Source organism: Rhodococcus ruber (genome assembly GCF_027270735.1).
Taxonomy (GTDB): Bacteria; Actinomycetota; Actinomycetes; order Mycobacteriales; family Mycobacteriaceae; genus Rhodococcoides; species Rhodococcoides rubrum_A.
Window position 1 is genome coordinate 115344 of sequence record NZ_JAPWIJ010000010.1, and the last position, 55117, is coordinate 170460.

General features: G+C 63.9%; 68 protein-coding genes (2 of these 68 only partly in view). 23 read left to right on the plus strand and 45 right to left on the minus strand.

The features are described 5' to 3' along the window. Positions 1–523, plus strand: the 3' portion of a protein-coding gene (locus tag O4220_RS22030) for a dienelactone hydrolase family protein (RefSeq protein WP_269607640.1). 338 nt of this gene lie to the left of the window's left edge; 523 of the gene's 861 nt are visible here — the last part of the coding sequence; the start codon falls outside the window, past its left edge; its stop codon occupies positions 521–523. A 22-nt stretch (positions 524–545) separates the two neighbouring features. Here the strand turns inward: O4220_RS22030 and O4220_RS22035 are convergent, their stop codons facing one another. Genes O4220_RS22035 through O4220_RS22045 form a run of 3 tightly spaced genes read right to left on the minus strand, consistent with a single transcriptional unit; the run spans position 546 to position 2991 of the window. After that, positions 546–815, minus strand: a complete 270-nt coding sequence (locus O4220_RS22035) for a hypothetical protein (protein ID WP_269607641.1) — start codon at positions 813–815, stop codon at positions 546–548. Further along, positions 812–2689, minus strand: coding sequence for a hypothetical protein (locus tag O4220_RS22040; protein WP_269607642.1), 1878 nt, complete (start codon positions 2687–2689; stop codon positions 812–814). The genes O4220_RS22035 and O4220_RS22040 overlap by 4 nt, the downstream gene beginning before the upstream one ends. Then, complete coding sequence (locus tag O4220_RS22045) at positions 2686–2991, minus strand: type VII secretion target (protein WP_269607643.1); 306 nt, start codon at positions 2989–2991, stop codon at positions 2686–2688. Before O4220_RS22045 ends, O4220_RS22040 begins: the two co-directional genes overlap by 4 nt. A gap of 152 nt (positions 2992–3143) precedes the next feature. Between O4220_RS22045 and O4220_RS22050 the strand changes: the two genes are divergently transcribed. Further along, positions 3144–4184: an LLM class F420-dependent oxidoreductase gene (locus O4220_RS22050; protein WP_032404679.1), complete on the plus strand. Its 1041-nt coding sequence runs from the start codon at positions 3144–3146 to the stop codon at positions 4182–4184. A 4-nt stretch (positions 4185–4188) separates the two neighbouring features. Here O4220_RS22050 and glmM read toward each other — a convergent pair whose 3' ends face one another. From glmM to eccCa, 8 genes are all read right to left on the minus strand, one after another. Beyond that, positions 4189–5544, minus strand: coding sequence for a phosphoglucosamine mutase (glmM, locus tag O4220_RS22055; RefSeq protein WP_269607645.1), 1356 nt, complete (start codon positions 5542–5544; stop codon positions 4189–4191). A gap of 106 nt (positions 5545–5650) precedes the next feature. Continuing rightward, positions 5651–6178, minus strand: a complete 528-nt coding sequence (rpsI, locus tag O4220_RS22060; RefSeq protein WP_032376665.1) for a 30S ribosomal protein S9 — start codon at positions 6176–6178, stop codon at positions 5651–5653. Further along, on the minus strand, positions 6175–6618 hold the full coding sequence (gene rplM, locus O4220_RS22065) for a 50S ribosomal protein L13 (protein WP_027496344.1): 444 nt from the start codon (positions 6616–6618) through the stop codon (positions 6175–6177). Before rplM ends, rpsI begins: the two co-directional genes overlap by 4 nt. A 167-nt stretch (positions 6619–6785) precedes the next feature. Further along, positions 6786–7127 carry a TraR/DksA C4-type zinc finger protein gene (locus O4220_RS22070; RefSeq protein ID WP_269607649.1) on the minus strand — a complete coding sequence of 114 codons (342 nt, stop codon included), beginning with the start codon at positions 7125–7127 and terminating at the stop codon, positions 6786–6788. Between the two features lie 116 nt (positions 7128–7243). Then, positions 7244–7525 (minus strand): WXG100 family type VII secretion target, encoded by a 282-nt coding sequence (locus O4220_RS22075; protein WP_032376663.1) that lies wholly within the window; start codon positions 7523–7525, stop codon positions 7244–7246. 66 nt (positions 7526–7591) lie between these two features. Next, on the minus strand, positions 7592–7957 hold the full coding sequence (locus O4220_RS22080; RefSeq protein WP_032376662.1) for a WXG100 family type VII secretion target: 366 nt from the start codon (positions 7955–7957) through the stop codon (positions 7592–7594). 159 nt (positions 7958–8116) lie between these two features. Next, positions 8117–9574 carry a type VII secretion-associated protein gene (locus O4220_RS22085; RefSeq protein ID WP_269607651.1) on the minus strand — a complete coding sequence of 486 codons (1458 nt, stop codon included), beginning with the start codon at positions 9572–9574 and terminating at the stop codon, positions 8117–8119. Beyond that, on the minus strand, positions 9571–13569 hold the full coding sequence (eccCa, locus tag O4220_RS22090) for a type VII secretion protein EccCa (RefSeq protein ID WP_269607652.1): 3999 nt from the start codon (positions 13567–13569) through the stop codon (positions 9571–9573). Before eccCa ends, O4220_RS22085 begins: the two co-directional genes overlap by 4 nt. A 251-nt stretch (positions 13570–13820) precedes the next feature. Between eccCa and O4220_RS22095 the strand changes: the two genes are divergently transcribed. From O4220_RS22095 to mycP, 3 genes are all read left to right on the plus strand, one after another. Next, entirely contained in the window at positions 13821–14810 is a 990-nt protein-coding gene (locus tag O4220_RS22095; protein ID WP_269607653.1) for an LLM class flavin-dependent oxidoreductase, read from the plus strand. A gap of 158 nt (positions 14811–14968) precedes the next feature. Beyond that, on the plus strand, positions 14969–16501 hold the full coding sequence (gene eccD / locus O4220_RS22100) for a type VII secretion integral membrane protein EccD (RefSeq protein WP_269607725.1): 1533 nt from the start codon (positions 14969–14971) through the stop codon (positions 16499–16501). Next, positions 16462–17889 carry a type VII secretion-associated serine protease mycosin gene (mycP, locus tag O4220_RS22105; RefSeq protein WP_269607654.1) on the plus strand — a complete coding sequence of 476 codons (1428 nt, stop codon included), beginning with the start codon at positions 16462–16464 and terminating at the stop codon, positions 17887–17889. Before eccD ends, mycP begins: the two co-directional genes overlap by 40 nt. A 6-nt stretch (positions 17890–17895) precedes the next feature. Here mycP and eccB read toward each other — a convergent pair whose 3' ends face one another. Then, the gene (eccB, locus tag O4220_RS22110; protein ID WP_269607656.1) at positions 17896–19350 is read right to left on the minus strand and encodes a type VII secretion protein EccB; all 1455 of its coding nucleotides are present in this window, start codon (positions 19348–19350) and stop codon (positions 17896–17898) included. 133 nt (positions 19351–19483) lie between these two features. Between eccB and eccE the strand changes: the two genes are divergently transcribed. Then, positions 19484–21178, plus strand: a complete 1695-nt coding sequence (gene eccE / locus O4220_RS22115; protein ID WP_269607657.1) for a type VII secretion protein EccE — start codon at positions 19484–19486, stop codon at positions 21176–21178. Between the two features lie 7 nt (positions 21179–21185). On the opposite strand, the gene O4220_RS22120 is transcribed toward eccE, so the two are convergent. The 18 genes from O4220_RS22120 to rpsH all read right to left on the minus strand — a co-directional run bounded on the left by O4220_RS22120 (position 21186) and on the right by rpsH (position 32457). Further along, positions 21186–21743, minus strand: a complete 558-nt coding sequence (locus tag O4220_RS22120; protein WP_269607658.1) for an NADPH-dependent FMN reductase — start codon at positions 21741–21743, stop codon at positions 21186–21188. A gap of 30 nt (positions 21744–21773) precedes the next feature. Continuing rightward, on the minus strand, positions 21774–22670 hold the full coding sequence (gene truA, locus O4220_RS22125; protein ID WP_269607659.1) for a tRNA pseudouridine(38-40) synthase TruA: 897 nt from the start codon (positions 22668–22670) through the stop codon (positions 21774–21776). A 5-nt stretch (positions 22671–22675) separates the two neighbouring features. After that, positions 22676–23263, minus strand: coding sequence for a 50S ribosomal protein L17 (gene rplQ, locus O4220_RS22130; protein WP_269607660.1), 588 nt, complete (start codon positions 23261–23263; stop codon positions 22676–22678). A 34-nt stretch (positions 23264–23297) separates the two neighbouring features. Continuing rightward, positions 23298–24362: a DNA-directed RNA polymerase subunit alpha gene (locus tag O4220_RS22135; RefSeq protein ID WP_032376654.1), complete on the minus strand. Its 1065-nt coding sequence runs from the start codon at positions 24360–24362 to the stop codon at positions 23298–23300. 99 nt (positions 24363–24461) lie between these two features. Next, positions 24462–25067, minus strand: coding sequence for a 30S ribosomal protein S4 (rpsD, locus tag O4220_RS22140; RefSeq protein WP_008718223.1), 606 nt, complete (start codon positions 25065–25067; stop codon positions 24462–24464). Positions 25068–25088: 21 nt separating this feature from the next. Next, positions 25089–25502: a 30S ribosomal protein S11 gene (gene rpsK, locus O4220_RS22145; protein WP_027496331.1), complete on the minus strand. Its 414-nt coding sequence runs from the start codon at positions 25500–25502 to the stop codon at positions 25089–25091. Further along, positions 25502–25876 (minus strand): 30S ribosomal protein S13, encoded by a 375-nt coding sequence (gene rpsM, locus O4220_RS22150; protein ID WP_008718227.1) that lies wholly within the window; start codon positions 25874–25876, stop codon positions 25502–25504. Before rpsM ends, rpsK begins: the two co-directional genes overlap by 1 nt. Positions 25877–26080: 204 nt before the next feature. Then, positions 26081–26194 (minus strand): 50S ribosomal protein L36, encoded by a 114-nt coding sequence (rpmJ, locus tag O4220_RS22155; RefSeq protein WP_025347279.1) that lies wholly within the window; start codon positions 26192–26194, stop codon positions 26081–26083. A gap of 88 nt (positions 26195–26282) precedes the next feature. After that, a complete protein-coding gene (gene infA, locus O4220_RS22160; protein ID WP_005140011.1) occupies positions 26283–26504 on the minus strand; it encodes a translation initiation factor IF-1 in 222 nt (73 codons plus the stop codon). Between the two features lie 266 nt (positions 26505–26770). Next, positions 26771–27565 (minus strand): type I methionyl aminopeptidase, encoded by a 795-nt coding sequence (gene map, locus O4220_RS22165; RefSeq protein WP_269607661.1) that lies wholly within the window; start codon positions 27563–27565, stop codon positions 26771–26773. Next, positions 27565–28119, minus strand: coding sequence for an adenylate kinase (locus O4220_RS22170; protein ID WP_269607662.1), 555 nt, complete (start codon positions 28117–28119; stop codon positions 27565–27567). Before O4220_RS22170 ends, map begins: the two co-directional genes overlap by 1 nt. Continuing rightward, complete coding sequence (gene secY, locus O4220_RS22175) at positions 28116–29438, minus strand: preprotein translocase subunit SecY (protein WP_032376651.1); 1323 nt, start codon at positions 29436–29438, stop codon at positions 28116–28118. The genes O4220_RS22170 and secY overlap by 4 nt, the downstream gene beginning before the upstream one ends. Before the next feature lie 314 nt (positions 29439–29752). Continuing rightward, a complete protein-coding gene (gene rplO, locus O4220_RS22180) occupies positions 29753–30196 on the minus strand; it encodes a 50S ribosomal protein L15 (RefSeq protein ID WP_027496326.1) in 444 nt (147 codons plus the stop codon). 2 nt (positions 30197–30198) lie between these two features. Continuing rightward, a complete protein-coding gene (gene rpmD / locus O4220_RS22185; RefSeq protein WP_008718256.1) occupies positions 30199–30378 on the minus strand; it encodes a 50S ribosomal protein L30 in 180 nt (59 codons plus the stop codon). Next, on the minus strand, positions 30378–31052 hold the full coding sequence (rpsE, locus tag O4220_RS22190) for a 30S ribosomal protein S5 (protein ID WP_032365630.1): 675 nt from the start codon (positions 31050–31052) through the stop codon (positions 30378–30380). Before rpsE ends, rpmD begins: the two co-directional genes overlap by 1 nt. 34 nt (positions 31053–31086) lie before the next feature. Beyond that, positions 31087–31503, minus strand: coding sequence for a 50S ribosomal protein L18 (gene rplR, locus O4220_RS22195; RefSeq protein ID WP_032365631.1), 417 nt, complete (start codon positions 31501–31503; stop codon positions 31087–31089). 1 nt (position 31504) lies between these two features. Further along, on the minus strand, positions 31505–32044 hold the full coding sequence (rplF, locus tag O4220_RS22200) for a 50S ribosomal protein L6 (RefSeq protein ID WP_032376650.1): 540 nt from the start codon (positions 32042–32044) through the stop codon (positions 31505–31507). A 14-nt stretch (positions 32045–32058) separates the two neighbouring features. Beyond that, positions 32059–32457, minus strand: coding sequence for a 30S ribosomal protein S8 (gene rpsH, locus O4220_RS22205; RefSeq protein WP_269607663.1), 399 nt, complete (start codon positions 32455–32457; stop codon positions 32059–32061). Between the two features lie 507 nt (positions 32458–32964). Here rpsH and O4220_RS22210 point away from each other — a divergent pair. The 9 genes from O4220_RS22210 (at position 32965) to O4220_RS22245 (ending at position 38673) form a co-directional block, all read left to right on the plus strand. Next, entirely contained in the window at positions 32965–33270 is a 306-nt protein-coding gene (locus tag O4220_RS22210) for a WXG100 family type VII secretion target (protein ID WP_269607664.1), read from the plus strand. Next, entirely contained in the window at positions 33270–33557 is a 288-nt protein-coding gene (locus O4220_RS22215; RefSeq protein WP_269607665.1) for a WXG100 family type VII secretion target, read from the plus strand. The genes O4220_RS22210 and O4220_RS22215 overlap by 1 nt, the downstream gene beginning before the upstream one ends. Beyond that, a complete protein-coding gene (locus O4220_RS22220) occupies positions 33557–34759 on the plus strand; it encodes a colicin E3/pyocin S6 family cytotoxin (protein WP_269607666.1) in 1203 nt (400 codons plus the stop codon). Before O4220_RS22215 ends, O4220_RS22220 begins: the two co-directional genes overlap by 1 nt. Positions 34760–34865: 106 nt before the next feature. Further along, positions 34866–35117 (plus strand): DUF7683 domain-containing protein, encoded by a 252-nt coding sequence (locus O4220_RS22225; protein WP_155291082.1) that lies wholly within the window; start codon positions 34866–34868, stop codon positions 35115–35117. Positions 35118–35136: 19 nt separating this feature from the next. Then, positions 35137–35448 carry a DUF7683 domain-containing protein gene (locus tag O4220_RS22230; protein WP_269607667.1) on the plus strand — a complete coding sequence of 104 codons (312 nt, stop codon included), beginning with the start codon at positions 35137–35139 and terminating at the stop codon, positions 35446–35448. A 135-nt stretch (positions 35449–35583) separates the two neighbouring features. Further along, positions 35584–36102 (plus strand): DUF7683 domain-containing protein, encoded by a 519-nt coding sequence (locus tag O4220_RS27955; protein ID WP_420030448.1) that lies wholly within the window; start codon positions 35584–35586, stop codon positions 36100–36102. Then, positions 36099–36338: a DUF7683 domain-containing protein gene (locus O4220_RS22235; RefSeq protein ID WP_269607669.1), complete on the plus strand. Its 240-nt coding sequence runs from the start codon at positions 36099–36101 to the stop codon at positions 36336–36338. Before O4220_RS27955 ends, O4220_RS22235 begins: the two co-directional genes overlap by 4 nt. A 267-nt stretch (positions 36339–36605) precedes the next feature. Further along, positions 36606–37973 carry a glutamine synthetase family protein gene (locus O4220_RS22240; RefSeq protein WP_269607670.1) on the plus strand — a complete coding sequence of 456 codons (1368 nt, stop codon included), beginning with the start codon at positions 36606–36608 and terminating at the stop codon, positions 37971–37973. A gap of 1 nt (position 37974) precedes the next feature. Beyond that, positions 37975–38673 carry a DUF6885 family protein gene (locus O4220_RS22245; RefSeq protein WP_269607671.1) on the plus strand — a complete coding sequence of 233 codons (699 nt, stop codon included), beginning with the start codon at positions 37975–37977 and terminating at the stop codon, positions 38671–38673. A 91-nt stretch (positions 38674–38764) separates the two neighbouring features. Here the strand turns inward: O4220_RS22245 and O4220_RS22250 are convergent, their stop codons facing one another. The 4 genes from O4220_RS22250 to rplN are packed head-to-tail and all read right to left on the minus strand — an operon-like array spanning position 38765 to position 40215. Continuing rightward, the gene (locus O4220_RS22250; RefSeq protein WP_008718273.1) at positions 38765–38950 is read right to left on the minus strand and encodes a type Z 30S ribosomal protein S14; all 186 of its coding nucleotides are present in this window, start codon (positions 38948–38950) and stop codon (positions 38765–38767) included. Positions 38951–38954: 4 nt separating this feature from the next. Further along, complete coding sequence (gene rplE, locus O4220_RS22255; protein WP_008718275.1) at positions 38955–39527, minus strand: 50S ribosomal protein L5; 573 nt, start codon at positions 39525–39527, stop codon at positions 38955–38957. 1 nt (position 39528) lies between these two features. Continuing rightward, positions 39529–39846, minus strand: coding sequence for a 50S ribosomal protein L24 (rplX, locus tag O4220_RS22260; protein WP_008718278.1), 318 nt, complete (start codon positions 39844–39846; stop codon positions 39529–39531). Beyond that, positions 39847–40215, minus strand: a complete 369-nt coding sequence (rplN, locus tag O4220_RS22265; protein ID WP_008718280.1) for a 50S ribosomal protein L14 — start codon at positions 40213–40215, stop codon at positions 39847–39849. A gap of 673 nt (positions 40216–40888) precedes the next feature. Between rplN and O4220_RS22270 the strand changes: the two genes are divergently transcribed. Genes O4220_RS22270 through O4220_RS22290 form a run of 5 tightly spaced genes read left to right on the plus strand, consistent with a single transcriptional unit; the run spans position 40889 to position 47271 of the window. Beyond that, a complete protein-coding gene (locus tag O4220_RS22270; protein WP_269607672.1) occupies positions 40889–41095 on the plus strand; it encodes a hypothetical protein in 207 nt (68 codons plus the stop codon). Next, the gene (locus O4220_RS22275) at positions 41070–42116 is read left to right on the plus strand and encodes an endonuclease domain-containing protein (RefSeq protein WP_269607674.1); all 1047 of its coding nucleotides are present in this window, start codon (positions 41070–41072) and stop codon (positions 42114–42116) included. The genes O4220_RS22270 and O4220_RS22275 overlap by 26 nt, the downstream gene beginning before the upstream one ends. Continuing rightward, positions 42113–42775, plus strand: a complete 663-nt coding sequence (locus O4220_RS22280) for a hypothetical protein (RefSeq protein WP_269607675.1) — start codon at positions 42113–42115, stop codon at positions 42773–42775. Before O4220_RS22275 ends, O4220_RS22280 begins: the two co-directional genes overlap by 4 nt. Positions 42776–42786: 11 nt before the next feature. Continuing rightward, the gene (locus tag O4220_RS22285) at positions 42787–45909 is read left to right on the plus strand and encodes a helicase HerA domain-containing protein (protein ID WP_269607677.1); all 3123 of its coding nucleotides are present in this window, start codon (positions 42787–42789) and stop codon (positions 45907–45909) included. A 33-nt stretch (positions 45910–45942) separates the two neighbouring features. Further along, complete coding sequence (locus O4220_RS22290; protein WP_269607678.1) at positions 45943–47271, plus strand: AIM24 family protein; 1329 nt, start codon at positions 45943–45945, stop codon at positions 47269–47271. Positions 47272–47334: 63 nt separating this feature from the next. On the opposite strand, the gene rpsQ is transcribed toward O4220_RS22290, so the two are convergent. From rpsQ to rpsJ, 11 genes are read right to left on the minus strand one after another with little or no spacing between them, the layout of a single operon-like run. Beyond that, complete coding sequence (gene rpsQ, locus O4220_RS22295) at positions 47335–47613, minus strand: 30S ribosomal protein S17 (RefSeq protein WP_032376635.1); 279 nt, start codon at positions 47611–47613, stop codon at positions 47335–47337. Continuing rightward, positions 47610–47855 (minus strand): 50S ribosomal protein L29, encoded by a 246-nt coding sequence (rpmC, locus tag O4220_RS22300; RefSeq protein ID WP_032376634.1) that lies wholly within the window; start codon positions 47853–47855, stop codon positions 47610–47612. Before rpmC ends, rpsQ begins: the two co-directional genes overlap by 4 nt. After that, a complete protein-coding gene (rplP, locus tag O4220_RS22305; protein WP_027496313.1) occupies positions 47855–48271 on the minus strand; it encodes a 50S ribosomal protein L16 in 417 nt (138 codons plus the stop codon). Before rplP ends, rpmC begins: the two co-directional genes overlap by 1 nt. Positions 48272–48274: 3 nt before the next feature. Next, a complete protein-coding gene (gene rpsC / locus O4220_RS22310; RefSeq protein ID WP_027496312.1) occupies positions 48275–49084 on the minus strand; it encodes a 30S ribosomal protein S3 in 810 nt (269 codons plus the stop codon). Continuing rightward, complete coding sequence (rplV, locus tag O4220_RS22315) at positions 49084–49506, minus strand: 50S ribosomal protein L22 (protein WP_027496311.1); 423 nt, start codon at positions 49504–49506, stop codon at positions 49084–49086. The genes rpsC and rplV overlap by 1 nt, the downstream gene beginning before the upstream one ends. After that, entirely contained in the window at positions 49503–49784 is a 282-nt protein-coding gene (gene rpsS / locus O4220_RS22320; RefSeq protein WP_008718309.1) for a 30S ribosomal protein S19, read from the minus strand. The genes rplV and rpsS overlap by 4 nt, the downstream gene beginning before the upstream one ends. A gap of 13 nt (positions 49785–49797) precedes the next feature. Continuing rightward, positions 49798–50634, minus strand: a complete 837-nt coding sequence (gene rplB, locus O4220_RS22325) for a 50S ribosomal protein L2 (RefSeq protein ID WP_008718311.1) — start codon at positions 50632–50634, stop codon at positions 49798–49800. A gap of 39 nt (positions 50635–50673) precedes the next feature. Further along, a complete protein-coding gene (rplW, locus tag O4220_RS22330; protein WP_027496310.1) occupies positions 50674–50979 on the minus strand; it encodes a 50S ribosomal protein L23 in 306 nt (101 codons plus the stop codon). Then, positions 50976–51653: a 50S ribosomal protein L4 gene (gene rplD / locus O4220_RS22335; RefSeq protein ID WP_032404662.1), complete on the minus strand. Its 678-nt coding sequence runs from the start codon at positions 51651–51653 to the stop codon at positions 50976–50978. The genes rplW and rplD overlap by 4 nt, the downstream gene beginning before the upstream one ends. After that, positions 51650–52315 carry a 50S ribosomal protein L3 gene (gene rplC, locus O4220_RS22340; RefSeq protein WP_027496309.1) on the minus strand — a complete coding sequence of 222 codons (666 nt, stop codon included), beginning with the start codon at positions 52313–52315 and terminating at the stop codon, positions 51650–51652. The genes rplD and rplC overlap by 4 nt, the downstream gene beginning before the upstream one ends. A gap of 14 nt (positions 52316–52329) precedes the next feature. Next, on the minus strand, positions 52330–52635 hold the full coding sequence (rpsJ, locus tag O4220_RS22345; protein WP_003938093.1) for a 30S ribosomal protein S10: 306 nt from the start codon (positions 52633–52635) through the stop codon (positions 52330–52332). Between the two features lie 490 nt (positions 52636–53125). On the opposite strand from rpsJ, the gene O4220_RS22350 reads away from it, so the two are divergent. The 3 genes in view from O4220_RS22350 to O4220_RS22360 are tightly spaced (at most 32 nt apart) and all read left to right on the plus strand, a layout consistent with a single transcriptional unit that may run on beyond the window. Continuing rightward, positions 53126–53620: a hotdog fold domain-containing protein gene (locus O4220_RS22350; RefSeq protein WP_269607679.1), complete on the plus strand. Its 495-nt coding sequence runs from the start codon at positions 53126–53128 to the stop codon at positions 53618–53620. A 12-nt stretch (positions 53621–53632) separates the two neighbouring features. After that, entirely contained in the window at positions 53633–54538 is a 906-nt protein-coding gene (locus O4220_RS22355) for a prephenate dehydrogenase dimerization domain-containing protein (RefSeq protein ID WP_269607680.1), read from the plus strand. A gap of 32 nt (positions 54539–54570) precedes the next feature. Further along, positions 54571–55117: the 5' portion of an AurF N-oxygenase family protein gene (locus O4220_RS22360; RefSeq protein WP_269607727.1), read on the plus strand. The gene runs 407 nt beyond the window's last position; the window shows 547 of its 954 coding nt (coding positions 1–547); its start codon is at positions 54571–54573; the stop codon falls past the right edge of the window.

Consider the following 55117-nt stretch of genomic DNA (forward strand, 5'->3'; position numbering starts at 1 on the left):
GGAGAAACTCGCCACAGCCGGCCACGCGATGGGTGCCGGGACCGCTGTTCTCGCAGCGTCTCGGCGATCGGACATCAAGGCCGTCGCCGCCCTCTTCCCGGCTCCGACGGCACCGTCGTCCGAGGACGCCGCCGCAGGCCTCGAAGTGCCCGGACTGGTCGTCGGTGACAGCTCGAACGCCGATTCGCTCAACGACAATTCACTGGCTCTCGCCAAGGCCTGGTACGGACCATCCGTCCTCCGCCGAATCGACGGCTCGACGGCAGACGGATTCGTCGAAGGCCGGCGAATGCTCCGCGCACTGGGAATCAACAGCTCCGACCGCAAGACCCAGCAGCGCACCCGGGCCGTGCTGACCGCGTTCCTGCTGTTCCACCTGACGGGAGACTCCGACTACGAGGAGCTGGCCGGATCGGCAGGTGAAATCGATGGCACCAGAGCGGTCGATCCGAACGCGCCGCTCGATGCCCAGCCCAAGCCCAAGGCCACCGCGTCGATCAAGGCTCTGCTCGGACGAGGCTGATTCTGCTCTGACCCGTCCCGGATCAGACCAGCCAGGTTCGCGGCCGTTCTTCGGGCTCGGTCTCGACAGGCGGTACGGGCTTTCGCCGGTCCAGGTGAGCCGGCTGCAGCACCGAGCCACGAGTCGGCTCGACGTCCGGGTCCACGGAGGAAACGGCATGCGGGTCGTGATGGCCCGATACCGCGGTGGGCGTCTGAGCCTGCCGGAGCGCCTCGGCCGCACGCGCCATCGCATCACGGTGCTCGTCGCGTATTCGATGCAGCTCACGCCGCCACCCGCCGTCTGCGCTCACAGTGTTCCCGCTTCACTCAAGCCGGCACCTGTGCTCGAATCGGGTGTTTCGGCCGGAGGACGCGGGATATCTGCCGACACCGGATGCTGCGCGGCTGACGGATGGTGCTCAGCCGCGTCCGCATCTGCATCCTGTTGGACGGTCGGCGCGTGAGTGGGCGATTCCGGCAGACACTGCGCCTGCGCATCGGATGACATCGAATCGGATGGCCCCTGGCTCGGCACCGGCTCGGCAGGTACCGGCTCGGCAGGTACCGGCTCGGCAGGTATCGGCTCGGCAGGTACCGGCTCGGCAAGAGCAGAGCCGGACGGCGGGACAGGTTCGGTCGGCGTCACCGGTTCGGACGGTGGCGTTGCTGCCGGTATCGACGGCTGGTTCGCGTCCTCGCCGTCTGCAGCACCGGGTACCTCGACGATCTCGGGCAGGCCGAACGGGCCGATTCTCAATGCAAACGAGCGAACACCCGGCCCTGGGGTTTCGAGTCGGAGCGTCACAGTGCCGTCGTGTGCGAGTGCGATGCGGGCGCGATGCCCATCGAGCTCGGCCTCGAGATGGCCGCGCTCATCGGCGGCCCCGGGCGAGCGCGGGTCGACCGGCAACGACTGCTCCGGCACCGACGACTGCTCCGGCGGCACCGACTCTGTTCCCGGGCCGGCAGGATCGTCCTGCACTCCTGATACGCCGGCCGGTTCCGCAGTGGACGGAGCCGTGACGGCGTCGGAACCACGGTCATCGTCGCTGCCGTCATCAGCGCTGCGGTCATCTGGGACCGCAGTGCTCAACGCTTCGTCGACGCGGTCCACTATCTCGGCGACCACCCGATCCACGAGTCGGTTCACGGATTCGTCGAGTTGGACAGCAGATGCGTCGTCGGAGGTACGTAAACCGGACGAGTCGGTACCTCCCGCGAACACGGGTGCACCGGCGTTCGAAGCCGCGGCCGACGGTGCCGTACCAGCTGCCGATGTCGCTGGAGCAGATACCGTCGCCGGAGGCGTTACCGACGAGCCGTCGGTTGCCTGCCACGGTTCGGAAGACGTTGCGCCGGGTGCAGTTGCCCAACTCCGCTCGTCGAGATCACCGAACGACGGGTCGCGCACATCGCCCAGAACATCTACCAGCAACGCCAGACTGTCTCGAACGGCGGTATCCGTCGATGTGCACGCGTCGAGCACAGCATCACAGGTGGTCTTCATCCTCGGGACGAACTGCTCGTGGATCCACTTCCTACTGCGTTCACCCACCTCGGCTGCGAACTCGTCCGATACATCCGCACTTCGAGCCCGCTCGGCCAGTTCCTCGAAAGCCCCCGCCAACCGAGGGAACACCGACTCTCGATCGAACGGAAGGCATTCGATTCCCGAAGCAAGCAGGATCGCGTCGATCTCGTCGACGGTTCGACCGTCCACCGCATCGATGTCGAGTCCTCCGAACAGTTCTGCCTTGTCGGTGACTGCGTCGCGAAGAACATCGACGGCGGCCGACATCGTCTGGTGTGAGTCCTCGATCAATGTCAGGAACTCGGTCGCTGTCTGTTGTTCGGCCGAGAGATAGATCTGCACGGCGTCGCCTGCCTCGCCGTGCCACCGCATCTGCAGAACCCGGCGCAATTGAACGTGTTCCTCGAATTGATCGCCGAGTACTGCAGACATCGCTTCGACCGCGTCGGCATCGTTGCCGAGCGCGCCGAGATTCAAGCCACGTTGTTCGTCGTACCTCGCCCGTATCTGCTCGTACTTCGGGAACTCTTCGCTGCTCGATACCCGGGCAACGAGTGGCAGGAATCGCTCGAAGTGCAGCAGCCCTGTCGCGTTCGCATCGAGAATCTCGTCTATCGACGAGTTCTGTTCCGAAGCGACGGGAGGAGGCGTCATCGAGGCGACTCGATCGCATCTGCTGTCGTGTCGTCCTGGCCCTCGTAGTCGTTCATGGCAGCGACGATGGCGTTGGAGACGTCCTCGACCGAGGATCTCCACGATTCGACTGCCCGGCCGAGTCCGTGGTGAGCCTGGGTGTACGCAGCGCCGAGGTCGCCGTAGTTCCGTCCGGCACCGGCCGCCCCGAAGCCCGCGTCGGTTACCGAATCCGCCGCACTGCCGAGTGCGTCTGCCGATACCGCCAAGGCTTCTGCAACTCCGCGAACGCGGACCGCGTCCACCCAGAATCCCTCACTCATACGTCCCCGTCTCGCCCTCGATGTGCCCCTTTCTCACTATGACGTGCGCCGACGCACATCGGTTCCCCAGCGAGCGGTAACGTCCCGATGTGAAATGTCAGTAACAGGTACCTGAAGTAGCTGCCCGAGCTGCTCACCGAACGAGGAGTCCCATGCACATCGGAACGATGCTGAACTACAGCGGTGGTTTCAACGAGACGGTTGCCGAGGTCGCCGAGCTCGAGAAGGCAGGTCTCGACATCATCTTCGTGCCCGAGGCCTACTCGTTCGACGCCGTCAGCCAACTCGGATTCCTCGCAGCGAAGACGAGCACGATCAAGATCGCGTCCGGCATCTTCCAGATCTACACCAGGACACCGTCACTGACCGCGATGACCGCTGCCGGTCTCGACTACGTATCGGAGGGCCGCTTCGTACTCGGACTCGGCGCATCCGGGCCGCAGGTCGTCGAAGGCTTCCACGGCGTCAAGTACGACGCACCGATTGCACGAACCCGCGAGGTCATCGAGATCTGCCGCCAGGTCTGGCGTCGCGAGAAGGTGCAGTATCAGGGCAAGCACTACCAGATCCCACTACCTGCCGACCAGGGCACTGGACTGGGCAAACCCCTCAAGCTCATCAATCACCCTGTGCGCGATCGCATTCCAGTCGTCATTGCAGCTCTGGGACCCAAGAATGTCGAGCTCACCGCCGAGATCGCCGAGGGTTGGCAACCCATCTTCTACTTCCCCGAGAAGGCAGCCGACGTCTGGGGAGATTCGCTCGCTGCGGGCAAAGCCAAGCGTGATCCGTCGCTCGGCGAACTCCAGGTGTTCGCAAGTCCCACCCTGGCCATCGGCGAGGACGCAGAAAAGTACCTCCCCTGGGTCAAGCCACACCTCGCGCTCTACATCGGCGGCATGGGTGCCAAGGGCAAGAATTTCTACAACTCGCTGGCCCAGCGTTACGGCTACGAGGCCGAGGCCGAGAAGATCCAGGACCTGTATCTGGCCGGCAAGAAAGAGGAAGCGGCCGCTGCGGTCCCCGACGAGCTGGCACGCGCAGTGAACCTCATCGGCCCGGAAAGTTACGTCAAGGAACGGGTCGCTGCCTTCGCCGAAGCGGGTGTCACCACCCTCAACGTCGCGCCGCTGGCCGAGAACACCGCTGGACGCGTCGCGCAGTTGACAGCGCTGCGCGAACTCACCGCCTGAGACGTCAGACCGACGCGACCCGGCCCGCCAGCTCTTCGGCGAGCCGGGTCGCCACGTCGAGCTCGGATGCCTCGACCATCACTCGCACCAACTGTTCGGTACCACTGGGGCGCAACAGAACTCGACCGGATTCGCCGAGCTCGCGCTCGGCCACGGCCACTGCGTCCGATACCGACGGTGCCGAGGCTACTGCCGCTTTGTCCGTCACTCGCACGTTGATGAGCACCTGCGGCAGGGTCCGCATCGCCGACGCCAGATCCGCGAGACTGCTACCGGTCTGCGCCATCCGCTCCATCAGTCGCAGCGCAGTCGCGATGCCATCGCCCGTTGTGCCGACGGCAGGAAGCACCACGTGACCGCTCTGTTCGCCGCCGAGCGCGAAGCCGCCGCGACGCAACTCCTCGAGCACGTAGCGATCCCCGACTGCCGTGGTACGCAACGTGATTCCGGCTTCACGCATCGCAATGTGCAGACCGAGATTACTCATGACTGTGGCAACCAACGTGTTGTCGGTCAACTCGTTCGCGTCACGCATGGCAATGGCCAGAACGGCCATGATTGCGTCACCGTCCACCACGGACCCCGATGCGTCCACGGCCAGGCAGCGGTCGGCATCTCCGTCGTGGGCGATACCGAGGTCGGCACCGTGCTCCACGACGGCCTTCTGCAGCCCCTCGAGGTGCGTCGATCCGCACCCGTCGTTGATGTTGATGCCGTCGGGTTCGGCGTTGATCGTCACGACCGTTGCGCCGGCCCGTCGGTAGATCTCGGGCCCGACGACCGAGGCGGCACCGTGCGAGCAGTCGACCACAACACGGACACCGTCGAGCCGATGTGAGACCGACGCAGCCAAGTGCTCGATGTACCGGGTGGCCGCGTCCTGGGCGACGTCGATTCGACCGATCGCGGCACCGGTCGCGTCGAACGAAGGTCCGTCGTTCTCGGAGCGCGCGTCGGGATCGAGAGCGGCTTCGATGCGGTCTTCCACGTCGTCGTCGAGCTTGTGTCCGCCCGCAGCAAAGATCTTGATTCCGTTGTCGGGCATCGCATTGTGGGATGCCGAGATCATCACACCGAGCGCTGCGCCGTATTCGGCGGTCAGGTAAGCAAGCGCCGGCGTAGGAAGCACCCCGACGTCGATCACGTCGACGCCCGAGGCGGTGAGTCCGGCCGACACTGCGGCACCCAGCATCGCTCCACTGATGCGCGGATCACGACCCACGACTGCCACACGTCTGCCGCCGTCGATGTTCGGTGCCAACACGGTGGCCGCAGCCCTCGCGATCTGCAACGCCAGCTCTGCGGTCAGAAGCCCGCCTGCCAATCCGCGAACCCCGTCGGTGCCGAACAATCGCGCCATGAACCTGGAACTCCTTCGAGCGGAGAATGTGTCGTGAGAAATGCCTCGAGGGCAGGCATCCGATACTGCTGGAGCCTGCCCTCGAGGATGGAACGGGTAAGACGCGTCAGCGCTTGGAGTACTGCGACGCCTTACGGGCCTTCTTCAGGCCGTACTTCTTGCGCTCGACTGCACGGGCGTCACGGGTGAGGAAGCCGGCTGCCTTGAGCGGCGGGCGATCATCGGGGGTGAGCTCGATCAGCGCACGCGAGATGGCCAGACGCAATGCGCCTGCCTGTCCCGACGGTCCGCCGCCGTGCAGCAGGGCAACGATGTCGAAGGACTCCGCGCGATCGACGAGCACGAGAGGAGCCTTGATCAGCTGCTGGTGCACCTTGTTCGGGAAGTAATCCTCCAGGGTGCGGCCGTTGAGCTTGAAACCACCGGTGCCCGAGGACATCCGAACACGAGCAACGGCTTCCTTGCGGCGACCGACGGTCTGGATCGGACGATCGAACACGATCGGGGCCGGAGCGGCAGCAGCGGCCTCGATGTCCGCGGTCACCTCAGGCTCTTCGACGGCCACGAACTCGTCAGCGGCGATCTCTTCGATGTTCTCCTGCGACGTCACGTCATTTCCCTCCGGCGCCGTCACTGGGACACCTGCTTGATCTCGAACGGAACGGGCTGCTGGGCGGCATGCGGGTGATTGGGGCCCGCGTAGACCTTCAGCTTGCTCGCGATGGCATTACCGAGCTTGTTCTTGGGGATCATGCCGACGACGGCCTTCTCCACGAGACGATCGGGGTTGTTCTCGAGCACCTGGCGGGTGGAGCGCGACTTCAGACCGCCCGGGTGGCCGGAGTGGTGGTGGTGGAACTTGCCGTCGAGCTTGTTGCCGCTGATGGCAACCTTCTCGGCGTTGATGATGACGACGAAGTCGCCACCATCGACGTTGGGTGCGTAGGTGGGCTTGTGCTTACCGCGGAGCAGAGTCGCGGCCTGGACGGCGAGGCGTCCGAGCACGACGTCCGTGGCGTCGATCACATGCCACGTCCGGGTGGTGTCCCCGGCCTTCGGGGCGTAAGTAGACACAGAAAATTCCTGTCTTCATGATGTCGCTGCTGGCCAAGACGAGTGGATGCCCTCGGCGGCCAGTTGAGACCCGAGGACAAGAGCTCGATGCGCACAAGAAAACGCAGCGAGCCCATACACGCCAACGGGAGACGATACCGGCAGTGGTCCCCCAGGTCAAAAACGTCTCAGCGCAGACGCACGCACTGCACGCATCGACGGGCGGCGGGGAGTGCCTCGAGCCTGATCGCCGGGATCTCGGTGCCGCACCTGTCGCAGATGCCGTACGTCCCGGCGGTGAGCCGCGAATACGCCGCGTCGATCTCGCGCATCTCCGACTCGGCGTCGTCTATCAGCGCCGCGATCTTCGCTCGCTCGAACGCGATCGTCGACCCTTCCGGATCGTGTTCGTCGTCGTCGGTGGTCCACCGCGATCCTTCGATCACCGATGCCAGTTCGTCCCGCAGGGACTCGAGTCGATGCTCGGAACGAGACCGCTCGGCCGCGAGTGCTGCTCCGAAATCCGTCACCGAACCAGTAGACCCCGAGTTGGGCTCGGATGCCGAGAAACGGCATCTGCCCCGACCGAATTTCTCGGTCGGGGCAGAACTTCCTCTGTGCGTCTCGCCCGAAGGTCGTCGAGAAATCAGCGAGCCATTCGCGCCTTGTTGGCCATCTCGACGCCGTGCATGGTCTCGCCACCGGTGCGGGCGGCCGCAACCAGGCTCGACAGAATGAGATTGAGCTCGTCGGATGCAGAGTTCCACTGGCGCTGAAGCTCGTAGTAGGACGTCATCGCGTCACCCTCCCACGATTCGTAGAGCCGCTTGGCAGTGCTGTCGACGTCCCCGAGGAGGTCCTTGGTCACGTTCGCCTGCTTGTTCATCGCCTCGGTCAACGCCGCGATCTGCGCGAAGTCGTATTTCATGTCGGATCAGTCTCCTTGGTCGAGCTCGGTCGTGTGGTTTGTCTCGTGGTCACCGGATACGAGGGGTTACTTGAAGGAAGACAGGCCCGAGTTCAGGGACCCTGCCACCTGGTTGACGGCCGACACGTTGTCGTCGTCGGCGTCGGAGTAGCCGTGGCCGTTGGTCTTGATGTCCGCGGAGATCTGTTCCAACGCGCTGCGCATCTTCTGTGCGCTGGTGTCCCACTGCGCCATCACATCCTGAAACGACTTGCCTGCCTTGCCGACCCAGGCCTCGGCGGTCTGCTCGACGATGGAGCGAACCGCTGAGTTGGAGGCGTTGATCGAGACGCTCAGTCCCTCGATCGTGGCTCCGGCAGCGACGAGCTCCTGCGGTGTGACGGTGACGCCGTTCGACGAACCCGTAGATTCCGGTCCCCCTGGATATCCCACTTCGACTCCTTGTACTCGTTACTCGAATCACGTGCGCCCGCGGCACACGTGCTGTTCGACCGAGAGGCCTTGTCCGGCCTGCTCACTCCCCTACATCTCCTTGGACGCAGCAACCCCTCGGTTCGGTTCCGGCTGCGTTCGAAAAACTGTGGTCGGTTCTCACGACGCCGGGACGATCTCCAGGCTCTGCGTGGCCAGATCGCATTCGGCGTCGATCACCGCCGAGTCGTCGCCCTCGAACTGGCACCCGACACTGACCTGCAGATCCGACTCGACGAACACCCGCCAGAGCACCGTCGAATCGTCGATGGGCGTCTCCGTGTACGCGATCCCGACCCGACTGCCGAAATCGCGAACGGATTCGAGCGACCCGACAGTGGAACCCGGGCCTCGGGCATCGATGGCCGTCCGGAGCTCGGCGGCCACCTGTTCCTGCGTCGAACCCGGCGTCAGGTCCGCCACCGTGACAACGATGCGACGGTCGGGAGGAGTCGGCGGAATCAACACCATGCGATCCGGGTCGTCCAGCCTCGTCCACGTGGCCGGCAATCGCATCGAAGCCCGTCCCGATACGAACGTCGCCGTTCGGACCGGTGGAGGTGCCTCCGTCGACGTGGTCGCCGGCGGCGCATCGACGGCAGACACCGACACACTGCCATTCGGGGCCGAGATCGGCGAAAAAGGCTGCGCTGCTTCGATTTCGACCCGATCGGGCGAAAGGGAGACGAAAAAGACCGCGGCACATACCGATACGACGGCAACCGCGGTGCCGACTGCGACCGCGATTCGAGAGAAGGCCGGATTCCGCCGAGAGGGCGGCACGGTGACGTCGTCGAGCCACGCCGCCGACCGAGTCGTCACGGCACGGACGGACGGTGCCGGATCGAGATCCGCGCCGGCCCGCCGATACAGCGACCTGGCGATATCGAGTCCGGTCAGCCACCTGGTGCTGCGATCGACGACGAGGTCGGCTCCACCGTTCGGCGGCGCCACCACGAACACCTCGTCCGGGCAGTGCGAGACCGACGAACGAATGTAGTCACCGACAGCGTGCCGCCAGGCATCGTCATCGCCTGCACCGAAGGGGACGACGGCGCCGGTGTCACCGCCGTGCGCCCCCGACGCGTCGATGACGAGCACGGACGTATCGAGAGCACCCACTTCGACGACGACCGCGGCGGTCGGCGCACGTTCACCCGAAGACTCGATCGCCGCCGCGGCCGTCTCCACGAGCACCACCTCGTTCGCCGACGCCGCGAACGTAGCGCGAAGGAAACCCGTGCGCTCGTCGCCCCAGATCGACGGATACGCGATCTCGAGCACGTCGAGCCCGTCGTGCACACCGACGCTCTGCAGTGCCGACCACACGATCCCGTGCAGCACTTCTCCTCGGTTCCATACCGAGTTGCCCACTGCGATCGACGGGTCGTCGATACACAGCAGGGGCGGTATCTCCCCAACTGCGTCGGCACGACCGAACACGAGGCGGCCACCTTCGACCGTTGCGAATGCCGAGCCGACGCTTTCTCGCGGTCCCTCGAGCGGGCCGCTCGTCGCGACGACCGAGATCTCGGTGTACCCCAGATGCACTGCCGCATAGCGCCACGAATCGGTCAACTGGAATGCCCGAGCTGAACGAGAGCCTGACCGGAGCGATTGACGAACACGCCACGTCCGGGCGGCATGGCACTGGGCCGTACCGTCCCGAGCAGGTTCCCCTCGTCGCGGCTTCCGCTCATCACCAGACCCGGTGTCACCAGATCGCGTAGCCGACCGATGACCGGGTCGAACAGTGCCCGGCCTGCGCCGCCCGAGCGACGCGCCACGATGACGTGCAGTCCGATATCTCGTGCGTGCGGAAGGTGTTCCACCAACGGGGCCAGGGGGTTTCCCGATGACGTAGCCACCAGGTCGTAATCGTCGACGACGACGAACACCTCCGGACCGTCCCACCAGGACCGGTCGCGAAGCTGCTGTTGGGTCACGTCGGAGCCGGGCATGCGGTCGCTCATACGACCGGCAAGATCGACGATCATGCTCGTCAAGGTCGCCTGTGAGGCCGCGTAGCCGGCGAGATGATCGGAATCGACTGTGCCGAGCAGAGTTCGGCGATAATCCGCCACGATGATCTTGACCCGATCGGACGAATTGGCCAAGGTGAGCGATCGACAGATCCCGCGCAGCAGAGAGGTCTTGCCGCACTCGCTGTCGCCGAACACCACGAAGTGCGGATTCTCTGCGAAATCGAGCACCACCGGTGCCAACTCGGCCTCGTCGATGCCGATCGGAACTCCGAGTTCCGGAGTGCCACCACGCGTTCGAGGCCACGCATCGCCGAGCTGCGCGAGAACAGCCGTCCGTTCGAGCAACTCCGGCAGCATCCGAACCTTGGGCGCAGGGGTTCCCGTGGATGCTACGGAGATCGCAGCGACCGACTCACCGACAGCGCGGGACAGATCGTCGACGGAACTGCGCTGATCCACTCGAGGAAGCGCAATCGACATGTGCAGACCTTCCCTGGTCATACCCCGGCCGGGCCGACCTTCCGGAACACTCGCCGCCTTCGCACGGCCCATGTCCGAATCCGACGGATCACCGAGGCGCAGTTCCAATCGGGTGCCGATCAGATCTTTGGTCGCAGGACGAACTTCGGCCCACCGCGACGCCGTGAGGATCAGATGCAGACCGAAGGCGAGGCCCTGGGTAGCCAAGGTGGCAATCGACTGCTCGAGGTTCTCGAAGTCGGATCTGATGGACGGCCACCCGTCGATGACGAGAAAGACGTCCCCGAACCGATCTTCGGGATCGACCGGTTGCGTCGCGCGTCGACGGCGAAACTCCGCCATCGAGTCGATTCCACGATCACGGAAAGTCTTTTCCCGCTGCCGCACTACGCCTGCAACCTCGGCCACGGTCCGCCGAACCCGATCGACGTCCAGCCTGTTGGCAACCGATCCGACGTGCGGAAGATCAGCCAGACCGGCCAGCGTTCCGCCACCGAAATCCAAGCAGTAGAACTGGATCTGCGCGGGTGAGTGCGTCATGGCCAGGGCCAGGATCAACGACCGAAGGGCCGTCGACTTCCCTGATTGCGGGGCTCCGACGATAGCGACGTGACCGGCTGCACCGGAGAGATCGACGGTCAACAGATCGCGGCGCTGATCGAACGGCCGGTCGATGATTCCGATCGGGGCACGCAGGTCGGTACGTGTATCGATGCGCCCGGTCAGGACCGACTCGGGCAGCAGCTGTGCCAACGTGGGAGCAGCATCGAGCGGTGGCAACCACACTTCGTGGGCCGGCATCCCACGCCCGCGTATTCGTCCGACGACCACATCGAGCACCGTTTCACCGGCATTCTCGGACTCGACCGGCTCCGGTTCGTCCACGGGAGCCTGCGCGGCCTGGATACGGCCGACATCGATCGAATCGAGTGGTACCGCATAGGCAGTGAATGCCCTCGGTCTGACGTCGGCTCCCAGCACGGCACGTGCACCGGCACTGGACCGTGGCGGCTCGTAGGGACCGGAGACATAGGCCGCAGCAAACCTGACGATCTCGGCAGAATCGCACTTGAGGTAACCCGAACCGGGCTGCGCGGGAAGGTGGTATGCGTCGGGAACTCCGAGCACCGAGCGAGACTCGTTCGCGGAGAACGTCTTCAAGCCGATCCGGTACGACAGGTGACTGTCCAGACCGCGCAGTTTGCCCTCTTCGAGGCGCTGACTGGCCAGGAGCAAATGCATGTGCAGTGAACGCCCGAGCCTGCCGATCGCAACGAACAACTCGGCGAATTCCGGCTGCTGACTGAGCAACTCCGAAAATTCGTCGACCACCACGAACAGAGCGGGCATCGGTGCCAGATTCGCCCCCGCAGCGCGCGCCTTCTCGTAGTCCGAGACGTTCGCGAAGTTTCCGGCCGAGCGCAACAACTCTTGCCGACGGTTCATCTCGCCGGCCAACGCGTCGCGCATTCGATCCACCAGCGCCAGATCTTCCGAGAGGTTGGTGATCACCGCGGCGACATGTGGTGCAGACTCGAGGCCTGCGAACGTCGCGCCGCCCTTGAAGTCGACGAGCACCAGGTTCAGCTGCTCGGGCGAGTGCGTCGTCACCAATCCGAGCACCAACGTGCGGAGAAACTCCGATTTCCCGGAACCCGTTGCACCGATGCACAATCCGTGCGGACCCATGCCGTTCTCGGCAGACTCCTTCAGATCGATCTCCACCGAGCTACCGTCGGGTGCAACACCTATCGGCACCCGCAGTCTGTCGCGGCCGCGACGCGTCCTCCAGGCCAGATCCGTATCGAGGGCACCGACATCGACAATGCCGACCAGACTGTTCCATCCCGAGACCCGCACCCCGTCGTCGCCGGAGGCATCGACCACCGACGACGCGGACGGTGCGCGAAACGGCGAGAGGCGTCTGGCCACGGCGTGCGCCTGGGTGGTACTCATCGAGTCCGCGACGGCGAACACCTCGACAGCGGTCCCGCTCACCGCACCGATCGATCCGTTCTCGGCGAACAACTGGAGACCGCGCGACGCAGCGAGTCTGGGGCAGAGACCGGACAAGTCGATGATCGTGACGGAATCGAGGCCCGTGTCGGTGAGGTCGGTCGACCTGTTGTCGAGAAGTCCGCCGTCCACCACGATCACCAGCTGAACGACACCGGCAACCGGAACTGCCCCGCGTGCGAACCGATTTCGCAAGGCGAGCACATCGCCCAGTGCACTCTCGAGTTCGAGAAAGCTCCCGAAGATCATCCGAGCCGACCCGGCTGCGTCTCGTAGAGCGTCGTGCTGCGTGTGTGGAAGCCACTTGGTCCACTCCCATTGCTCCACGGTGTCCGGGCCGCAGACGATCGCGACCGCAACGTGGTCGGGGCCGTGAAAGCTGCACAGCGAGGTCAACATTGCGCGCACCATTGCTCGGGCACAGTCGCGATCGCCTGCTATCGACAGCGCAGCAAAGCCCCTCAGCGACACCGCCGTCGGCAGCGCGGACACCACCGAATGAGCCCGCACGAAACGGCGCAGCGACACCGCTGACACTGGCTCGAGCTCCTCCACCGGCCCTGTCTCGGGCGGCACCAGACGGGTGGCCAGCCTTTGATCACCGAGGCCGACCCGCACATGAGCGAAATCGGGATCCGACTGTCGCCGCTCCCACATTCGCTCCGTTCCGGCAACCGACCACAGGGACTCAGGTGCCGGGTGGCTCCATTCGAGGGCCCTGCGCTGCGCACGTTCCGTCTCGGCGACGTCGCGGCGCAGCTGATCGAGGTATCGAAGGTAGTCCTTACGGTCCTCGTTCGCCTCGGCCGTACGGGCTCCACCGGACTTGCCGCCGCCCGCCAGCATCCCCACCATCGACATCAGCATCATGGCCGGGAACATCAGCATCATCGGGTTGGCCGCTGCACCCGATGTGAACATCAGCGCGACCATGCCGACCATCGCCGCGACCATCACCAACGGCATCAGCTTCATCAGCAAATTGCCGGGAACTGCGCGCGGAATCTCGGGTGGTGGCTGCAGATCGACCTCACCGCCCGGCGACCGGGGCACTCCCCTGCGTGCGCCGCGAACGAAGCGCACGGTACTCATCGATCCGCCCCCACGGCTGCGCCCCCACAACTGAACTCGCTGCGGCCTCCCCCCGAGGCCACGTGGACGACAGGCTAACGCATCGAAGACCGGACGGTCCACGCACACTCGGAGCGTCTCCCCACGCCGCGCCGTCGTCGGCGCTGTACTGCGCGTGAAGGCCGCGAGAAATAGAACACCGCCCCACGCCGTTACACATCTATGCGGCTTCCCTTGCCGCGCGCTCGACGAACGAAAGGCTGGCCCCCACCGTGTCCGTACCCCTGTCAATCCTCGATCTCGCTCATGTGGGCGAGGGTGAATCAGTCCGCGACAGCTTCGACGCCAGCGTCACGCTCGCTCAGCACGCCGAAAACTGGGGATACCGACGCATCTGGTACGCCGAGCACCACAACATGAAGTCGATCGCGTCGTCCGCTACGTCGGTGCTCATCGGCCACGTCGCTGCACACACCGAGAAGATCCGACTCGGGTCCGGCGGCATCATGCTCCCCAATCACGCGCCGCTGACCATCGCCGAGCAGTTCGGCACATTGGCGACGCTGCACCCGGGCAGGATCGACCTCGGCCTGGGCCGCGCCCCTGGAAGCGACCAGGTGACGATGCGGGCGATGCGCCGCGATCCCGCGTCCGCAGATCGTTTTCCCCAGGATGTCCAGGAATTGCAGGGGTATCTGTCGACGGAGTCGCTGATTCCCGGGGTGAGCGCAACGCCGGGTGCCGGCACCGAGGTGCCGCTCTACATTCTGGGATCCTCACTGTTCGGTGCTCAGCTCGCCGCAGCACTCGGATTGCCTTACGCCTTCGCCTCGCACTTCGCACCCGATGCGCTCGAACGGGCCGTCGAGATCTACCGCCGTGACTTCCAGCCGTCGGCACAGCTTGCCGAGCCGCATCTGATCGTGGGTGTCAACGTGATCGCGGCGGATTCGCTCGCCGACGCGCAGGCGCAGTTCCTCCGCACCAAGCGCAGCCGCGTCAGCCTGCTGCTCGGACGGGGCCGGACCTTCACCGACGAAGAAGCCGACATGGTCCTCGAAGCGCCGGCAGGACAACAGATCGCGAACATGACCAAGTACTCGGCAGTCGGTACGCCGGACATGGTCAGGGATTACCTCGATCGATTCGCCGAGCGCACGGGTGCCGACGAGCTGATCGTCGCCTCCGGGGTGTCCGATCGAGCATCCTGGCTACGCTCCTTCGAGTTGCTCGCACAGGTGAGCGAGCTCGTTGCAGCCTGATCGCGAGTAATCGAGCAGCGTGACGGACGATCGCGTGTCGCCGTGATGTCGTAGGGTGTGCACGCAGATGCCCCGTGGGGCGGGCATCTGCACGCGAACAGTACGCATCCGGGGGGATCTTCATGACACGCGCCGACAGCCGTCCATCGGTCGGCCCAATGCCGTCGGCCACCGCAACAGACGCGAACCGCCGAGCATCGGGAACGAATTCGGTATTCGCGCAGGACGTCTGCCGGGTAACGGTGTCGGCAAGGTCCACCCAGGTGGACATGGCGCTGCCAGTGGGCGTTCCGGTGTCGCTGCTCGTACCAGGGATCATCGACATGATTGCCGGAGTGGAGCCTGCGGAACGACGCAGAGATGCCGGAGTGGAGCCTGCGGAACGACGCGGGAGCGTCGGATACGACGGGGATTCCGAGTCCGAGGGTATCCCCGTGGCGTGGACGCTTGCTCGGATCGGGTTGCCTCCGCTGTCACCGACGGCGACCTTGGCCGAGCTGTCGGTCCGCGATGGTGAGTTGCTCGTCTTGGGCGTCGCCGAGCGGCCCGCACCGGCTCCGCTTTTCGACGACCTCATGTATTCCGTTGCGAGAGCGGGCAACGACGACGTTCCGCACTGGACGGCAGGCACTGCGCGAACTGCGGGCTCGGTCGTCACCGGGGCCATGGTGTTGCTGGCGTGCGCTGTGGTGTTGCGTGGACCGATTCGCGCCGGAGCCGAGAACGTCGGCAGTCTCGTAGAAGGGCTCGCCGCGGTCACCGCGTCGATTCTCTTCGCGATCGCGGGGATGATTCTGGGGCGGGTGTACCGGCAGGACGCGGTCGCGGTGCTCTTCGGTGGGTGTGCCTTTGCGCTGATGTTCACCGGCGGAACTCTGCTGGTGCCTGGACAATTCGGTGCGGCGCAGCTGATGCTGGGCTCGGCGATGGCAGGCGCAACAGCCCTGCTGTCTCTGCGGATCGGCGGAACCGGCTTTGCGGTGTTCACCGCCGCGATCGTGCTGGCGTCGCTGACGTTCGTCGCGGCCGTGTGCACCCTGTTCACCACGATGTCCGACGCAGCGATCGGGACTGCGGCATCCCTGATCGGTCTGGCAGGAATTGCCGTCTCTGCGCGCGTGTCGATGATGCAGGCCAAGTTGCCGCTTCCACCGGTGCCCACTGCGGGCGCACCGCTGGACACAGTCGAGGAAGCCGAACTCGATGCGATCTCTTTCGCCGATCTGCAGGGTGCCGCAGCACGGGCTCGGAGTTACCTGACCGGCCTGCTGCTGGCGTTCACGGTTGCCGTGGTGGTCGGCGTTCTCGTTGCGGCGGCGGACGGCACCGGGGGCGGAGTCCAATGGCCTGCGGTCGCGCTCGCGGCGCTGTGTGCTCTTGTTCTGCTTCTGCGCGGCCGTACCTATGCTGTTGTGGTGCACGCAGTTCCGCTTGTCGCCGGCGGGACGACGATCGTGCTCTCGCTCCTCGTCGGTGCCGTGATCGCATTGCCCGAATATGCTCTCGCTTTGTTCGGCGTGGCAATGGCCGGAGCCGTGACGGCATCGATCTTCGGCGCATTCGTGCCGACACGCACGTACTCGCCCGTGATGCGAAGATCGGCCGAGCTACTCGAGTATGCCGTCATCGCCCTGGTCATACCGGTAGCCGTATGGGTGTGCGGGTTGTACAGCATCGTCCGCGGGCTGTGACGCCGCGTAGGCGGCACACAATCGTCGTGGCGGTGCTGACTGCCGTCGCTGTGTTGTCGAATGCAGCGCTCGGGGTGTCTCCCGCCCGTGCCGAACGTCCCCTGATCGATCCCGCTCAGTTACCCCCGCCGGGCGCTCCCGCCCCTCTCGAGCCCACGGAGCAGAAAAATGCCTGCGCCCTTCCGTCCGGGACAACCGACCCGCAGGACATTCCGACCGCTCTGAAGGCGCTGGACTTCGCGTCGGTCTGGCCCATCACTCGCGGGGCCGGCCAGGTGGTTGCCGTCATCGACACCGGTGTCACTGCTCATCCGCGCTTACCGGGTCTGATTCCGGGCGGCGATTACGTCAGTGCGGGTGACGGGTTGTTCGATTGCGATGCGCACGGCACCATGGTGGCCGGTCTGATCGCCGCGCACACCGCGCCGGGCAGTGGATTCGCCGGCGGTGCCCCGGATGCACGCATACTCTCGATTCGCCAGTCCAGCAATGTTTTTCAAATTGTCGACAACCGACCCGACGAGGAGAAGGCAGCCGAGCCGGAGAATGCCGCGGGTTACGGGAACGTGCGCACGATGGCCATGGCCATCAGGACGGCGGTCGACTCGGGGGCGTCGGTCATCAACATTTCGGAGGTGGCCTGTGTACCCGCGGGAGGCGGTGTGGCAGATGCTCCCCTCGGAGCCGCGGTGCAGTACGCCGTCCGTGAGAGAAATGTCGTCGTCGTTGCTGCAGCGGGAAATCTGGGCGGGTCGGCTTGCCAGGCGCAGAATCCACGCACCGATCCGCTTCGGCCCGATGCGGATCCATGGAACGGCTTCGCGACCATCGCAACCCCGGCATGGTTCGACGACGTGCTGACCGTCGGTTCGGTCGAATCGGATGGCACGCCGTCCTCGTTCAGCCTGGCGGGTCCGTGGGTCGACGTCGCCGCGCCGGGCTCGAACATGACCTCGCTGTCGCCTTCGGGCAGCGGACTGGCGAACGGCACCCGGGGCAACGACGGGGTGAATCCCATGACCGGAACCAGTTTCGCGGCACCGCTGGTGGCTGCGGTCGCGGCGCTGGTGCGCGCCCACCGACCCGAGCTGACGGCGCTCGAAGTGGTGGACCGAATCGAGCGAACGGCGCACGCACCGGCCGAGGGATGGAACCCGCTGGTCGGCCACGGCGTCGTCGATCCACTCGCAGCGGTAACCGATCTCGTGGTGCCTGCACCTCGTGCTGCGCCCGCTCACAGCGTTGCGATGAGCGCGCCGCTTCCACCTCCTGCACCGGATCATCGACCGAGAACTGCAGCGGTGACCGGTTCGGTACTGGTCGCGGTAGTCCTGGCGCTCGGCCTCGCGCTGTCGATACCTCTGCGTCGACGGGGCCGGACGGGCTGATGTGAGCTACTTAGTCGGCAGTGCAGCCGCCTGTGGGTCCGGAGCAACCCCGTCGTGCATCGTCAGGGCCTGGCCGCGCCCGAGAGTGGGACCGCTACCGAGCAATTGCAGGATCGGCCACGGTGCCGGTGCGGGTGGACCGAACCCCAGCGCCGACGCGGCTTCGCTGCCCTCGACGCCGTAGCGAACCCCGGTGTCGGCCACGAAGAAGACGCTGTCCTGACGGGTACTGGATGTCGAGATTCCGGTGCTGCGGACGAACCCGCCACTGCCGGGTGCCAGATAGACCTGATCCACGGCGTCACCTCCGCCATCGGACTGAGCAAGTGTGACCGGCTGCGCGCCGGACTCGAGCGGTAGTCCGCGACCGGCGGACTCCACGAGTCGAGCGGACGGGCCACCGTCGGCCACCTCGAGTGGTTCCCAGGTGAGACAGTTGACAGGTCGCTCACCGGCGTCGACGATGACGGGAGTCGTCGCCGGAAATGTCGAGACCGAAAGCCCCACTGAAGTTTTCGGCGCATCTCGGAGAACGTCGGGGTTCACCGCTGCGATGTCGGGACTGCCTTGCGAGTCCGTGAACTTGATGAGCAGTGCCGCCGTTTCGCTGATCGCTTGAATACCGTCCTCGAGTACGACGTAGTACTGGACGTCGCGACCGGCGACCTTGACGACCGACCCGATCGGTCGACCGTCGAACGGAAACTGCGGAGCCTCTCCCGCGCGGGGAATGAACGGTGCCGCGACAGCCGGCGACTGCGGCACCGAATTGAGTAGACCGACACTGACCGGTGACGGCGTGGCTTCCTCGAGCCCCAGTGCACGGATCACTGCCCGGTCCGCCAGATCGACCGGCGACTTCGTTCCGTCGTGCACGAGGTACGCCGTTCCGTTCGACGTCCACAGAAATGCCTCGGTATCGGCAAGTGGCGCTGCGCTGTCGTCGTATCGGAGATCACCCGCGACGACCGTGGTCGAGGTGACCCCTGCGATCGGATCGAGTGTGTCGCACACAGACCATGCTTCGGCTCGGCCGTCGGCGTCGTGCGGCAGCGCTGACGGCGCGCCAGGAATGCCCACCAGCGCTCCGCGAGGCCTGGACGCGAGCTCGGATTCCTTCACCGTCAACGGGTCGTCGGGCTTGCCGACCACCAACCTGGCCGAGGCGAGATTGAGCACCGGATGGAAGACGTCGTCCACTTTCACGAACATGGCGGCCGAGTCCTTACCGACCACGATCGAGGCATCGCCGATCTTGTCCTGCGGCCGAAACAGCGCCAGCGCAGCGCATCCCGCCAAACCGACGCAGGCGATCACCACGCCCACCAGCAGTGCACGGGACTGCGACTTCATCGGATCGTGCAGCATTCGGGCATCACGCCTGATCAGCGCGTGTTCCATTCGGCGCACGAGAAAGCGGTAGCCGCCAACCTGCCACTTCGTTGTGGGCGTCGACGCCACAGTTCCTCCCCAGGATTCGATCGGACCCGATCCCCAATCGGGTCACGCGACACAGTACAGTTCGTCCGCACACCTCGGCGACCGCATCGGCGGCGATCGACGGCTGATGCAACCTTCGGGGGGAGGGTTCGAGATGGCACGTACGGGTTCCATTGCGCTCGGGCGCACCGCGGTGCCTTTCGCCGCGCCTACGCTCCGACGCGTGATCACGGCCGAGACCGCTGCTGCGGCAACGAGTCTTGCGTTGCTCGCAGCGCAGGTGCGGCCCCTGTGGGCAGTTCTCGCCGCTGCGGCGGTGGCACTCGTTCCGTTCGTGACCGTTCGTCGCAGACCGATCGTCGACTGGTTCCGGGTCCTCTGCCGATTCCTCGCGAACCGCTTTCCCGATGTAGGTGTGACCACCGATCACCACGACACGACGGGCCAGGCCATCGGTGTCCACTGGCAGCGGAGCACGGTCACCTGCATCATCGAGATCCTCCCGCCCGAGCACACGACGACGGTTCTCGGCAGGGCGAGTGCGGACACGCGGTACACCCTCCCCATCCAGACGCTGGCGTCGTGTTTTCGGCAACACGACATCGCTGTCTCGTCGATCGACATCACCGCACTCGGATTTCGCAGCTCTTCCGGTTCTGCCGCCACCGAGGTGTACGAGGGGCTCATCGGTCCGCTACCGGCTGTGGCGACGCGGACGGTGTGGGTAGCAGTCACTCTCGACGTGCGCGCCAATGCTCGGGCCATCGAGGTCAGAGGTGGAAGCCGGGCAGGGGCAGCGCGCACCGCCGTCGTGGCGACCACGCGCGTCCTGCGTGCTCTCCAGGCCGATGGACTGTCCTCGCGGCTGCTCACGACTGCACAACTTCGATCGGCGGTGTTGCACCTCTGCCGGGGAGTGAGTACGGACGATCTGACACAGACGTGGTCGACGGCACCCTTGCCGGGTGTGTCCAGCGTCGGGTTCGGAATAGACTGCAGCGCAATCACTGCCGAAGACATTGCCACTCTGTGGTCGACACCCTCCCTGGGGACGACGATGACTTTCCATCTGCAGCCGACCCGCGACAACGGAAAGCTTCGTATCCGTGGATCGTGCAGATTCGCCGCCCGCACACGGGTAGCGAAACCTTCTGTCCGCGCAACGACCTCGATGAGCGGAAGTCACCGAGACGGTATCCTCGCGCAACTACCGCTGGCCGTTCCCGGGCTGACGTCCCTGTCCCCCAGTACAACTCTCGAGGTATCGAGGCTCGCCGAGTTGGATCTTCCGGTGAGCGGCTGTGGCCAGCTCCTGGGTTCCGACGCAGCCGGACACGGAGTCGCGGTGCGATTGTTCGGGCCGGGTCTGGCCCGGGTCAGGATCGCCGGGGAACTCTACCTCGCCCAGCAACTGCTGTTTCGCGCCATCGCTACGGGAGCCAGAGTTCTCGTTCGGAGCGACCGCCCGCACGCATGGCGATCACTTCTCGACGCGATAGGTGCCCCCGACCGCCTGTCCGTCGACGGCCACACGATCCGATCTCGAACGGCGTACGACGTGATCCTGAACGACTTCGCTGACGGATCCGAACCGACTGAACAGCAGAGACTTTCGGGTGCCACCGTCATGTTCTTGACCGAGCATGTGCCGAGGAACGACGGCACGGGACAGGTGCGCGGACTGCCACGCCCGCACTGGGACGTGTCGATAGTTCAACCGCACGCGTCGGGGGATCGGATCAGGGTCCTCTCGGGCCCACTCGACGTCGAACTGACACTGGTGACGATCCCTCAGGAAACGGCGTTCATAGGTCGACCACGAAGTCGACGCTCGGTCGTGCGTGCCTGACGGAAGCTCAGCCCGGATAGTCCCTTCGGTCCCGTGCCTCGGCCACCGCTCCGGCCCACCACTCGACTTGGTCGAGCAGTCGACCCAGAGCATCGACGGCAGCGGCATCGTCGATACCACCCTCGTCGTCGAACCGCTTGCGTACTCGATGCACCGATACGGCGTCTCGAACGGACACCATGTGCAGTTCCGCAGTGATCTGTCGTAGTTGTTCGGTAGCTCTGATACCGCCGCCGAGACCTCCGTAGGACACGAATCCCACCGGCTTGGTACGCCACTCGTGCTTCACGGTGTCGAGCGCCGTCTTCAACGATCCGGGAACGCCGTGGTTGTACTCGGGCGTGACGAACACGAACGCGTCGCAAGCCCCGATCGTCGCGGTGAAGCGCTCGGTGTCGTCGTTCGGGACCAAATTGCCGGGCAGCTCGAAGTCGGCCAGGTCCACGTCGACCACCTCGAGGGTCGCGCGCTCGGCGGCGACGCTGCGGACCCAGGCCGCGACCGTGGGCCCTATGCGCCCGGCGCGGACACTACCGACGACGATAGCTAGTTGTATCGGCTGCATCGTTCCGACAGTAGCCCCGGAGCCGGTTCGTCAGCCCTCTCCCCCACAGCATCCGTCGGCCGAGATCGCAGTTCGCACCTCTCGGGTGGCCGCGTTCCGTGCGGCCAGCATGTCGGACGCCGGATAGTCGACGCGGACCAACGAGAGTCCGTGTGCCGGAGCCACTGTCACCTCGCTGGAGCGATCGCGCCGCGTCAGCAGAGACCGCGCCCAATCCGGGGTTCGACGTCCTTCCCCCACGGCCTGCATGGCACCGACCAGGCTGCGCACCATCGACCAGCAGAACGCATCGGCGCTGACGTACGCGGTGAGGCGATCACCGTCGCGTTCCCAGTCGAAGCGCTGCAGTTCTCGCACCGTGGTGGCACCGTCTCGCCTCTTGCAGAACGCCGCGAAATCGTGCAGTCCGATCAGTGCCTGCGACGCCTCGCGTACGGCGTCCAGATCGATGTGCCGTGGCCAGGAGACAACCCCGGCCACGTCGAGGGGGTCGACTCCGTACAGTGCGGTGCCGAATCGGTACTCGTAGTGTCGGCGAAACGCCGAGAAGCGAGCGTCGAAATCGCGGGAGACGGTGCTGATCGCTCGGACTCGAACATCGGTGGGCAGAAACCGTGCCATTCGCCGGACCAGTCGGTCGTAATCATCCGGAACCTCGACGGCATCGAAGTGTGCCACCTGACCGGACGCGTGTACTCCCGCGTCGGTTCGGCCGGCGACCGTCAGCTCGATGGGTTGGCGAAGAACGGTGGAGAAGGCTTCTTCGAGCACGCCGCAGACCGTACGGATACCTGGTTGACGCGCCCATCCGGAGAAGTTCGTGCCGTCGTAGGAGATGTCGAGCCGAAATCTGGTGGGTACCGACAAAGCGGGCCCGCCTTCCCCTGGGGGAATGGCGGGCCCGCTTCGATCGTGCGCGGAGCTCAAAAGGACTAGTCCTTCTTTGCTTCCTCGGCCTCGGGAGCGTCCGACGCGTGAGCGTCGTTGTCCTCGATGCCGTCGATGACTGCGTCGGCGTTCGCTACCTCGGAGTCCGTTGCGTCGGCTTCGACAGCCTCGACGACGTTCTCTTCGGTCGCTTCGTCGGCCGGAGCCTCGGTTGCGGCGGGAGCAGCCTTCGATGCCTTCACGCGGCGTGCGCGATCGGCTTCGTTGGACACCGTCTGCTCGTTGACGAGCTCGATGATGGCCATCGGCGAGTTGTCACCCTTGCGGGGGACGGTCTTGATGATGCGCGTGTAGCCACCGTCGCGATCGGCGAAGAAAGGCCCGATCTCGGCGAAGAGCTTGTGCACGACATCTTTGTTGTTGATCGTCTTGAGAACCTCACGACGATGCGCAAGATCACCCTTTTTGGCGTGGGTGACGAGCTTCTCGGCGTGGGGACGAAGGCGCTTGGCCTTCGACTCGGTGGTGGTGATGCGGCCGTGCTCGAAGAGTGACGTCGCCAGGTTGGCCAGGATGGCCTTCTGGTGCGACGCCGACCCGCCGAGACGGCGGCCCTTGGTGGGCTTGGGCATGATGAATCTCCTAGTAAGAGCTCCAGCGAGCTGATTACAGCTGTTCTGTCTCGGCGTAGTCCTGCTCGGCACCTTCGGTGTCGCTGAAGGAGCCGGCGTCGGTGTCACTCCACGTACCCGTGGTGGCGTCGTAGCCAGGCACGGTGGTCGGATCGAACGACGCGGGGCTGTCCTTGAGGGAGAGGCCGAGCGAATGCAGCTTGACCTTCACCTCGTCGATGGACTTCTGCCCGAAGTTACGGATGTCGAGCAGATCGGACTCGGTACGACCAACCAGCTCACCGACGGTGTGAACACCCTCGCGCTTGAGGCAGTTGTAGGAACGGACGGTGAGGTCCAGATCCTCGATGGGGAGTCCGAAGGAAGCGATGTGATCGGCCTCGGCGGGCGAGGGTCCGATCTCGATGCCTTCTGCTTCGACGTTCAGCTCACGGGCGAGGCCGAAGAGCTCAACCAGGGTCTTGCCCGCCGAAGCGAGCGCGTCCCGCGCGGTGATGGAATTCTTGGTTTCCACGTCGAGAACGAGCCGATCGAAGTCGGTGCGCTGCTCGACGCGGGTGGCCTCCACCTTGTAGGTGACCTTGAGCACGGGCGAGTAGATCGAGTCGACCGGAATACGGCCGATCTCGGCACCCGATGCCTTGTTCTGAACGGCGGGGACGTAGCCGCGACCGCGCTCGACGACGAGCTCGATCTCCAACTTGCCCTTGTCGTTCAGGGTCGCAATGTGCAGATCAGGGTTGTTCACCGTCACGCCGGCCGGGGGAACGATGTCGCCTGCGGTGACAGCGCCGGGGCCCTGCTTGCGGACGTACATGGTGACCGGTTCGTCTTCTTCGGAGCTCACGACGAGGCCCTTGAGGTTCAGGATGATGTCGGTGACATCTTCCTTCACACCGGGGACCGTGGTGAATTCGTGGAGAACACCGTCGATACGGATGCTGGTGACAGCAGCGCCGGGGATCGACGAGAGCAGAGTGCGGCGGAGCGAGTTGCCGAGTGTGTAACCGAAGCCGGGCTCGAGCGGCTCGATGACGAATTTCGAGCGGTTGTCGGCGATGACCTCTTCGGTCAGCGTCGGGCGCTGTGAAATGAGCATTGTGTGTTCCTCCTGTACGGGCGTCCGCTATTTGACGCCCACGTGTGGAGGCGAAGACGCATGTGAGCCTCGCGAGGAGACTCACATGCGTGCTGCGCCTTACTTCGAGTAGTACTCGACGATGAGCTGCTCCTGGAGCGGCACGTCGATCTGTGCGCGCTCCGGTACCCGGTGAACCAGGATGCGAAGACGGTTGGGAACGACCTGCAGCCACGGTGCGACCGGACGATCGCCGTAGCTCTCGCGGGCGATCTGGATCGGCAGTGTCTGTGCGGACTTCTCGCGGACATCGATGATGTCGTACTGCGAGACGCGGTAGCTGGGGATGTCCACTCGCTTGTTGTTCACGAGGAAGTGGCCGTGGGTGACCAGCTGGCGTGCCTGACGACGCGTGCGTGCGAGACCTGCACGGTAGACGACGTTGTCGAGACGAGTCTCGAGGATGGTCAGCAGGTTCTCACCGGTCTTGCCGGCGGCCCTGTTGGCCTCCTTGTAGTACAGACGGAACTGCTTCTCCATGACGCCGTAGGTGAAGCGAGCCTTCTGCTTCTCCTGCAGCTGGAGCAGGTACTCGCTCTCCTTGATCCGCGCGCGGCCGTGCTGGCCCGGCGGGTAGGGACGGCGCTCGAACGCCTGGTCGCCTCCGACGAGGTCGACGCGCAGACGACGCGACTTGCGGGTGATAGGACCGGTATAACGTGCCATTTTCTAAACCTTTCCTTCCCGCTAGACCCGACGCCGCTTGGGCGGACGGCAGCCGTTGTGCGGCTGAGGGGTGACATCGGAGATGGTGCCGACTTCGAGGCCAGCAGCCTGAAGCGAGCGGATAGCGGTCTCACGGCCGGAGCCGGGACCCTTGACGAACACGTCGACCTTCTTGACGCCGTGCTCCTGTGCCTTGCGCGCAGCGTTCTCGGCTGCGAGCTGTGCGGCGAACGGAGTCGACTTACGCGAGCCCTTGAAGCCCACGTGTCCCGAGGACGCCCACGAGATGACGTTTCCGGCGGGGTCGGTGATCGACACGATCGTGTTGTTGAACGTGCTCTTGATGTGCGCAGATCCGTGCGGGACGTTCTTCTTGTCCCTGCGACGCGTCTTCTGCGCCTTCTTCGGACCGGTACCGCGTGCTTTGGGGGGCATTACTTCGCCTTCTTCTTGCCGGCAATGGTGCGCTTGGGTCCCTTACGGGTACGCGCATTGGTCTTGGTGCGCTGTCCACGGACGGGCAGACCACGACGGTGGCGAAGACCCTGGTAGCAGCCGATTTCGATCTTGCGACGGATGTCGGCCTGAACCTCGCGGCGCAGGTCGCCCTCGACCTTGAGGGACTCGTTGATGTAATCGCTGAGCTTGCGCAGATCGTCGTCGCCGAGATCCTTGCTTCGCAGGTCGGGGCTGACGCCCGTCGCTGTGAGGATCTCCTTGGAGCGGGTACGGCCGACGCCGTAGATGTAAGTCAGTGCGATCTCCATGCGCTTTTCGCGCGGCAGATCCACACCTGCGAGACGTGCCATGTGGCATTTCCTTTTCTTGTCCGGAGGTCTGCTCCCAGTCCGTCCCCTGTGTCCTTCTCACCGCTGGGGTGTGAAGCGTCTTTCAACCAACTCAGTGGGGCCCCGGCCTCCGTGCCGGGGGTATGCCGCAACGCGTATGTCGCGGTTGGTGCTGGGAGGTCATCTTCTAGCTGTTGCCAAGCCGACGTGCGAAAAGCTCGGTGGTTATCCCTGACGCTGCTTGTGACGCAGGTTGTCGCAGATCACCATGACGCGCCCGTTACGACGAATCACCTTGCACTTCTCACAGATCTTCTTGACGCTCGGCTGAACCTTCACGTCGTTGATCTCCTGTGTGTAGCTCGGCCCACTGCACGCAGCAGAACCGAGCATGGTTCCCCCCGACCGGACGTGGCCGGGGAAGCTCTTACTTGTAGCGGTAAACGATGCGTCCACGCGTGAGGTCGTAGGGCGAGAGCTCTACGACGACGCGATCCTCGGGAAGGATGCGGATGTAGTGCTGACGCATCTTTCCGCTGATGTGAGCGAGTACCTTGTGGCCGTTCTCGAGCTCAATGCGAAACATCGCATTGGGCAGTGGTTCGACTACTCGGCCCTCTACCTCGATAGCACCGTCTTTCTTGGCCATATCCTCCGCGATCCTGGCTCTCACACCTGGTTGATTGCATCTGTTTCCGTTACGGTGATGCCTACTGACCGGCCCGAGTGAACGAGACGGCGTGTCGCCGGAACAGCTCACGGGCCTTCGAGGCACGCAAACATCCGGTACGCAGGGCGCACCGTCGGTCAATGTTACCGGCAAAGACCCGGGGGGCCAAATGAGTGCGCGCCGACTGGTTTGACCAGCGTCGCAGCGTAGCGGGACCGCACCTGTGGTCGCCTGAACCGAAGTTCCTAGGGACGCACAGTGAGTATCCGAGGTCCGTCCTCGGTCACGGCCACCGTGTGCTCCCAATGCGCAGAGCGCGATCCGTCCGTGGTGACGACGGTCCACCCGTCCTCGAGGATGTCGGTGTCGTAGGTTCCGAGCGTCAGCATCGGTTCGATCGCGAGCGTCGATCCGACAACCAACTCCGGGCCCTTACCCGGTGCACCCTCGTTCGCCAGGAACGGATCCATGTGCATCTCGCGGCCGATTCCGTGGCCGCCGTAACCGTCGACGATTCCATACTTTCTGCCGTGCGCTTTTTCTGCCGCATGTGTTCCGGACTCGATGGCGTGCGACACGTCGGTGAGTCGGTTACCAGGAAGCATTGCCGCGATACCGGCTTCCATCGACAGTCTCGTCGCCTCGCTCAGCATCGCATCTGCCTCGATGATGTCTCCGACGCCGAACGTCCACGCGGAGTCTCCGTGCCACCCGTCGAGTACAGCACCACAGTCGATCGACACCAGATCACCTGCAGCCAAAATTTCGTCTGCGGACGGAATGCCGTGCACTACACGGTCGTTCACCGAGGAACAGATGCTGCCGGTGAAGCCGTGGTACCCGAGAAACGACGGAACGGCCCCGGCGTCCCTGATCACCGCTTCGGCCACTCGATCGAGTTCGAGTGTCGAGACCCCGGGAACCGCCGCGTTTCTGACGGCAACCAGCGCAGCACCCACGACCGCACCGGCGGCCGCCATGGCGTCCAGCTCACCTGCGCTACGGAAAGGTACGACTTTGCGTTTCCGGCCGAACGCCATTACTTGCCGTGATCCTCGATGGACTTCAGCGCGCGAGCATTGACCTCGTCCACTTCACCGATGGCGTCGACCGTGACGAGCTTGTCGGCGTAGTAGTCGAGCAGCGGCGCCGTCTCGTCTCGGTACACCTTGAGGCGGTTGCGGATGACGTCTTCTTTGTCGTCCTCGCGACCGCGCGCAAGCATCCGCTCGACAACGACGTCCTCGTCGACGACGAACGACAGTACGGCGTCGAGCTTGGCATTCAGATCGGACAGAATTTCCACGAGAGCCTCGGCCTGACCGACCGAACGCGGGAAGCCGTCGAGCAGGAAGCCGTTGACGGCGTCCGGCTCGGAAAGACGGCTGCGGACCATGTCGACAGTCAGCTCACTGGGGACCAGGTCGCCGGCGTCGAGGTACTTCTTCGCTTCGAGGCCGAGCGGCGTCTTCTCACCGATGTTCGCGCGAAACAGATCGCCGGTCGAGATGTGCGGCACGCCCAGCTTCTCGGAGAGGAGAACGGCTTGGGTGCCCTTGCCGGCACCGGGGGGACCGAGCAGAACAAGTCTCACTTGAGGAACCCTTCGTAGTTGCGCTGCATGAGCTGGCTTTCGATCTGCTTCACGGTGTCCAGGCCGACGCTGACCATGATCAGCACGGCTGTTCCACCGAACGGGAGATTCCCGCCTCCACCCGAACTGCCGATGTCGAGGAACAGGTTCGGGAGCACAGCGATCGTGCCCAAGTAGATCGAGCCGGGCAGCGTGATGCGGCTGAGGACGTAGTTCAGGTAGTCCGCAGTCGGCTTGCCGGGGCGGATACCGGGAATGAACCCGCCGAACTTCTTCATTTCGTCGGCGCGCTCTTCGGGATTGAAGGTGATCGCCACGTAGAAGTACGTGAAGAAGACGATGAGCCCGAAGAAGATCGCGATGTAGACGGGGTTGGCAGGGTTCACCAGGTACTCGTTGATGATGCGCTGCCACCAGCTGGGATCTGTTGCCGTGCTCGCAGACGTGAGCTGCGCGATCAGATTGGGCAGGTAGAGCAACGAGGACGCGAAAATCACGGGGATGACGCCGGCCTGGTTGACCTTGAGCGGAAGATAGGTCGAGGAGCCGCCGTACATCTTCCGACCGACCATGCGCTTGGCGTACTGAACCGGAATACGGCGCTGACCCTGCTCGACGAAGACCACACCGGTGATGATGAGGAACGCTGCGAAGCAGACGAAACCGAACACCAGACCACCGCGGCTCTCGAGAATCGAGTTGCCCTCGGACGGGATGCGTGAGGCAATTCCGGCGAAGATCAGCAGCGACATTCCGTTGCCGACACCGCGCTCGGTGATGACCTCGCCGAACCACATCACGACGGCTGCACCTGCAGTCATGACCAGCACGATGATGACGAGCCCGAAGATGGACTGGTCGGCGATGATGTCTTGCTGACATCCCTGGAGAAGCTGGCCGCGCGAAGCGAGGGCCACCAGGCCGGTCGCCTGCAGGATGGCCAGCGCGATCGACAGGTAACGCGTGTACTGCGTCATCTTGGCCTGGCCCGACTGTCCCTCCTTGCGGAGTTCCTCGAACTTGGGGATGACGACGGTGAGCAGCTGCACGATGATGCTGGCGGTGATGTACGGCATGATGCCGATCGCGAACACCGAGAGCTGGAGCAGTGCTCCACCCGAGAACAGGTTGATCAACGAGTAGATACCCGCCGAATCTCCACCGGAGACCTGGTCGATGCACGCTCGGACATTGGCGTAGTCGACACCCGGCGACGGCAGCGTTGCACCGAAGCGATACAGGGCCACCAGACCGAGCGTGAAGAGGATCTTCCGTCTCAGGTCAGGAGTCCTGAGGGCCGACACGAAGGCGGAAAGCAAAGATCCTCCTGGCACGACTGCGTTGACGCCGCGAGTGCTTCATCGGGAGCGTTTGATGCTCCCGTGAGCCTCACGAGCATGGACTGCGGACGACATGAGTCGGCCGCATCGATACGAACTTCTCTGAACTCTAGAACTCTAACAGTGCGCATCGAACGGACCGACGGTCAGTGTTGGACCCTGGCCGATCGGTCGGCACGCACGACATTCCGTGTAGGCAACGATGGCCGCAGCTCAGCTGCGAGAGCTGTGGCTGCGGCCATCGTCACGAACTGCTGCTCGACGCGCTACTGATCAGCACATCGAAGCAGTGCTCATACCTCGGTTGCAGAACCGCCGGCAGCGGCGATCTTTTCCTTGGCAGAGCCCGTGAACTTGTTGGCCGAGATATCGACCTTCACGGTGAGGTTTCCGTCTCCGAGAACCTTGACGAGCTCGTTCTTGCGAACAGCTCCCTTGGCGATCAGCTCGGGGATACCGATCTGACCACCCTCGGGGAACAGTCGCTCGATGTCGCGCAGGTTCACGACCTGGAACACGACACGGTTGCGGTTGGTGAAGCCCTTGAGCTTCGGGAGCCGCATGTGGAGGGGCATCTGGCCACCCTCGAAGCGTGCCGGCACGTTCTTGCGTGCGCCGGTTCCCTTGGTACCGCGACCTGCGGTCTTGCCGCGCTTGCCACCTTCACCACGGCCGACGCGAATCTTCGTCGACTTGGATCCGGCTGCGGGGCGCAGGTGGTGCAGTTTGATGGTCATGGTTAGACCTCCTCAACAGTTACGAGGTGGCGCACCGTGTTGACCAGTCCGCGGTTCTGCGGGTTGTCCTCGCGGACGACCGTCTGGCGGATGCCCTTGAGCCCGAGAGTACGCAGGCTGTCACGCTGGTTCGCCTTCTGGCCGATGGTGCTCTTGATCTGAGTGACCTTCAGCTGAGCCATTACTTCACCGCTCCTGCCTGTGCGCGTGCGCGCAGCATTCCGGCGGGTGCAACCTCTTCGAGGGTCAGGCCGCGGCGAGCCGCAACTTCCTCGGGACGCTGCAGACCCTTGAGGGCTGCGACGGTCGCGTGCACGACGTTGATGGCGTTGTCGCTACCGAGCGACTTCGACAGCACGTCGTGGACACCGGCGCACTCCAGCACTGCGCGCACAGCGCCACCGGCGATGACGCCGGTACCGGCGCTGGCCGGACGCAACATGACGACGCCGGCAGCGGCTTCGCCCTGGATGGGGTGCGTGATGGTGCCGGCGATCATCGGGACGCGGAAGAAGCTCTTGCGAGCCTCCTCGACACCCTTCTGGATGGCCGCGGGAACTTCCTTGGCCTTGCCGTAGCCGACACCGACCAGTCCGTTGCCGTCACCGACGATGACGAGGGCGGTGAAGCTGAAGCGTCGACCACCCTTGACCACCTTGGAGACGCGGTTGATCGTGACGACCTTCTCGATGAAGTTCGACTTGTCCGCAGCGTTTCCGCCACGGCCGTTGTCACGACGGTCACGACCGCCACCACCGCGGTTGTCGCCGCGCTGGTTGTTGTCGCCACCTGCGTTGGGGCCACTGTTCTGTCCGGCGGGGCCGCTTCCGCCGTCACGCCGTTGACGTCCCGGCATCAGGCTGTCCTTCCGTTGTCAGTCATTGTCATCATCAGAACGTCAACCCGCCTTCGCGGGCTGCGTCTGCGAGTGCCGCGATGCGGCCGCTGTAGTTGTTGCCGCCGCGGTCGAAAACGACTGCCTCGACGCCGGCTGCCTTCGCACGGCTGGCGATGAGCTCGCCGACCTTCGCGCTGACGGCCTTCTTGTCGCCCTCGAGCGCGCGCACATCGGCTTCGATGCTCGACGCGCTGGCCAGCGTGTGGCCCGCGAGGTCGTCGATCAACTGCACGTGGATGTGACGCGAGGACCGGTTGACGACCAAGCGCGGACGCTCGGGCGTTCCGGAGATCTTCTTGCGAAGGCGGAAGTGACGACGTGCCTTCGACAGGCGACGCTTCGTCGAGACGTCGGTGCCGCGCGGTGTGCGCTTGACGACGTTCGCCTTGTCTGCTGTTTGCTGGCTCATATCACTTACCCGTCTTTCCGACCTTGCGGCGGATCACTTCACCCTCGTAGCGGATGCCCTTGCCCTTGTACGGGTCCGGACGCCGCAGACGACGAATGTTGGCAGAGATCTGACCGACCTTCTGCTTGTCGATGCCGACAACGGTGAATCGCGTGGGCGACTCGACCGTGAACGTGATGCCCTCGGGTGCTTCGATCAGCACGGGATGGCTGTAACCGAGTGCGAACTCGAGGTCCTTGCCCTTGAGTACGACGCGGTAACCGACGCCGTGAATCTCCATCTTGGTGGTGTAACCGTTGGTGACACCGGTGATGAGGTTCGCAACGAGTGTGCGCGAGAGGCCATGCAGCGAGCGGCTCTTACGCTCGTCGTCCGGCCGGGTGACGGCGATGGTGCCGTCGTCGGCGCGAGCGATCTTGATGGGCTCGGCGACTGTCAGGCTCAGGGCACCCTTGGGGCCCTTGACCGCAACGTCCTGGCCGTCGATGGTGATATCGACGCCAGCGGGGACTGGGACCGGCAATTTTCCAATACGTGACATGGTGGTGGCCTCCCCTACCAGACGTAGGCGAGGACTTCTCCGCCCACACCCTGCTTGGCAGCCTGACGCTCCGTGAGCAGACCGGTGGACGTGGAGATGATCGCCACGCCCAGGCCGCCGAGAACCTTGGGCAGATTGGTGGATTTTGCGTACACCCGGAGACCGGGCTTGGAGACGCGTCGCACGCCGGCGAGGCTGCGCTCACGGCTCGGGCCGTACTTCAGATCGACGATGAGGGTCTTGCCCACCTCGGCGTCTTCCGTGCGGAAATCGGAGATGTAGCCCTCGCGCTTGAGGATCTCGGCAATGTTCGCCTTGAGCTTCGAGTGGGGAAGCTTCACCTCGTCGTGGTACGCCGAGTTGGCGTTGCGCAGACGAGTCAAGAAGTCTGCAATTGGATCGGTCATCGTCATGGTGTGACCTGTGCACCTTTCTCGCAGCGGTTCCCATGCAGCACGCGCGGGCTGGTGCCTGTCGGCTTCGGAAAACCGTCGGGCCTGGCTCGTCACATCGTGGGCCTACAGCGAAGTGAACATGTCCTGACCGACTGTTGCCGGTCAGGGGTTGCGCTCCAAGCAATGCATCGCTGCACTGCCAGGTGTTACGAGCTTCCGCATGTTCAATGCTGACGTACGGAGAACTCGAGGTTGCGTTTGTTGTATTGCAAGGACTCGCGTGCAGGCACGACGAAGCCCGGGCAACCGCTCTAGTGTAGGGAACCGGGTGCCATTCTCAAAATCGATCGTGGTAGTGCTCGAGGGGCACCCCGCCGACAGGGCGCGGCTACGGATGAGTTCGTCGGTTCCGTGCAGTAGCCTTCCGGCATCATTCCATCGCTCCGGGGGGGGTTCGATGCATTCAAATGGTCCTTTCGAAACGGTCGGCGTCCGGCCGTGGCCGGGTTCGTCCCGGAAGACGCTGTGAGAGCCGATCCGGACCGCATCCGTCGAGCCGCAGCCCGAATGTCCGGTCTCGCCGATGTGCTCTGGGACGACATCGACCTCATCCGCCGAGACGCCGAAGAGTTGATGGAGTCCTCCTGGACGGGCAATGCGGCCGATTCCCATGCAGTTCTGTGGGCGGAGTGGGTCGATTCGGCTCGGAAGATGTGTGGCGCGCTGACCGAGGACGCTGCGCTGCTCGATCGCGTTGCAATCGACTACGCCGCAGCGGACAAGAAGATCGACGCGCACCTGATGGATTCCAGCCTGCGGTTGGACCGTTGATGGCACGCTATGTCGCCGATGTCGAGCGGATTCTCGCTCTTGTCGATCGCGCGCATGTAGTTGGAGCCACGATCGAATCCGCTATCGCCGGTGTCGAGCGCGAGGTCAACGATCTCGGCATCGAATGGGAGGGCGAAGCGGCCGAGGCGCACCGCTCGAAGCACGAGCTACTCCGGCAGGAACTGAACGATATGCGAACCGCGCTCGCCCAACTCGGCACGCTGGCACGACGCGCCCATGACCGCTACCGCGAAGCCGTCGACCACAACAAGAGAATGTGGCCCTGATGGCCCCGATCAGCGTCGACCCGGACATCCTTGCCGATGCGGCATCCCAGTACAGCAGCGCCAACACCATCTCGAGCGGCGCGATAGCGGAACTCGCGGCGGAACTCGACCGCAACTGGGGCTGCGCAGGCACCGACAACGCCGGAAAGTCTTGGGCAGACAGCTACGATTCCGCAGCATTCGAGGCAGTCACCACGGGGACCGACATCGCGAATGCGTTCGGCAAGCTCCATGACCTGCTGGCGGCGACCGGTGTCAATCACGCAAACGCGGAGAATGCGAACACCGTTCCGCCGCCCCCACCGCTACCCGCTCCCCCACAACTTCCTCATACGAATACACCGCGCTTCGACGGTTCCTACGGCGGCGACACCGACGCTCCCATGGGGTGGGGCCTGATCACGCGATGGCTACAGGGCCACATGTGGCCCAACGGCGATCCGGACAAGCTCCGGGGTCTCGGAAGCGCGTGGCGCACCGCCGCCGGGGAGCTACGCCGAGCGAGCGACGCCACGAACTCCGCATGGACCGACATCGAGGACCTTTCCTCCGACGAATTGCCGCAGGTCCTCGCCCAGATGGACGGCGTCTACATCGCTGCGCAGAACACCGCCGACCAATTCGACACCCTCGCGAGCGAGTGCGGCGAATGGGCCACCACCATTCAGGAGGCTCACCAGAGCGTCATCGATATCGTGGGGACGGCCATCGTTGCCGGCACGATCGCCGGTGCAGTTGCTGGCTTCTTCACCCTCGGCGTGGGAACGGTCGCGGTTACCGGCGCGACGGGCAGCGTCATCGCCGGAAGTGTCATCGCCGCGCTCACCGGAGTGGAAGCGGCGTCGGCAATTGCCGTCGGTGTCACCGTGGCAACCGGGGCGGCGGCCATTGGAATCGCATCGGACGTGCAACCGCTCCTACAAGCAAGTCCGACGACATTCAACGCGAATACTGGTGGAGGTAGTTGGCATTACAATCCTCCGCCAACAAGGGATCTTCCAGGGATACCTAACGCGAAATTAGCAAAAAGAATGAACCGGCGGACGCGTTGGGTCGACGAGAAAGGAAACATCTACGAGTGGGATTATCAGCACGGCGCGGTCGAAAAGTACAGCAAGAGCGGTAAACATTTGGGGGAATACGACCCCAATACCGGCGTTCAGACGAAACCGCCAGATCCAACCAGAAGGCCAGGTCGATGACTAATCGGCTCCGACATCTGGATTGCTCGAACCTGACATGACGCTGGGTCACAACCGCTCCGAAATCAACCACAACAGTAGAATATACACTCGAAAGGAGAACGCCATGTGGTACCTGCAAGAATTCAATGATGAAACCGAATTGGCAACAGAGATATACCTCTTGCACGATATGACGGTCGAATTCGTCAAACACACGCTACAGATCGACGACAGCGACTTCGACCTACCCGTTGCAGTCGGCCAGAACGACGTACCGGCGGAGAAGGTGCCGGCCTTTGCTCAGTTCATACAAATCCCGTTCCAAGCCAAAGAAGGACACTCGTACGAAGTCTCGTTCCGCGCCGAACCGAAATGAGGCTTCACACTCCGCGTCCATGGCCGAGCGTTTGCGGTCGAGGGAAGACGAAGACCTACCAAATCGATCGCATCAGGAACCACGAGACGGCATGTGGTATTTGGAATCGTACAATGACCGAACCGATTTGATCGCGGACAGCTATCTCCTGACTGCTATCACCGGAGACGAAATCAGAGAACTGATTGACGTCGATGAAAGTGAACTTCCACTCGAAATGGGACCGTACCCAGTCGCATTGGCCGACGTGCCGAAGTTCGCCAAGTACATCGAGGGCGATTTCAAAGTCAGCTCCGATAATGAATACTTCATCGGCTTGTTCACCGACTGAAAAATGGGAAATTCGATACGTGGGAGGCGAACTACTTGAGACTGGAGCACACGTGATACCAGAATCTATTCGACTGATCGAGCGATTGCCGGTCACACGGAACGCGCTTGTTCTCACTAACTTCTGAAAACTAAGATGTGGCACCTAGAGAAATTCGATAAGACTACCCATCTCCTTATGGGCGAATATGTCCTTCACGACATGTCAGCCGCGGTAGTCGGGAGGATTCTCGGAATAGCAGACGACGAGAACGAACTTCCCATTGGGATTCGTCAACACGACGTTCCGCTGTCCAAGGCGTCAGAGTTTGCAGCTTTTCCTGAACGAAGCCTTCATTCTGGACGAGAAATGCGAGTACAAAGTTGGCTATTCTTCAGATTGACGATCACCAACAACACGTCCTGCAGCGTAGACCTCGGTATCGTTATCGCTCTGGTCGGATCTCAATCTCAGTGTCCGCACCTCAGCGATGAACGTCCACCGGACGATCGGCCACATCGGACAGGCAACAGAAGATATCTATTCGTATGCACTTACCGACATGGGGTCCGAATGCACACGAGGAACGGGCACCGCCTCGACAAGTTCGACCCAGTCACCGGCGATATGCAAAAGCGCCGGTGCCCGGCCGAAAACCACGGAGATGACAAATGAGGTACCTGGACGCGTACGAGAAAAAATCCGAGCTTCTTACCAAGAGCTACCCGCTTCGGGGTGCTACCACCAAGATCTTCAAAGAGTTGATCGAAGTAGACGAAGGATACGGACCAGTTGAAGCCGCAATGCATGAGGTCGCGCCCGCGGGCTGGGCAAAGTTCGCGCCATATATCGATGTCGAGTTCTTGATCGACATCGACTGCACCTACTTCGTAGGCCTCTTTGCGGACTGATCCAAGGAGAACCCCCGCCACAACGCGGCCTGACGCGGCCCAAGAGGTTTGCGTACAGACCTTGTACGAAAATCACGTTCAAAACTCTGTACCGATGTCGCGCGCAATACTCCTCGCCGCGTCGACGCCGCTCTGGACTCCACCGCAGACACGGTCAAGCGCGGGCAACCGCTCAATTCGGCGGCGGCACACGGGTAGCCCAGCCGTTTCGCAACCCGCAGACCCAGTTGGACACCCGAACTCCGACTTCTTCGCTAACGTCGGACCATGACGGACTCGAAGGCAGTCGACATCGACCACCTCACCCACACTCTGCGCGACCGCAACATCGCCGGGGTGACCATCGGCTGGGTCGACAACAACGGCATCGTCCGATCACGCACCGTGCCCACCGCAGAATTGACCGCAGTCGCACGTCGCGGAGTAGGAGTCACCGCAGTGTTCGCGGTATTCGATTCGCATGACGGGATCACATTTGCCCACGAAGGACTGTCGACGCCGTCCGGCGATGTTCGGTTGATTCCGGTGATCGAGAGCGCGTCGAGCGTGGTCCCACTTGCCGGCCAACCAGGGTTGGCCTGGGCGCACGGACGACAGGTCTCGGCGGACGGCACACCGTGGCCCTACGATCAGCGCGCTGTTCTCGAGCGGCAGGTGCAACTGGCCGCCGATGCGGGTTTCGAGGTACGGGCAGGATTCGAGATCGAGTTCGCCCTGACCCGTGAATCGGACGGACTGTCCGCCCATCGCGGACCTGCCTACTCGGCAAACGCACTGCGCGATGTCGACGAATTCGTCGTTCTATTGCTCGACGCGCTGTCTGCGAACGGCCTCGACATCGGTCAGATTCATGCCGAGTACGGCGGCTCCCAGCTGGAGATCGCATTGAGTCCACTCGATCCACTTGCTGCGGCCGATGCGCAGGTTCTCGCGCGGCAGACCATCCACGCAGCGGCCAAGGCCCAGGGCCTGAGGGCAAGCTTTGCGCCCCTGCCCTCGTCGAGCAGTGCGGGTAACGGATGGCATCTGCACACATCACTGGTTCGCGCCGGACACAACGCGTTGACCGGGGACGGAGCGTACGGACTGTCCGACATCGGGCGGGCGTACATCGCGGGCCTCGTTCGAGAACTCCCGGGACTCACTGCCATCACGGCACCGAGTTCGGGGTCGCTGCTGCGTCGTCGACCGGGATACTGGGCAGGTGCCTTCGGGTTCTGGGGCGTCGAGAACCGTGAGGCTGCAGTGCGACTCGTACCGGCCACTCCCCTTCTCGGCCCGGGACACACCAACGTCGAGTTGAAGGCATGCGACGCGTCCGCCAATCCGTATCTGGCGCTGGCCGTCACGATCGCGGCCGGCATGTCGGGAGTGGCGGATTCGGCGCAGTTGCCGTCACCGGTCCAGGAGGACGTGGGAGGTTGGGACGACGCCCGTCGCGAGGCCGCGGGGATCTCGCCTCTCGCAACGACCCACGCGCAGCAGCGCGAAAACCTACTGTCGTCCGCACTGGTCCGAAACGTGTTGGGCAAGGAACTTCTGGGCGCGTTCGTTGCCTGCCGGGACGCCGATGCCACGTGGGCGCAGAGCCATACCGAGGACGAACTGCTCGAATCGCTGCGCTGGATCTACTGAGATGCTGCGCAGGTTCCCTGGGGCAAGCATCATTGTCTCGGAGCTCGATCGTGTTCTGCCGCAACCGGATCAACTCTGCGGACCGTTCTCGGCATCGGTTGCGCTGACGGCCGTCATGGGCGACGACGCACCGGGCGTGACGGCCATCGCGGTCGCATCGAAGTCCGCGATCTGGCCGGGTGAGATCGACTCTGCCCGTCCTCCCGGAACCCCTCGAGTCACCGACGGGTGGGATCTACTGCCGAGGGCCGCATCGATCGACGCGGCTGGGACCACAGCGGCAGGTCTCGCGCGAGGCATCGAGACCGCGACCGATCACCGCGTCGCCGTCGTTCCGATCATGGGGCCCGGTACCGAGGGACTGCGTCTGTTACTCGACCGTCTTGCCGACGTACCCTTCCGCTTCGGATCGGTGGCGAATGTACATACTGCGGAGTTGACCGAATTCGATTGGAACGTAGGACATTTCGTGACCGTCTGGGGATTCGATCCAGTCGAGGACGTAGTGGCGCTTGCCGACACCTATCGGGAACTCGGAGACCCGGATATGCCGCCCGGATGTAGAACCGTCCCCACCGGGACCTTCGCGTCGGCGATGTCCGAGCGTGGCCTGCTGCTGATCGTCGACAGCCAGGACCATCATGCGGCGGTGGGTCTGGTCCGCTCCCTGGAGCTACGACACGACGTGTGGTCGGTGTGAAAGTCAGGACCTGAGCAACACGAAATGGGCGTGGGTTCCTTTCGGAACCCACGCCCATCAGCGTGATGTGGTGAAGCCCTGAGGCTTCAGATCACCAGGAGCTCTTGCGAACTCCGGGAAGCTCTCCGGCGTGTGCCATCTCGCGCACGCAGATACGGCAGAGGCCGAACTTGCGGAACACGGAATGGGGACGGCCGCAGCGGTTGCAGCGAGTGTATGCACGCACCGCGAACTTCGGCTTCTTGTTGGCCTTGTTGACCAATGCCTTCTTCGCCATGGACTCAGTTCTCCTTGAACGGGAAGCCGAGGTGCTTGAGCAGCGCGCGGCCTTCTTCGTTGTTGGTTGCGGTGGTTACTACGGTGATGTCCATGCCGCGCGGACGATCGATCTTGTCCACGTCGATCTCGTGGAACATCGACTGCTCGTTGAGGCCGAACGTGTAGTTTCCGTTGCCGTCGAACTGCGTGCCCGAGAGGCCGCGGAAGTCCCTGATTCGGGGAAGGGCAATGGAGACCAGACGGTCGAGGAACTCCCACATGCGGTCGCCACGGAGGGTGACGCGTGCGCCGATGGGCATTCCTTCGCGCAGCTTGAACTGTGCGATGGACTTGCGAGCCTTGCGGATCTCCGGCTTCTGGCCGGTGATGGCAGCGAGGTCGGCAACTGCACCGTTGATCAGCTTGGCGTCACGGGCGGCGTCGCCGACACCCATGTTGACGACGACCTTGACGATGCCGGGGATCTGCATGACGTTCTCGTATGCAAACTCGGTGTTCAGGGCGTCTTTGATCTCAGCGCGGTAGCGCGCCTTGAGGCGGGGCTGTTCGCCCGCGATGTTTTCGGTGGTAGTCATCTCAGATGTCCTTCCCGTTCTTGCGGGAAACACGAACGCGCTTGCCGGATTCCTCATCGGTCCGGTAGCCCACGCGAGTGGGGTTGCCGTCCGAGTCGACCACTGCGACGTTCGATACGTGGATCGGGGCTTCCTGGGTGACGATGCCACCCGAGGATGCGCCGCGCTGGTTGGCGGAGACCGCGGTGTGCTTCTTGATGCGGTTCACGCCCTCGACCAGAACCTTGGAGTCAGCGGGGTAGGCCTGAATGACCTTGCCCTTGGCACCCTTGTCCTTGCCTGCGATCACGAGAACGGTGTCGCCCTTGTGCACCTTCATTTACAGCACCTCCGGGGCGAGCGAGACGATCTTCATGAACTTCTTCTCACGCAGCTCACGGCCGACCGGGCCGAAGATACGGGTTCCACGGGGATCGTTGTCCGGCTTGATCAGCACAGCAGCGTTCTCGTCGAAGCGGATGTACGAGCCATCCGGACGACGGCGCTCCTTGACGGTGCGGACGATGACGGCCTTGACGACCTCACCCTTCTTGATGTTTCCACCGGGGATGGCGTCTTTCACCGTAGCTACGATGATGTCGCCGATTCCGGCGTAGCGACGTGACGAGCCACCGAGAACGCGGATGCAAAGGATTTCCTTTGCGCCCGTGTTATCAGCGACGCGTACTCGCGACTCCTGCTGAATCACTCACTTCTCCTTGACCTGGATGTACGTACGTGCCGGATTTCCGTCCCGACACGCGCGGTCGGCTGCCGGGTGCGGGCGCACGAAGGCACACCGCTGCCACAGGCAACCGGTCAAGTGTAGGGGAACGAGTCCCCTGGATCCAAATCGTGGTCCGCTGCACAAACCCCCGGCGGCGACCATCGAGACCTCTCAGGGTGCACCAGCGGTGGCCCGCGCAAAGTGCCTCCCCCCGCCGTCGCACAGGTTAGTGGTCGAAGTGGCGCATCTGCGCTGGACTTCTCGGTACTTCTGCTCGGAGCCAATGTCAAAGTTTGCTCCAACGAAGACTTTGCGTTTTTCGACAAGCGATCCGGCCCCGTAGTGAACTACGACGGCCTGATCGTCCTCGATCGGACGACCGATATCCCACCTGGTGTGGAAGGCCTTGACTTCACTGCAAGCTCGGAAGGGTCTGGGCCGCCACTTTCGGCGGCACAGGATGCCTCGCGATCGGTGTGTCAGATCCGAGCGGCCGAGAAGTCCTGCAATCCGACATCACCGGCCTGAGAGAACCGTTTGCCTGGGTCTGTCTCGCTATTTCATGTCGTGCGGGCTCGTGTAAAACCCACGCCATCGGCCAAGGATTCGACAATGAGTTGGCCGGAATCCAACAGCGCTGGGGAACTCAATCGCGATGACCAGGCACCCGCACCTCCGCCTCGGCAACAGAGCGCAACTGCCGGCGGACGAGCCGATGGGCGGATTGATCGGTGCCACGGCGGCGGGCAACAGTCCGGCATTGGGGGCGCTGGCCGGGTCGCCCGGTCGGCTGACCCGCCCAACCCAGCTTCTCGCTCCCGGGTACGGTTTCCTGGATGGCAAGCAGGCGAAATGGGGGTGACGCCACGATGACCTGTGCAGGCTCGTCGTCGTGGTGGAGCCGGTTGCCTCTGGACCGTGTGGTGCGACTCGACGGTCCGTCGTTCCGGGATCTGGCTGAGTCCGTCGATCCCCTTCCTGACGACTCCCCAGCCCCGCTGTTCTTCTCCCTCGCCGAGGGCACTGCGTCAGACGTAGCGACGACCGTCGTCGACGCACTTGAGCGCGCCGCCGTCAACCTCGTGCCGTTCTGGCTACCTGGATCGGAGGACGACGACCGGTCGACTCTGGCGCGTGAGGCCGCGCGGGCGCGAGCGAGCGACATCGCGTCAACGACGACACTCTTCGGTCCGTACCTGGCCCACCTGGCGGACGCGGCGGTGGGCGAGCACCCGCTTCGAGCCGACGCGTTCGCTCGTGAGACCAGGGCGACCGGTGCAGCACGAGTGATCGCGCTCGCTCACGGCCGCCGAAACACTGTCCTGATCGTCGACGTACCGACCGACGTCGATCCCGACGCTGTGGCAGCGGCATCGGAGTGGCTGTGCGGCAACGGTATCGGCGTCTGGCTGACCGGCGCGGACGACGTCGAACGATTTCCTCGAATTCGTGTCGAGGCACCGCAGGCACCGGCCGACGTGTCGACCATCGTCGATCGCTTTCGCCCACTGAGCTTTCCACCGATTGAAGGGCGTCCACACGCGGCAAGCGACGTGGAAGCCAGGCTCTACCAGTTGCTCTCCACGCGGGAGTGGGCGAGCGGCCGCGGCCACAATCGGGTCGTCAAGCTCACCGACCTGTCCGAGCCGTTCACGGTCGACGTGCTGTGGGACGACGCGAAGGTCGTCGTCGAGATCGACGGGCCAGAACACCGCGCACGCGACAAGTTCTCCGCCGACCGGTCGCGCGACAACGCACTGCAAACCCATGGGTACATGGTGTTGCGATTCACCAACGAGGACATGCTGACCGACCACGAACGCGTATTGGCGACAATCCAACAGGCTTTGCATCGACAACGATCGAAGGGGGCTCCCACGTGAGCGCACACGAGTTGACCGGCACCGAGACGGCAGTGCTGATGGTGCTGATGGCAGAGGCACGGGCGGTGCGAAATCCGGATCTCGCGATTCTGGGCCCAAAGCTCAACAGCACACAGCGGAACCGGCTCCGCGAAATGGGGTTGATCGACGTAACGGGCCGTCTCCCGATGTCTCTCGAACTCACCGACAAAGGATGGAAGTTTTGCGCTGACCTGATGGGAACCGACCCGCCTAAGGGGGCGGCCGGCCCGAGCAAGGCGCTGTTCACCGTCATGGCCGGCCTCGGCCGTTGGTTCCAACGTGACGACGTCCGCCCCGCCGAGGTGTTCTTCCCTCGCGAAACCCCATCCGCGAGCTCGGTACCGGAGGCTCAGGCTAGGACTCTGACCACTCCGGCTGTCGATGTGGCGCAGTGTGTGCGTGATGCGTACAGGTCGTTGACCTCCGAACCCGGTGCCTACGTTCGACTGTCGCGTCTACGGCCCGCTCTGGCAGGCATCCCGCGCGCCGACGTCGACGCCGCGATCTCGGCGCTGCAAAGAGAACCAGGGATTCACTTGATGCCGGAGGAAAATCAGAAAACCCTCACCGACGAGGACCGCGACTCTGCGGTCGTAGTCGGCAATCAGCACAACCACCTTCTGGCGATCAACTCGTGATGGGTAGTCCCGTGAGCACCGCAACCGATCAGATCCATGCACTCGAATCCGTCCGTTTGAGTTGGGCGCCCACACCTGACGACGTATGGCGATCACAGTCCGACGTGCACGTGCCGGGACTGCACGACAGAGTCTTCTCCGACGTGATGAACGCCTACGCCGATGCCGAGAAGTCCGACGATGCAAGCCCTCTGGGCGTCGTCGTCCGCGGGCCCGCCGGATCAGGCAAGACCCACCTGCTTGGCCAGGTGCGCGAGGAGGTACAGGAACGGGGTGGCTACTTCTTTCTGATTCGACTTTTGGACGCAGCAGGTTTCTGGCGTTCGACATTGATGGGCATGCTCGATGACCTCACCCGCCAGTCGGGCCGAAGCGGCACCAGCCAGCTCGAACTAATGCTGATGCGCATGTGCGACTTCGGCGGAATGGACGACGAACGACGCTCAAAAGTGCTGGGAAAGTCGATGATCGACCTCGACACGCTCAACGATTTCGTAACCGCCGTCTACAAGGTGCACCCTCGGCACCGTCGAACCTCGCAGCACACGTTGCGCGCACTCGTCCTGTCCATCGCTCCGGACCCAACCGTGCAGGACATCGGCGACGCCTACCTGCAGTCCATCGACGATGTCGCTCCCGAAGAATTCGAGCCGTGGGGAATCCGCCGCGCCGAACTCGGCCACCAGGGCATAGCGGAGAACATCTCCCGACTCCTCGCGATCACGGGACCGACGATCCTGGCAATCGACCAGATCGACACGCTCGTAGCCCAGGCCCGCACCGGTTCGGACAAGGTGGCGGCCGATGCGCAAGAGGACAAGGTTGTCGAGCATCTGGCCCACGGCTTGATGTCGCTGCGAGAGACCCTGCCGCGCACAGCATCAGTGCTCTCAGCGCTCTCGAGCGCGTGGGATCTCATTGCCACCCGTGGCACCGGACCGGTGAAGGATCGCTTCCGAATTACCCAGGATCTAGAGCGCATTCCGTCGTCGGAGGTGGGCCGGCTACTACTGGGACGCCGCTTGCAAGCATGCTTCCGGGAGATCGGATTCGTTCCGCCGCACGCGACCTGGCCGGTCGCTCGCGCCGCCTTCGAACAGGCTCCCGATTTCACGCCGCGACAGTTGCTCATCGCGGTCGACCGTCACATCCGGCACTGCCTCGATACTGGAGAGGCCCGTGAGCTAGTCGACTTCCGGGAGAGTAGCGGCCCGTCGGAAAAACCTGTGCTGCCTCCGATCCTGCAAAAGGAGATGGACACGCTGGACAGTCGGTACGTCGAACTGCGCTCGTCCGCCGACGTATCGGTGCCAATCACCGGCGTGACCGAGGACACCGTCGTTCCGGCCCTGCTGACCGCAGGTTTGACCGCCTGGATTCACGAGCACCAGTCGTCGGACGACAGCTTGGCTCAGGACCCGCCACCTAGCGGTAAACCCGCGCTGCACGCCCGCCTGCGCCACACCGTCGACACCGACACTGACGACGAGGAGCATTGGTGCTTCCGCGCTATCACCAGCCCCAATGCTCGGGCGGCATTGGCGCGCGTCGAAAAGGCAATCACGGCAGCAGGCCTCAACATCGACATGCCCCGCCGCAAGTTGATCCTGATCCGCAACGGCGATTGGCCGAACGGCGCGAAGACCGAACAGACACTCGCCGCGTTCCGACGGGCGGGCGGTGTCCAGACAACCATGTCCGACGACGACCGTCGCTCCTTGTCCGCAATTGGCACGCTGCTCGCGGAGAACTCTCCGGCGCTCACGTCGTGGCTGCTCGCGCGCAAACCTGCCCACGACGTCGCACTATTCCGCGAAATCCTGCCAGCCGTGAGTGTCGTGGACGACGAAACTGCCCTTATAGCCCCGGAAACCGAAGTCGAAGAGGATGCTCGGATCAGCACACCCGAAGCGACAATCGTCGTCGGTAGTGACGTGACGACCAATGCCGAGGTCCACATCGCGCTAGAAGCCCTTCGCAAGCACACTGCTATCTTCGCCGGTTCGGGGTCAGGCAAGACGGTTTTGATCCGCCGATTGGTGGAAGAGTGTGCACTACAGGGCGTCTCGTCGATCGTACTCGACATCAACAACGACCTCGCACGTCTTGGTACGCCCTGGCCCGAGGACGAGCGGACCTGGCCACCTGGTGACGAATCCAAATCCGCCGCGTACCTGCAGGATACGGACGTCGTCGTGTGGACGCCCCGAAAGTCGGCAGGCCGACCGCTGAGCTTTCAACCGCTCCCCGACTTCGCGTCAGTCGTGGGCGACCCCGACGAGTTCGACGAATCGGTCGAATCCGCTATGGCTGCCCTCGCACCCGCGGCGGGAATCAAGGGCGGATCCGAGAAGGCGACGCACCGCGAAGCTGTCCTGCGCCGCGCCGTCGACACTTTCGGCCGCAAGGGCGGTCGCACACTGGCAGAGTTCGTCGACCTGCTCGAAGACTTGCCCGAGGACGTCTCGGAAATGCGTGACGCACTTCGCATCGCCGCCGGGCTAGCTGAGAACCTGAAGGCGGCCATGACAAACGATCCGATGTTCGCCGGAGCAGGTACGCCGGTCGATCCCGCAGTCCTGCTCACTCCTGCGCCGGGAAAGAAGGCACGTGTGTCGGTGATCAACCTCTCCGGACTGACCACCGAAGAGCAAAAGCACAACTTCGTCAACCAGCTGCAGATGGGCTTGTTCGCTTGGATCAAGAAGAACCCAGCAGGCGACCGCCCGCTGGGTGGGCTTTTCGTAATGGACGAAGCGCAGAACTTCGCGCCGGCGGACCGCACTACGTCGGCGACGCGCAGCACGCTGGCTTTGGCGTCGCAGGCACGCAAGTACGGGCTCGGTTTGGTGTTCGCGACCCAGGCTCCAAAGGGTCTACACAACAAGATCGCCGGCAACGCGTCGACACAGTTCTACGGGCTGCTGAACAGTCCAGCTCAAATCGACGCAGCAAAGGAAATGGCGCGTGCGAAGGGCGGATCTGTTCCCGACGTCGGACGGCTGCCCGCCGGTCAGTTCTATGCAGCCGTGGAAGGCGCGGAGTTCCGGCGCACGGCCACTCCCCTGTGCCTGTCGTACCACCCCAAGAGTCCACCGACCGAGGAAGAAGTCATCGAACTCGCACGTTACTGACGGCGGGCGACCAACACTGGCACACTGGATTCGATGAAAAACCTCGCTCGCGGGGAGAACTGCCCCGCTCCGTCCGGTCCCCTGACGGTGACGCTCGCCGCCTCGACCTCCGTCGATGTGTCCGCCCTGCTGCTGGGTTCGGACGGACGTGTGCGTTCGGACGCTGATCTGGTGTTCTACAACCAACCCTCGGGTGCAGGCGTGGAGTACCAGCGAGCGTCATCCGGCCATCTCGTCCGGTTGGATCCGTCGGCGATTCCTCCCGATATAGAGACCGTCGCCATTGCGGCTTCGCTGGACGGCACCGGTCCGGCAACGTTCGCCGCCGCAGGCCCCACGTCGGTGACGGTCTCCGACGCGTCGGGGACTGCGCTGGTCGGGTTCGCAGCCGACGCTCTCGGGGACGAAAGCGCTTTGGTGTGCCTGGAGTTCTACCGGCGCGCAGAGCAGTGGAAGATCCGCGCTGTCGGCCAGGGCTATGCGGACGGGTTGGCCGGACTGGCCACCGCTTTCGGGATCAGTATCGAAGACGACGAGCAACCGCCGCTGCCGGAAGCATCGACGACAACCCCCACGCAGAACACCGAATCGCCCGTGAATTCACCTGTCCAACAAGGAGTTCTGGCCATGAGAAGCGAACTGTTCGCGCCCGCACACGCCGAGGTTCCCGGATCGGGCATCCAGAAGCAGGGCAGCAAGATGTGTCGGGTCGGCATGAACGGCGAGATCATGGCGCGGGCCGGCTCGATGGTCGCGTACCAGGGCAATCTGCAGTTCGAGGCCAAGGGCTCTGGGGGTATAGGTCGAGCCCTCAAGCAAGCTTTGTCCGGCGAGGGCGTTCCGCTGATGAAAGTGACGGGCCAGGGCGACCTGTTTCTCGCCAACGCAGCGCAGGACGTGCACCTGATCGACCTGGACGGCACCGATGGATTGACCATCAACGGCGCCAACGTCCTGGCCTTCGAGAGCTCACTGAGTTACGACATCAAGCGTGTCCAGGGTGCCGCTGCGGGTGGAAACGCGGGGTTCTTCAACTGCGTGTTCACCGGTCGGGGCCGAATCGCCATCACCACCGACGGAGTGCCGGTGGTGCTGAACGTCGATCAGCCCACGTTCGCCGACCCTCAAGCTGCGGTCGCGTGGTCGTCGTCCTTGCAGACACGGGTGAAGAAGAACGATTCGTTCGGGCTCGGCACGTTGATCGGCCGATCGACCGGAGAGAGGTTCACGCTGGAATTCGCCGGCCAGGGTTTCGTGGTGGTGCAGCCGTCAGAACAACCTCCAGGTGGACTGGTCGGCGGTACCGGCGGCGGTGAGCAGGCCGGGGTCGGCGGGGCGCTGGGCGGCTTGCTGGGCCGATGAGCCCGCGACCAGAACGCACAAATGCCCGCCCCCAGAATGGGAGCGGGCATTTTCGTGCAGGTTCTACTTGGCCTTTTCGAGAACCTCGACCAGTCGCCAGTGCTTCGTGGCGGACAGCGGACGGGTCTCCATGAGCTGAACGCGATCGCCTACGCCGGCGTCGCCCTTCTCGTCATGTGCCTTGACCTTGGTGGTACGACGGATGATCTTGCTGTAGAGGGGGTGCTTGACCCTGTCCTCGAGCTCGACCACGATCGTCTTTTCCATCTTGTCGGATACGACGTAGCCGATCCGGACCTTACGGTTGTTGCGCTCTTCAGTCACAGTGTTTTCCTCGCTCATGCTGCGTCACCTGCTGTGTCCTCGGAAGGACCAGAGGCCAAGCCGAGCTCACGTTCGCGGAGCACCGTGTAGATACGCGCGATCTCGTGGCGCACCACGCGCAGTCGACGGTTGTTGTCCAACTGGCCGGTAGCCATCTGGAAACGAAGGTTGAACAGCTCTTCCTTCGACTCACGCAGCTTGGTGACCAGCTCTTCACCGGTGAGCTCGCGGAGCTCTGCGGCTGGGGTTCCGGTAGCCATCAGAACTGCTCCTCCCTGGTGATGATGCGTGCCTTGATGGGCAGCTTGTGGATGGCGCGAGTCAGTGCCTCACGCGCGATGGTCTCGTCGGGGTACGACAGCTCGAAGAGCACCCGGCCCGGCTTGACGTTCGCGATCCACCACTCGGGCGAACCCTTACCGGAACCCATGCGGGTCTCGGCAGGCTTCTTGGTGAGCGGACGGTCCGGGAAGATGTTGATCCAGACCTTGCCGCCACGCTTGATGTGGCGAGTGATCGCGATACGAGCGGACTCGATCTGACGGTTGGTGATGTAGGCGGGCTCGAGAGCCTGGATGCCGTAGTCACCGAATGTCACCTGAGTTCCGCCCTTGGCGGCACCCGAACGCTTCGGGTGGTGCTGCTTGCGGTGCTTGACCCGGCGGGGGATCAACATGCGTCAGCCCTCCTGAGTGGGCTCGGTCGAGGCCGGAGCCTCGGTTGCGGATGCCGCGCGGCCGGCCTCGGTGCTGGTCGCCGTGGTGCCCGAGGCACCGCTGCGACGCGGACGAGTGGGACGCTCACGACGGGGACGGTCTGCACCGGCGGCCGGAGCCGCAGCGGCAGCGAGTTCACGCCGTCCGCCGACGATGTCGCCCTTGTAGATCCAGACCTTCACGCCGATGCGGCCGAAGGTGGTCTTGGCCTCGTACAGCCCGTAGTCGATGTCGGCACGGAGCGTGTGCAGGGGAACGCGTCCCTCGCGGTAGAACTCCGAGCGAGACATTTCTGCGCCACCGAGACGGCCGGAGCACTGAACACGAATGCCCTTGACGTTCGGCTGACGCATGGCCGACTGGATGGCCTTACGCATCGCGCGACGGAATGCGACGCGGTTGCTGAGCTGCTCGGCAACACCCTGGGCCACGAGCTGAGCCTCGGACTCGGCGTTCTTGACCTCGAGGATGTTGAGCTGAACCTGCTTGCCGGTCAGCTTCTCGAGAGCTCCGCGGATGCGGTCAGCCTCGGCACCACGGCGACCGATGACGATGCCCGGACGCGCCGTATGGATGTCCACGCGAACACGGTCACGAGTGCGCTCGATCTCGACCTTGGCGATACCCGCGCGCTCCATGCCGGTGGCAAGAAGCTTGCGGATCTCGACGTCTTCCTTGACGTACTCCGAGTACTGCTTGTCTGCGTACCAACGCGACTTCCAGTCAGTGGTGATACCCAAGCGGAAGCCGTGCGGGTTGATTTTCTGACCCACTACTGAGCCCCTTCCTTGGACGCCTGGCCCTTACGACGGTTACGAGACGTTCCGCCGGTCTTGGGCAGGCTTTCGACGATCACCGTGATGTGGCTGGTGCGCTTGCGGATCCGGAATGCCCGGCCCTGAGCGCGCGGCTGGAATCGCTTGAGGGTGGTGCCCTCGTCGACGAATGCAGTCGCGACGATCAGCGTGCTGGGATCGAGATCCAGGTTGTTCTCGGCGTTGGCGGCTGCGGACGCGATCACCTTGGCGACCGGCTCGCTCGCTGCCTGCGGCGCGAACTTGAGGATGTTGAGCGCGTCCTCGACGGAGCGCCCACGAACCAGATCCACGACGCGACGTGCCTTCATCGGCGTGACGCGAACGTGCTTCGCTACGGCCTTGGCAGTCGGATTGGCGGTGGGGGTGAAGTTGGTCATCGCCTCTTCGCCTTCCGGTCGTCCTTGATGTGACCCTTGAACGTGCGGGTCGGTGCGAACTCCCCGAGCTTGTGGCCGACCATGGAGTCGGACACGAACACCGGCACGTGCTTGCGACCGTCGTGGACGGCGAAAGTGTGACCGATGAAGTCGGGCAGGATTGTCGATCGACGGGACCAGGTCTTGATGACCTGCTTGGTTCCCTTGTCGTTCTGGACGTCAACCTTCGCGAGGAGGTGATCGTCTACGAACGGGCCTTTCTTCAGGCTGCGTGGCATTCTGAACTCCCTCCTAGCGCTTGTTCTTGCCGGTACGACGACGACGGACAATCAGCTTGTCGCTCGCCTTGTTCTTACGGGTACGGCCTTCCGGCTGTCCCCACGGGCTGACCGGGTGGCGTCCACCGGAGGTCTTGCCCTCGCCGCCACCGTGCGGGTGGTCGACCGGGTTCATCACGACACCACGAACGGTCGGGCGCTTGCCCTTCCAGCGCATGCGGCCGGCCTTGCCCCAGTTGATGTTCGACTGCTCGGCGTTGCCGACCTCGCCGACGGTTGCGCGGCAGCGCACGTCGACGCGACGGATCTCGCCGGACGGCATACGCAGTGTGGCGTAGGGGCCTTCCTTGCCGAGCAGCTGAATGCTCGCTCCAGCGGAACGGGCCATCTTTGCGCCACCGCCCGGACGGAGTTCGACCGCGTGGATGGTCGTACCCGTCGGGATGTTGCGCAAGGGCAGGTTGTTGCCGGGCTTGATGTCGGCGTTGGCACCCTGCTCGATCGGCGATCCCTGGGCGATGCCCTTGGGTGCGACGATGTAGCGCTTCTCGCCGTCTGCGAAGTGCAGCAGTGCGATGTTCGCGGTGCGGTTGGGGTCGTACTCGATGTGAGCGACCTTGGCCGGCACGCCGTCCTTGTCGTTGCGACGGAAATCGATGAGACGGTACGCACGCTTGTGACCGCCACCCTTGTGCCGGGTGGTGATACGACCGTGTGCGTTACGTCCACCGCGACCGTGCAGCGGGCGGATCAGCGACTTCTCGGGGGTCGAACGCGTGATCTCAGCGAAATCGGACACGCTGGAGCCACGACGGCCCGGGGTTGTCGGCTTGTATTTACGGATTGCCATGAGTCTTCTCGTCCTCTATATCCGAAGAGTCCCAGTCGCTTACGCGACCGGACCTCCGAAGATCTCGATGGGCTTGCTGTCGGCGGAGAGCGTTACGAGCGCGCGCTTGGTGTCCTTGCGCTTGCCGTAACCGAACCGGGTCCGCTTACGCTTGCCCTGACGGTTCATCGTGTTGACGCTGGTCACGGTGACGTCGAAGATCTTCTCGACGGCAATCTTGATCTGCGTCTTGTTCGAGTCCGGGTGCACCAGGAACGTGTACGTGCCTTCTTCGATCAGTCCGTAGGACTTCTCGGAGATGACCGGTGCCAGCAAGATGTCGCGGGGATCGGCGATCGTGGTCACTTGCTTGCCTCCTCGTTCTTTGCAGGCCCAGCGATGAAGGTGTTCAGCGCTTCCACGCTGAAAATGACGTCATCGGCGTTGAGCACGTCGTACGTGTTGAGCTGGTCGGGTGCGATGGGGTGCACGCCGTCCAGGTTCTGGACGCTCTTCCACGCTGCGGTGTCTTCGCGTCCGACGACGAGCAGGACCTTCTTGCGGTCCGAGAGCTCGGCGAGGAACGTCTTCGCACCCTTGGTGGATGGAATCTGTCCGGCAACCAGTTCGGTGATCACGTGGATCCGCTCGCTGCGCGCCCGATCGGAGAGGGCACCGCGCAAAGCGGCTGCCTTCATCTTCTTGGGAGTCCGCTGGCTGTAGTCGCGCGGCTGCGGTCCGTGAACCGTGCCACCGCCGACGAACTGAGGAGCGCGGGTCGAGCCCTGACGGGCGCGGCCGGTTCCCTTCTGGCGGTACGGCTTCTTGCCACCGCCGCGAACCTCGCCACGAGTCTTCGTGGAGTGCGTTCCCTGGCGTGCCGCTGCGAGCTGCGCAATGACGACCTGGTGGAGGAGCGCGATGTTCGCGGGTGCGTCGAAGATCGCCGACGGCAGATCGACGGTTCCGTTGGTCTTGCCACCGACCTCTTTGACGTCCAGCGTCAAGTTGGTTTCGGTCTTCTTGTCGAGGCTGGTCATGCCCGTGCACCACCCTTCAATGCAGACTTGACGATCACGACGTTGCCGCGACGGCCCGGGATAGCTCCCTTGATCAGCAGCAGACCGTTTTCGCTGTCCACCTTGTGGACCGAGAGGTTCTGCGTGGTTACGCGATCGCCACCCATACGTCCGGACATGCGCATTCCCTTGAACACGCGGCCCGGAGTTGCGCAGCCACCGATGGATCCGGGGCGACGGTGCACAGCCTGTGCACCGTGGCTCGCGCCCTGACCCTTGAAGCCGTGACGCTTCATGGTTCCGGCGAAGCCCTTGCCCTTGCTGGTGCCGGTGACGTCGACGTATGCGCCGTCCTCGAACACTGCAGCGGTGAGCTCCTGTCCGACCTCGAACTGCGAGGCGTCGGCAACGCGGATCTCCACGATGTGGCGACGCGGCGTGACACCTGCCTTCTCGAACTGGCCGGTGGTGGGCTTGTTCACCTTGCGGGGATCGATCGCACCGAATGCGACCTGGACGGCGCTGTAGCCGTCACGTTCCTGGGTGCGGATCTGGGTGACCACGTTGGGGCCTGCCTTGATCACGGTCACCGGAACGACGCGGTTGTTCTCGTCGAAGACCTGGGTCATTCCGAGCTTGGTGCCCAGAATTCCTGTCGCAGGCCGGTTCTTGTTATCAGTCATCGTTGTCTCCGCGCTCACTGGATGTTGACGTCGACACTGGCCGGGAGGTCGATGCGCATGAGCGCGTCCACCGTCTTCGGTGTCGGGTCGAGGATGTCAATGAGCCGCTTGTGAGTACGCATCTCGAAGTGTTCGCGCGAGTCCTTGTACTTGTGCGGCGAACGGATGACGCAGTACACGTTCTTTTCTGTCGGCAACGGCACCGGTCCGACGACGCGGGCACCCGTACGGGTGACCGTTTCGACGATCTTGCGCGCTGACGCGTCGATCGCCTCATGGTCGTAGGCCTTGAGCCTGATGCGGATCTTTTGTCCCGCCACGCTTAGTGTCCTTTTCTTGCCGCTTGGTCGTAGAACGGGCCGTTCGGCCTGCTCCACCTCGTCTGCACAGTCCCCGAGCCGGTGGAACCCACCGACCCGAACTGCCCTCGTGCACACACGACAGTGAAAAACGTTGACGACCCAGGCGTGGCCTGCATCCGTTGCCGCTCTTCATCTGTCATGGTTCTCCGGTCCACGCGGTCGGGCGTGTCGCGATTCCGCTCATTCGTCTGCGCTGAAACTTTCGCTTCAACCATCCGTACCGAACGAAACCCGCACCGATCGAGCTGGTGTTCCGGACGCGCTCACGTGGAGCGCTGGTCTCATGTCTTGCTCAGCCGGCTCTGCAGCCGACTCACCTGGTTCAGGCCGCACGCAAGCGCGTCCCGTGTCCAGGCAACCCGACCAGTATGCCGCAGTCCGGGCGACAGATCAACTCGGGGTCCGTCGATCGTCGTCGCGCTACCTTACCGAGCAGTAAGGTAGCGCCATGACCTCAGTCCAGAGCACCACGGGCGCAACCTATCGCGCCTGGTCGAAGCTTCCCCACAACACTATCGGGTCCGCCGTGTTCTCCGTCGGCATGTGTCTCCGGGTCCCCTACTTCGCGTCCGTGCTGCCGCGGGTGGTGGCCCTCGAACCGGGTCGCTGCGAGGTGACGGCTCCGAAATGGTTCGGAATTCGGAACCACCTGGGTACCTTCCACGCCATCGCCGCATGCAACCTCGCCGAGGTTGCGATGGGCATGCTCGCCGAGGCGACGGTGCCGACCTCGCACCGTTGGATCCCCAAATCGATGAACGTCCGATACCTGACGAAGGCAACCACGTCGCTCCGCGCGGTCGCCGAACTGGAGGAGGTTCCCGATTTCTCGACTGTGACCGACGGAGTCGAAGTCGTCGTGCCGGTGTCGATACGAGACACCGCAGGCGTCGAGGTGGTGCACGCAGACATCACGATCTGGGTTTCCTCCGCGGCCCATTGACATACTCGAACGATGAACACGGTTCGGCAGTGGAAGTCCGATGACTCGGTGGTCGTGGTCGGCGGGTCAGGGGCCGTCGGCCGACTGATCGTCGACTTGCTGCGCGGGGATGGCATACCAGTGATGGTGGTCGACGTGCACGACAGCTCCGACGCCGCCGCTCCGGTCACGGTCGGAAACATCACCGCGCCCGACGACCGGCTCGCATCGGTACTGGCACGTGCTGCGACGGTGATTCTGGCGGTGCCCGAATCCGTGGCGTTGGCAGCAGACCTTTCGGCTGTACAGCCCGAGGCACTGGTGGTGGAGACCTTGTCGGTGAAATCCGGATTCGCGCGCCACGTGGATGCCACCGACCGCCTCGGTCCCACCGTAGGAATCAATCCGATGTTCGCCCCGTCGCTTGGAATGGCCGGCCGCCCGGTAGCCGCCGTCGTGCACCGCGAAGGCGCATCCGTGGACGCTTTTCTCGACAGAATCTCGCGATGGGGTGGCCGAGTCGTTCTTCTCGACGCCGCACGCCACGATCGCCTCGCCGCAGCGACGCAAGCTCTGACGCACGCCAGTGTGCTGGCGTTCGGGTTGGCACTGGCCGAACTCGACCTGCCGTTCGGGGACATCGCTGCCGTTGCACCTCCCCCACACGCAACGATGCTGGCGGTGCTCGCTCGCATCACGGGCGGCGAGCCCGAGGTCTATTGGGACGTACAAGCAGGCAATCCGCACGCCGCCGAGGCCAGAGCGGCACTGCGCCGCGCCACGCAAACACTGAACGAGGCGGTCGATTCCGGTTCCGAGGACCGGTTCGCGCGACTGTTGACCGAGGCAGAGTCCACGCTGGGAGGAAGCGGCGATCGCTATCGAGCCGTGTGTGCGGAGATGTTCGGTATCGTTCGAGGTAGTAGTGGAAACCGATGACCGCTGGTAACAGCGCGGAGGCGAGGCACGCAATGCTGGAACAGCCGTCGTTGCCGGAGTTCGACTCCGGCGATGTCGTGGAGAGTGCGGTCGTCTCACGGTTGGCCAAGAACTGGGCGCAGCGCGCGACAGTGAAGAAGCCCGAACCCGAACTCGACGACCTGTTCGACACGTCCAAACAGGATTTCCCCGACGCCCTCATACCCTTCGGCGAGCACGACACCTTCACCGGTGCCACCCCCGAGCAGAAGGATCGACTCCGAGCCTGGGGTTGGATCGCGTTCAACAAGAACGTGATGGATGTCGAGCAGCACGTCGTCCACCCAGGTTTCGCGCTTCTGGCGCAGGACGTGTTCGAGACCGGAATGGGCGACACCCTTGCGGTCGCGGTGACTCAGGCGATGGTGGACGAGCAGTACCACACGCTGATGCACCTCAACGCGAGTGCCGCGACGCGCAGGGGCCGAGGATGGGCCCTGTCGGAGCGCTCTCTGCCGTTCAGCTCCACTGTGCGCCGGCAGCGTGCTGCGCAGGCAACCAGTGATGACTCGTGGTCGGCGGCGATCAGCTCACTGGCTT

Bases quoted from the DNA above. Each gene is read 5' to 3' on its own strand.
- rplC (WP_027496309.1), bottom strand. From the start codon at position 52,315: ATGACTGATAACAAGAACCGGCCTGCGACAGGAATTCTGGGCACCAAG.
- rplV (WP_027496311.1), bottom strand. From the start codon at position 49,506: ATGACCAACTTCACCCCCACCGCCAATCCGACTGCCAAGGCCGTAGCG.
- mycP (WP_269607654.1), top strand. From the start codon at position 16,462: ATGGGTGTGCGGGTTGTACAGCATCGTCCGCGGGCTGTGACGCCGCGT.
- rpsQ (WP_032376635.1), bottom strand. From the start codon at position 47,613: ATGAGCGAGGAAAACACTGTGACTGAAGAGCGCAACAACCGTAAGGTC.
- O4220_RS22275 (WP_269607674.1), top strand. From the start codon at position 41,070: ATGGCAAGCAGGCGAAATGGGGGTGACGCCACGATGACCTGTGCAGGC.
- rplR (WP_032365631.1), bottom strand. From the start codon at position 31,503: ATGAGCCAGCAAACAGCAGACAAGGCGAACGTCGTCAAGCGCACACCG.
- O4220_RS22350 (WP_269607679.1), top strand. From the start codon at position 53,126: ATGACCTCAGTCCAGAGCACCACGGGCGCAACCTATCGCGCCTGGTCG.
- O4220_RS22245 (WP_269607671.1), top strand. From the start codon at position 37,975: ATGCTGCGCAGGTTCCCTGGGGCAAGCATCATTGTCTCGGAGCTCGAT.
- O4220_RS22290 (WP_269607678.1), top strand. From the start codon at position 45,943: ATGAAAAACCTCGCTCGCGGGGAGAACTGCCCCGCTCCGTCCGGTCCC.
- rpmC (WP_032376634.1), bottom strand. From the start codon at position 47,855: ATGGCTACCGGAACCCCAGCCGCAGAGCTCCGCGAGCTCACCGGTGAA.
- rplP (WP_027496313.1), bottom strand. From the start codon at position 48,271: ATGTTGATCCCCCGCCGGGTCAAGCACCGCAAGCAGCACCACCCGAAG.
- O4220_RS22135 (WP_032376654.1), bottom strand. From the start codon at position 24,362: ATGCTCATTTCACAGCGCCCGACGCTGACCGAAGAGGTCATCGCCGAC.
- rplE (WP_008718275.1), bottom strand. From the start codon at position 39,527: ATGACTACCACCGAAAACATCGCGGGCGAACAGCCCCGCCTCAAGGCG.
- O4220_RS22270 (WP_269607672.1), top strand. From the start codon at position 40,889: ATGACCAGGCACCCGCACCTCCGCCTCGGCAACAGAGCGCAACTGCCG.
- rpsK (WP_027496331.1), bottom strand. From the start codon at position 25,502: ATGCCCCCCAAAGCACGCGGTACCGGTCCGAAGAAGGCGCAGAAGACG.
- O4220_RS22235 (WP_269607669.1), top strand. From the start codon at position 36,099: ATGAGGTACCTGGACGCGTACGAGAAAAAATCCGAGCTTCTTACCAAG.
- rplF (WP_032376650.1), bottom strand. From the start codon at position 32,044: ATGTCACGTATTGGAAAATTGCCGGTCCCAGTCCCCGCTGGCGTCGAT.
- O4220_RS22050 (WP_032404679.1), top strand. From the start codon at position 3,144: ATGCACATCGGAACGATGCTGAACTACAGCGGTGGTTTCAACGAGACG.
- rplX (WP_008718278.1), bottom strand. From the start codon at position 39,846: ATGAAGGTGCACAAGGGCGACACCGTTCTCGTGATCGCAGGCAAGGAC.
- glmM (WP_269607645.1), bottom strand. From the start codon at position 5,544: ATGGCGCGATTGTTCGGCACCGACGGGGTTCGCGGATTGGCAGGCGGG.
- O4220_RS22355 (WP_269607680.1), top strand. From the start codon at position 53,633: ATGAACACGGTTCGGCAGTGGAAGTCCGATGACTCGGTGGTCGTGGTC.
- rpsS (WP_008718309.1), bottom strand. From the start codon at position 49,784: ATGCCACGCAGCCTGAAGAAAGGCCCGTTCGTAGACGATCACCTCCTC.
- eccD (WP_269607725.1), top strand. From the start codon at position 14,969: ATGCCGTCGGCCACCGCAACAGACGCGAACCGCCGAGCATCGGGAACG.
- rpsD (WP_008718223.1), bottom strand. From the start codon at position 25,067: ATGGCACGTTATACCGGTCCTATCACCCGCAAGTCGCGTCGTCTGCGC.
- O4220_RS22045 (WP_269607643.1), bottom strand. From the start codon at position 2,991: ATGAGTGAGGGATTCTGGGTGGACGCGGTCCGCGTTCGCGGAGTTGCA.
- map (WP_269607661.1), bottom strand. From the start codon at position 27,565: ATGGCGTTCGGCCGGAAACGCAAAGTCGTACCTTTCCGTAGCGCAGGT.
- O4220_RS22215 (WP_269607665.1), top strand. From the start codon at position 33,270: ATGGCACGCTATGTCGCCGATGTCGAGCGGATTCTCGCTCTTGTCGAT.
- O4220_RS22120 (WP_269607658.1), bottom strand. From the start codon at position 21,743: ATGCAGCCGATACAACTAGCTATCGTCGTCGGTAGTGTCCGCGCCGGG.
- O4220_RS22220 (WP_269607666.1), top strand. From the start codon at position 33,557: ATGGCCCCGATCAGCGTCGACCCGGACATCCTTGCCGATGCGGCATCC.
- O4220_RS22225 (WP_155291082.1), top strand. From the start codon at position 34,866: ATGTGGTACCTGCAAGAATTCAATGATGAAACCGAATTGGCAACAGAG.
- rplO (WP_027496326.1), bottom strand. From the start codon at position 30,196: ATGACCATCAAACTGCACCACCTGCGCCCCGCAGCCGGATCCAAGTCG.
- O4220_RS22230 (WP_269607667.1), top strand. From the start codon at position 35,137: ATGGCCGAGCGTTTGCGGTCGAGGGAAGACGAAGACCTACCAAATCGA.
- O4220_RS22075 (WP_032376663.1), bottom strand. From the start codon at position 7,525: ATGAAATACGACTTCGCGCAGATCGCGGCGTTGACCGAGGCGATGAAC.
- rpsE (WP_032365630.1), bottom strand. From the start codon at position 31,052: ATGCCGGGACGTCAACGGCGTGACGGCGGAAGCGGCCCCGCCGGACAG.
- rplD (WP_032404662.1), bottom strand. From the start codon at position 51,653: ATGACCAGCCTCGACAAGAAGACCGAAACCAACTTGACGCTGGACGTC.
- eccCa (WP_269607652.1), bottom strand. From the start codon at position 13,569: ATGAGTACCGTGCGCTTCGTTCGCGGCGCACGCAGGGGAGTGCCCCGG.
- eccE (WP_269607657.1), top strand. From the start codon at position 19,484: ATGGCACGTACGGGTTCCATTGCGCTCGGGCGCACCGCGGTGCCTTTC.
- infA (WP_005140011.1), bottom strand. From the start codon at position 26,504: ATGGCCAAGAAAGACGGTGCTATCGAGGTAGAGGGCCGAGTAGTCGAA.
- rplB (WP_008718311.1), bottom strand. From the start codon at position 50,634: ATGGCAATCCGTAAATACAAGCCGACAACCCCGGGCCGTCGTGGCTCC.
- rpsM (WP_008718227.1), bottom strand. From the start codon at position 25,876: ATGGCACGTCTCGCAGGTGTGGATCTGCCGCGCGAAAAGCGCATGGAG.
- O4220_RS22240 (WP_269607670.1), top strand. From the start codon at position 36,606: ATGACGGACTCGAAGGCAGTCGACATCGACCACCTCACCCACACTCTG.
- rplQ (WP_269607660.1), bottom strand. From the start codon at position 23,263: ATGCCCAAGCCCACCAAGGGCCGCCGTCTCGGCGGGTCGGCGTCGCAC.
- rpsH (WP_269607663.1), bottom strand. From the start codon at position 32,457: ATGACGATGACCGATCCAATTGCAGACTTCTTGACTCGTCTGCGCAAC.
- O4220_RS22040 (WP_269607642.1), bottom strand. From the start codon at position 2,689: ATGACGCCTCCTCCCGTCGCTTCGGAACAGAACTCGTCGATAGACGAG.
- O4220_RS27955 (WP_420030448.1), top strand. From the start codon at position 35,584: ATGTGGCACCTAGAGAAATTCGATAAGACTACCCATCTCCTTATGGGC.
- rpmD (WP_008718256.1), bottom strand. From the start codon at position 30,378: ATGGCTCAGCTGAAGGTCACTCAGATCAAGAGCACCATCGGCCAGAAG.
- O4220_RS22250 (WP_008718273.1), bottom strand. From the start codon at position 38,950: ATGGCGAAGAAGGCATTGGTCAACAAGGCCAACAAGAAGCCGAAGTTC.